Raw genomic sequence first — 57,671 nt, 5'->3', positions numbered from 1 at the left:
TGCGACAGCTTTAATAGATTATCACATCTTTCGTCGCTTGTCAACAACTTTTTTATTTTTGTTGTTTCAGCGGTGTGTACTCGCTCGAAACAGCTTATCTAGAATATCATGTTCATCGACATTTGTCAACAACTTTTTTCATTTCATATATTCCGGATTTTCGTTTGTGCCTCATGGACAGCGGTGCTTCTCAGCCCTGTCTCACGCGACAGCTTGTATAATATAGCACAGCGGAAGTGAAATTGTCAATATTGTTTTTAATATTTATTTAATTTAGACAACTTCGACAATTCAGTTCCACTTACTATCTTATTTCTTATCTATATAGTTAGATTTTTGTTGACCACTCCTGACAATTCCACACATCTGTCACGATATCCTGATAAAACTCCGGTTCATGACAGATCAGAAGAATCGTTCCCTTATATTCCCGAAGCGCCCTTTTCAGTTCTTCTTTTGCATCCACATCCAGATGATTGGTAGGCTCATCCAACAAAAGAATATTTGTCTCTACATTTAATATCTTGCAAAGACGTACTTTTGCCTGCTCGCCGCCGCTGAGAACACGCACCTGGCTTTCAATGTGTTTTGTAGTCAGACCGCATTTGGCAAGTGCAGAGCGCACCTCATACTGATTCCATGATGGGAACTCTTTCCAGATTTCTTCAATACATGTCGTTGCATTATTCGGATCAGATTCCTGTTCAAAATAACCGATCATCTGGTAATCCCCCAGCTCCACTTCACCGGAATATGGTTTTACTAATCCCAGGATGCTCTTCAATAGTGTTGTCTTACCAATTCCATTTGCACCGACCAGTGCAATCTTCTCTCCGCGTTCCATACTAATATTCAACGGTCTGGACAATGGCTCATCGTAACCAATCACAAGATCTTTTGTCTCAAAAATCAATTTACCCGAAGTACGACCGCGCTTGAAATTAAATTCCGGCTTTGGTTTTTCTTTTACAAGCTCGATCACTTCCATTTTATCCAGCTTTTTCTTTCTCGCCATTGCCATATTTCTTGTTGCAACACGCGCCTTATTTCTGGCAATAAAATCATTCAGTTCACTGATCTCCTGTTGCTGTTTTCTATAGGCAGCTTCAAGCTGCGCCTTTTTCGCAGCATATACTTCCTGAAAATGGTCATAATCTCCCGGATAACGATCCAGTGACTGATTCTCCATATGATAAATGATATTGATTACGCTGTTCAAAAATGGAATATCATGAGAAATCAGGATAAATGCATTTTCATATTCGTTCAGATAACGCTTCAACCATTCAATATGACTCTCATCAAGATAGTTAGTAGGCTCATCAAGAAGCAGGATATCCGGTTTTTCTAACAGAAGTTTTGCCATCAATACCTTTGTACGCTGACCTCCGGACAGTTCTGTTACATCTCTGTCCAGCCCGATATCTTCCAGACCGAGTGCACGTCCCACTTCACTGACCTTTGCATCGATCATATAAAAATCATGATGCTCCAGAAGTTCCTGATAAGTACTGGTTTCTTCCATCAGATACTGCATCTCTTCCTCATCTGCTGTTGCCATTTTTTCATACATCTCATTCATAGCTGTTTCCATATCAAACAGATATGCAAATGCAGAATTTAATACATCCCTGATCGTCATACCCTTTTCCAGCACTGCATGCTGATCCAGATAACCCACACGAATATGTTTTGCCCATTCGATCGTACCTTCATCCGGCATAAGCTTTCCTGTTATAATATTCATAAAGGTAGACTTCCCCTCACCATTTGCGCCAATAAGTCCGATATGTTCTCCTTTCAGAAGTCTGAAAGATACATCTGAAAATATCGCACGGTCACCAAAACCGTGCGTAAGATTCTTTACATTTAAAATCATTTCTATCTCCTAATTTTCCAACCCTTTATCCTGTTTTCATATACATCCGCTAATCACTCAGACGTTTTGCAAATTTACCATCCACTTGCACATTTTCCGTACAGACAATAAACGCGTCTGGGTCAATCTTGTGAATCTCCTGTTTCAAGGCAGAAAGTTCATACTTATTCGCGACTGAATAGTACACTTTTGTCTCCTCATCTGTATAGCATCCCATGCCATCCCAACGAGTAACTCCCCTGTGCACATTTTCCATGATACCGATAGATACATTTTCTTTTTTGGTAAATACCATAACGCCAACAAGAATATTTCTTTTATGATAACGATCAAGTACCAGTGCCATCAATGTCGTATAGATCAGCGAATAAATAACACGTTCCATATCATAAATGAAATAACAGCATCCGTACACAAACAGGTTAATAATAATGTACATGATGCCAACAGACGCCTTGGGATTGCGCTCTGTAATACACATTCCCACGATATCCTGTCCTCCTCCGGCAGCTCCGGTTGTCAACACAATGCCCACTCCGATTCCGGTCAGAATACCACCCAGCAAACATGCTGTCAACGGATCTGATACAATTGCATGTTCCGGTGCCGGAAGAATCATCATCCAAACAGAATACATGATGGTCGCAAAGATCGTCTTCACCATGAATTTTTTGCCCATTAGAAATAACCCAAGCAGAAACGCCGGAATATTAATCATTAAAAAAATCGGGCTGACCAGATCAAAGGAACCTCTATATATCCTCGTTACATCTGTAAGTATGCTCACAATAACCTGAGCAATCCCCAAAAATCCAGTGTTGTACAGACCGAACGGAAGAATCAACTGATTGACAGCCAGACCAAACAAGCCTGTTCCAAATAAAATCTGAACTACTTCTGCAATTGCCTTTTTTATTTTTTTGTCCATATGACGTCCCTCTCTCATATCCTTCGCCTCGCACGCTTATAGTGTCACAGTCGGGAACTTTTACTGTCCTCATACATCCCTGCAATCTTTGCCCCCCAGATATCCACTTTTCATACCATATTAAACATAATAATCATAACACACATTTATATATGCTTCAATGAAGTACATTCGTCACTGCCATAACAATCCTTTTATCCATCGTAGCAACTAATAACAATGTTAATTTTCGGCTCTTAATTTTCAGAATATTCATTCATTTATTCTATCTTATTTCTTTATTTCGCTTTTTCTTAAAATAAATTTGATTTTTCTATTGACATTTTGCAAGTAATGAGATATTATAGACTCAACAAAAGGAAATACCTAAAGAAAATAAAAATCTAACGAAAAGGAGGACAGACCACCAAAAACGTAAATCCAATTTAGAACGTAAAATTTATGAAACGAGGTATGGTCCAATGTACTAAGTAGACACTTCAAAGAATCTATCTAAATTATATGAATAACAGGTAAACGGTAAAGTAGAATGTGCTAACACATTAGAATAAAAAAGAAAATAAGAAATTACCACATTACACTATTGCAGATAGTTTAAGATAGATAAATAATTAAATAGGAGGTTAGTCCAATGGACGAAGTGGTTTAAATCCGCTGTACTGATAATTAAGATATCGGCACAGCGGATTTGTTTTGGATTTATTTAAATCTCTCTTGTGTATTTCTTCAGCCACTCAGCCTCTTCTTCTGTAAGATGTGGTGCAAGTGTCTCGTATACTTTTGCGTGATACTGATTCAACAGCTTCTTCTCCGGCTCTGTCATGATATCCGGATTGATCGCATCCAGGTCAAACGGAATCAGTGTGATGATCTCAAAGTGCATGAACTGACCATACTCATTCTTCTCACCTTCACATACCAGTACTTCATTCTCCAGACGAATACCATGTGAACCTTCGATATAGATACCCGGCTCGTCTGTGATTACCATACCTTTCTGGAATGGGCAGATACTATTGCCGCGAGTTCTCCAGTGAAATCCGGCAGGACCTTCGTGTACATTCAACAGATACCCTACGCCATGTCCTGTTCCATGATTGAAGTCCATATTTCTCTCCCAGAATGGTCTTCTCGCCAGATAATCCAGGTTGGCACCGCTGATACCTTCTTTGAACCTGGCATCAGCCAGACACAGGTTACTGATTGCCACCAGTGTGAAATCATCTTTCATGTACTGCGGAATCTCACCCAGTGCATAGGTTCTGGTCACATCGGTAGATCCTTCGTAGAATCCTGCTCCTGTATCCATAAGCAACAGACTTCCCTCTTTTACCTGAATATTGGTCTCCGGTGTAGAAGAATAATGTACGATCGCGCCGTGTTCACCGTAAGCGCTGATCGGATCAAAGCTTGGGCGAAGGAAATTACCCATTTCCGCACGAAACTCATCCAGCTTATCGGATGCACTGATCTCTGTAATCTCCTGCTTGTTAACATTCTCTTTGACCCATTTCATAAAGCGAACATGCGCAATGCTGTCCTTGATCTGCGCTTTGCGGATATTCTCAATCTCTGTTTCATTTTTCAGAGCTTTAAACAGAATCTCTGGATTCTGTACATCAACGATCGTTACCTGCTCTGGAATATTTTTATACAATGCATAGTTCAATCTTACCTTATCAAGAAGCAGTGTGGTATCTGCATCGAGCTTCTTAATATCCTCATATATATCATTATACGGATGTAAATGAACGCCGTCTTTACTAAGCGATGCTTTCAGTTCATCATCCAGCTTACTCTCATCGATATACAGCTCCATGCTGTCCATGGTGATCACTGCATAAGACAGTACCAACGGGAAGAATTCCACATCATTTCCACGAATATTCAATGTCCAGCAGATGTCATCCAGTGTAGTAAGCACATGTTTGTCTGCATGATTCTTCTTCATCTCTTCACGGATTCTTGTAAGTTTGCTCTCTGTGGTCTCACCTGCATATTCAATGCCAAGTGCAAATACCGGCTCCCTGGAAAGCTCCGGTCTGTCTGTCCAGATCTGATCGATGAGATCCTGATGATACTGGATCTTGCCACCCTTATCTGCAGCGATCTTCTCATACTCATCTCCTGTATTCACGGAAATAACTCTTCCATCTACTCCCAGTGTACCGCCTGACGGTAATGCTTCTGCGAGATATTCCGGAATCGTCGGCACGCCCGGCTCACCCATTTTACGCAGAGTAATCGTAGTCCCTTCCAACTGCTTGTCAGCCTGCAGGAAATATCTCCCATCTGTCCACAGTCCTGCTTCGTCCAGTGTGATCACTGCTGTTCCGGCTGACCCTGTAAATCCTGTAATATATGCTCTCGCTTTAAAATGCTCACCTACATATTCACTCTGATGAAAGTCAGCTGTCGGAACAACATAGATATCAATTCCATTTGCTTTCATCACGGCACGGAGTGCCTGTAACTTCTCTGGTATCGTCATGATAATTGCCTCTTTTCTGAATTATACTTTTTATTATAATCTTCCGGATGATTAATCGTTCTTATTCATCCACTTCTTTAACACTTCTACGTAGTGGTCATTGTCCTCTACGAAGCACATATGTCTGCAGGTACGGAACAGTTCCCACTCAGAATTCGGGATACGGTCGTACATGAATTTAGCAACATATGGTGTACAGAGATCATTACCTCCGTTGATAATCAGTGCAGGCTCTTTGATGTCGCCAAGCTGATCGATCACATCGTAATCCTTCAGTGTTCCTAATGGGGTAAATTCGTTCGGTCCCCATCCTACTACGTAAGATTCTCTTCCGGCCTTTTTCGGACGTCTCAGGCATTCCGGATCATTCTCTGTCACTTCTCCTGCACAATGCTGACGCATGTACTCAGCCTCCGCTGCCTGATATTCCGGACTGCTGTAATCGCCGGACTCGGTTGCTTTCTTAATAGCATCCTGCATATCCTGTGGCATCTGCGCGATCATACGCTGTGCCTCTTCCGCCCACAGCCATGATGCCGGCAAAGTGCTGGACAGAATGATACTCTTCAGTCCTTCTGGCTTGTAATTGCACACATACTCCAGCGTCTGCATACCTCCCCATGACTGTCCAAGCAGATGGATCTCATCCAGGCCAAGATGCTTACGAAGCTCGATCAGCTCTTCGATCCACACTTTGGAATTCCACAGATCCGGTCGATTCTCCACATAAGAATTGCCACAGCCAATCTGATCATACATTACCAGCTGTCTTCCGTCCTCTTCCGCAATACGGTCCAGTACTTCAAAATAGTTATGAGTAGATCCAGGTCCACCGTGCAGCAGCACTAACGGCTTCTTATTACCCGTATTCTTACCAACAACACGATAATATGTCTTATACTCTAAAAATGGCATATATCCTTCTCTGATCTCCATGTCTTTTCCTCCTGTCTCTATAATAAGTCTTTGCTATGTATCTGCGATATTATTTCACAATGCCGACCATGTCCGCCACACTATCAAATCCCTGTGCCTGCATGTATTTCTCAATGCCTTCTACGATTTCCATCGTCACTGCCGGATTGTGGAAATTAGCAGTACCTACCGATACTGCACTTGCTCCTGCAAGAATCATCTCAATGGCATCTTCTGCTGAAGCAATGCCTCCCATACCAATAATCGGCAGCTTCACCGCCTGTGCCACCTGATATACCATGCGCACCGCGATCGGATGCACTGCCGGACCTGACATGCCGCCGGTCTTATTAGCAATGGCAAATGTCTTGCGGTTGATATCAATCTTCATTCCTGTAAGTGTATTGATCAGAGATACTACATCAGCTCCACCTGCCTCAACGGCTCTTGCCATCTCTGTAATATCGGTCACATTCGGACTCAGCTTCATGATAACCGGCTGTTTCGCGTATTTTTTCACTGCTTTGGTAATACTTTCCGCCGCCTTTGGATTCTGACCAAATGCGATACCGCCCTCTTTGACATTCGGGCAGGAGATATTGATCTCCAGCATATCCACGTCTTCATCTCCCAGACGCTCTACGACTTCACAGTAATCCTGCTCGGATTTGCCACATACATTCACAATAATTTTTGTATCATATTTACGCAGGAACGGAATGTCACGCTTACAGAACAGATCGATGCCCGGATTCTGCAGACCGATGGCATTCATCATGCCGCCGTACACTTCTGCCACACGCGGTGTCGGATTACCCGGCCATGGCACATTCGCTACCCCTTTGGTCGTTACTGCGCCCAGGCGGTTCAGATCTACAAATTCTGAAAATTCTTCTCCGGATCCAAAGGTTCCGGATGCGGTTGTTACCGGATTCTTCCATTCTACTCCGGCTATATTCACTGCCATATTCATCAGATCTCCACCTCCGTAGATAAGAATACCGGTCCGTCCTTGCAGACACGCTTGTTATGCACATTACTGTGGGCATCTACTTCCTTCGTCTTGCATACACAGCCAAGACAGGCTCCGATACCACACGCCATACGCTCTTCAAGGGAAATGTAGCAGAGAATGCCATTCTCTTCCGCATAAGCTTTGATCGCACGGAGCATTGTCATTGGTCCGCACGCAAAGATTACCTCTGCATCCAGCGCCTGCTCGCGGATCGCATCCATGACATTGCCCTTTGTGCCCACGCTGCCATCTTCTGTTGCGATATATAGCTTTCCATTCTGTTCAAATTCTTCTTTTAAGAAAGTATGTGCATCACGGTAACCGACTACGATCTGCTTCTCTGCGCAGTCGACCTCTCTGGCAAGCTCCAGGATCGGAGGCACGCCAATACCTCCGCCCATAAGGAATGTTTTTTTACCCTTTGCTTCTTCTAATGGGAATCCATTACCCATTGGTCCGATCACCGGGATCTGGTCTCCCGCTTTCAGCTCTGAGAACTGCTTTGTACCGGTCTTCTCACCGGTCACACGGTACACCATACGGAGTGCTCCCTTTTCCTTGTCGATCTCACAGATACTGATCGGTCTTGGAAGAAGCTTTGTACCGTCATTTGTATATATAGACAGAAACTGTCCAGGCTTAGCTTCTGCCGCTGCGGAAGTCTCCAGCCACAGGCTGAAAATGCCTTCTGCCAGCATTTCCTGAGACAATACTGTCGCCATCTCTTTCTTTCTGCTCATTATAATTCTCCTATCAGATTCTATTCTGAAACTTTTTCACGCCAATAAGCTCTAGCGGTTATTCAGTGCTCCGCCAATATCAGCAATCATCGCCTCTACTGCAGCTCTGGATGCATCACCAAAGTTCTCTGCACCGAATTTTGCATACTGTTCCTGCTTATATGCGGCAATGATTCCTCTGGAGGAATTCACAATTGCGCCCAATCCATCTTCATTGAAGAAGTGAACCAGATCCTTGCCTTTACCACCCTGTGCACCATAACCCGGTACCAGAATATAAGCCTTCGGCATAATCTTTCTCAGGACTTTACCCATTTCCGGATAAGTTGCTCCTACTACGGCTCCGATATAGCTGTACTCATCACCCATGCACTCTTCGCCCCAGGCGGCTACCTTCTCACCTACCAGTTCGTACAGCGGTCTGCCATCAATCAGACGATCCTGGAACTCGCCGCTGGAAGGGTTGGATGTCTTAACCAGGATAAATAATCCCTTCTTCTCTTCTTTACATACATCGATAAACGGATTGATACCGTCAGATCCCAGATATGGGTTAACCGTTGCAAAGTCTTCGTCAAATCCGGCATAACGATTCTTTCCTACCTGCACATGTCCCAGATGTCCTACTGCGTATGCTGCTGATGTTGAACCGATATCACCGCGCTTCACATCACCGATCACAACCAGTCCTTTTGACTTACAGTAATCAACCGTCTTCTTAAATGCCACAAGTCCCGGCACTCCAAACTGCTCATACATTGCGATCTGTGGCTTAACTGCCGGAATCAGATCATATGTCTTATCTACAATCTCCTTATTGAACTGCCAGATTGCCTCAGCAGCTCCTTCCAGTGTCTCTCCATATTCTGCAAATGCCTTTTTCTGCACATGCTCCGGCACATAGTTCAGCATCGGATCTAATCCTACTACAATCGGTGCTCCTGTCTTCTTAATATTCTCAACCAGTTTGTTAATCAATGATTTGTCCTCCTTCATATACGACTTTGCCGCCTACCATCGTGCAGGCCACTTCTCCTTTCACCTTCCATCCATGGAACGGTGTATTTTTCCCTTTTGAGAAAAATGTATTCTTATCGATCTCATATTCTTTACGTGGATCGAAAATAACCAAATCAGCAGTCTTACCCTCGGATACGGAACCTTTGTCTGTAAGTCCCAGAATCTTCGCCGGATTGGTGCTCATCTTTTCCACCATCTGCATCGGTGTCAGAATGCCTTTATCCACAAGCTCCGTATAGGTCAGTGCCGCAGATGTCTCCAACCCTACGATACCGAAAGATGCCAGCTTCATACTGCGATTCTTTTCTGCTGCTGCATGTGGCGCATGGTCAGTAGCGATCACATCCATCGTGCCATCCTTCAAACCTTCAATCAGTGCATCCACATCGGCCTGTGTACGAAGCGGCGGATTCATTTTAAAATTGCCATCATCACTGATAATATCATCTGATGTGAGGATAAAATGATGTGGGCATACTTCGCCGGTCACGTGGATCCCATCCTTCTTAGCTTCTCTCAGCATCTTCACACTGTCTGCTGTCGAGCAGTGGCACAGATGAAGTTGTACTCCTGTCTCTTTCGCAAGCAGAATATCTCTTGCCACGATCACATCTTCAACCGCATTAGTAATGCCTTTGAGTCCCAGTTCTTCAGCCCTGGCATCGGCGTTCATCACACCACCTTCTACCATTGTAATATCTTCACAGTGAGCAAATACGATCATTCCTGCTTCTTTTGCTGCCCGCATTCCCCTGCGATACAGGGACGCATTCATTACAGACTTGCCATCCTCGCTGATGCCCACACAGCCTTCTCTTGCCATGCCTTTGATATCTGCCAGATCTTCACCCATCTGTCCGATCGTTACAGAGCCAAGCTGTAATACATTGGTCTTAGACTCCTTCTTCGCGCGGTTCTGCACCTCGGATATCTTCACACCATTATCAATCACCGGCTTGGTGTTCGGCATTGCACATACAGTTGTCACACCGCCGTGTACCGCTGCCTCTCCGCCAGTCTTTAATGTCTCTTTGTATTCCAGTCCCGGATCCCGGAAATGCACATGCAGATCAACAAAACCAGGCATCACGTAGCATCCTTCTGCGTCGATCACCTTGTCTGCCTCTGCCGTTATCCCTTTTTCAACCTTTACGATCTTATCGTCTTCTACCAGCACATCGTATACACCGTTCCTGTCCGTCACAGGATCCAGCACATGTCCATTTTGTATTAATACTTTCATGCTATGTATTCCTTTCTCACTGTCTTCAGTCATTTATCTATACTTTAACACAATCCGTAAAAAAAAGGAACGGTGAAAACCGTTCCCTTCCTTACAACTTATTCTTAACTTCTTCCAGTGCCTTTTCAAGCTGATTATCACGATCCGGATTCTGCGCATCCTTCTCATACTGTACTTCCACATCCGGAGTCACACCTTTTCCGTTGATACCGAACTGTCCTGCGATCAGATACTCCGCAATCGTGAGCTTCACGCTGGTGCCATCTTTCAGATCAAAGATCTGCTGTACCACACCTTTACCATAAGTAGTTGTACCTACGACCTCACCGGTTCCAAATGTCTGGATCGCACCGGAGAATATTTCAGATGCACTGGCGCTGTTCTCATTCACCAGCACTACTAACGGCTTGGTAAACTGATGTTCATCATCTGATTCGTACACTGATTCTTTGCCCTGCTTATCCTTAATTGAAAGAGTCGTTCCCTCCGGCAGCATCAGATCCAGCATATCCGTAACCGTATCCACATTACCGCCCGGATTATTTCTCAGGTCAACAACCAGCCCTTTCATACCCTGATTCTCCAGATCCTCCAAGGCTTCTTTATACTGGTCTGTGGTAACATCGTCAAACTCTGTTACTTGAATATAACCGATCTTATCCTCTTTCATCTCATGATATACGGTGTCAGTCTGCACGATCTTACGGGTCACTGTGGCAGTATACTCCTCGCCATCATCGCCACGAAGTACCGTAAGTTCTACCGTTGTGCCCTCGTCACCGCGAATCTTACTGACAACCTCAGACAGATCCTCTCCGGAAATATCCTTACCGTCTACTTTGTATAGGATATCATCTACCTTAAATCCGGCCTCTTCTGCACCTGACCCCTCATAGACCTTCAAAAAAGTAATAACTTTTGTATCTTTGTCCTGTGAAAATAATGCTCCAATTCCACCAAATTCACCAGATGTACTCTGCATCAGTGCTTTGGTCTCATCCTCGTCGTAGTATACAGAATATTTGTCTCCCAGCCCGTCAATATAGCCTCTGTACAGTCCTTCCTGAAGATCATCCATATCAATATCACCGGAATAACTCTCATCTACCAGCTGTTCCAGTAATTCCAGCTTCGTCTTTGTGCTGTCATCCAGAAGTTCCTCGCTGTTCGATGTGGACGAACTTTTCTTTGATGTCTTAGATGTTCCCGGCAGTTTAATCCCACAGGAAACCATGCTCATAATTAATAATACAGCAAGGGCGCCTGTAAGCGCCCCTTTGAAAAAACTTTTTTTATTTTTCATGCTTTAATCCCTTGTCTAAACCAGATCTACAGATACAGTCTTGGGTCAACCGGAGTGCCGTTTACCCATACTTCAAAATGAAGATGCGGACCAGTAGAATATCCTGTTGTACCTACCGCTGCAATATTCTGTCCTGCACTTACAGACTGTCCTGCACTTACATAAATTGCACTACAATGCTGATACAGTGTGGAAAGACCGTTACCATGGTTAATCACCACATAATTACCTCTTGCCACATTATAACTTACAGTTGTAACTGTACCGCTTGCTGACGCATAAATCGCGCTTCCGGTACCTGCCGCATAGTCACGTCCTTTATGGTTTGTGCTTCCGATGCCACCCGGTGATGTACGTCCACCGAACTCACTACTGATGTAAGCTGACGGACACGGATTGCTAAGTCTGCCACTACCGCTTGGTGTAATAGATGCTCCCGGTGAAGAACTAGCTCCACTCGAACTGCTGCTACTTGATGAGCTACCGCTATTTGAACTGCTGCCACCTGATGAACTTCCACCTGAACTGCCGTTTCCTCTATTTGCTGCTGCAGCAGCTTCCTGCTGTACACGCGCCTGTCTTGCAGCTTCTTCCTGTAATGCCTGCAATTTGGCTGCATTCTCTCCAATAGCTGTTTCCAGATCACCGATCAGATCCGCTTTCTCTGAAATCAATGTTGAAACTTCATTCTGTTTATCCTGAAGCTGTGTCTGTAATGTCTCCAATTCCGCTTTCTCAGTTTCCAGTGCTGTCTTTTGATCATCAACATCCTGAACTGTCTGCTGGAACTCTTTTAGCATCTGTCTGTCATAATCAGAAATCTGCGCAATGTATTCTGCATTATTCAAGAATTCACCGATTGACTTAGATTCCAGAAGAACCTCAATAAACTGTGTATTACCGTTCTCATACATGTACTTGATACGCTTCTTCATACTCTCGTACTGATTATTCTCATCAATCTGAGCCTGGATCAGTTCGGTCTCTTTCGCATCAATCTCTTCCTGCTTGGTGTTAATATCTTCAGTCGTCTTATCCATCTCATCGATCAGATCATTCAACTGCTTGGTCAGAGCGGCTTTCTCTGCTTCTGCCGAATCCTTCTGAGACTGGAGTTCTTCACCCTTTTTCTGTGTCTCCGAAATCGAAGATGCCTGTGCAGGAATCGCGCACCCAATTGAAAGCGTCAGTGCTAAGATTACACTTAATACTCTTTTTTTCTGCATAATAATTCTCCTTAATTTTCCCCTGCCTAATTACCTGTTTCTCAAACCCTCATCTAATTCTAAAAAGTTACTTTTATTAATTATACCCTCAGATGTTTACGAATGGTAAATGCACTGCCGATGAAACCAATACCTACACCGAGGATCAGACCGACCGGAAGTAACGTACGGTATACTGTCGTTACCGGAAGGAACTCAATGATATTATTCAGCAGGCTGAACTTGGTCATCACATAAGCAACTGCCTTATCATATACAAAGTACAGGATCACCAGCGGAATCACCGCACCGATCAGTCCGATCACAAGACCTTCGATGATAAACGGTGCCCGGACGAATCCGTCCTTTGCTCCAATATATTTCATGATCGCAATCTCTTCTCTTCGCACGGTAATACCCATTGTAACGGTATTACTGATCAGGAAGATGGATACTGCAAGCAGAATGCCGATCAATACGATAGATACATAATAGATCAGTCGGTTCACACTGGTCAGTGTCTTTGCTACTACGTCAGACTTATTGACCTTGCTCACCCCGTCCAGCTTCTCTGCATAAGATACAACATCTTTCTGCTTGGACACATCACTCATGTATACTTCATAGTTGTCAGATCCGCTCAGCGGATTATCATCCTTGAATCCGTCTGCTAGTTCTTTGGCATCTCCGAAATACTCGTCCTTAAAGGAATCCCATGCTTCGTCTGCCGATACAAAATTCACCTTCAATACGCCGTCCTGGCTTTTCAGCTCATCGCCGATCTTCTTGATCTGCGCATCAGTTGCTTCTTCATCAAAGAATACCGTGATTGCAACGCCTTCCTCGGCTTTCTGAACCATGTATCTGAAATTGGTTACAATTGAAAAGAATATACCAAACAGGAAGATACATGCCGCCATGGTCGCAATAGACGCAACGGAGAACATTTTGTTTCTTCCGATATTCTTAAAACCCTGTTTTGTCTGATATCCGATCGTACTAATTCTCATTATTATACCCACCTCTTTGCTCGTCGCTTACAATGACCCCTTTTTTCATTGTAATAACACGCTTTTTCATCTCGTTGACAATCTCCTGGTTATGCGTAACAACAAGCACTGTTGTTCCTCGCTCATTGGCCTCCTCAAGGAGCTTCATGATCTCCCATGAGTTGGTCGGATCCAGGTTACCTGTCGGCTCATCTGCCAGAAGAATTGCAGGCTCATTCACAATCGCTCTCGCAATAGCAACTCGCTGTTGCTCACCACCGGACAGCTCCTTCGGATATGACTTATACTTCTGTGCCAGTCCTACCAGCGACAGTGCTGCCGGAACTTTCTTCTTGATGATACGTGTTGGTGTCTCTACGACACGCTGCGCAAATGCAATATTTTCATAAATATTACGATCCTTCAGCAGACGGAAATCCTGGTACACAACACCCAGACCTCTGCGGTACATCGGAATCTTTCTGTGCTTTAATCTTTCAAGGTTCTGTCCGTTCACCATGATAGTGCCGGATGTAGGCTCCAGTTCCTTCATAATCAGCTTGATCAGTGTAGACTTACCGGAACCACTATCACCTACGATAAATACGAATTCGCCCTGTTCGATCTTCAGATTGACACCGTTCAGAGCAGCAACCCCTTTTGAGTACTCTTTCGTTACCTCATTTAATTCAATCATACTTTCCTCCTAAATTATTTAATACTCCATCGACTCCATATATTTCATGTACTTGACTACCATTAATGCAATCTTAAATGTGATCGCGTCTTCAAATACCCTGAGATCAAGTCCCGTACTCTTCTGCAGCTTGTCCAGACGATACACCAGTGTATTACGGTGGATATAAAGCTGTCTTGAAGTCTCAGACACATTCAGGCTGTTCTCAAAGAACTTATTGATCGTAGCCAGTGTCTCTTCGTCGAATTCATCCGGAGATTTCCCCTCAAAAATTTCACGGATAAACATTTTACAAAGTGGAATCGGCAACTGATAGATCAATCGCCCGATACCTAATGTACTATACGCGATAACCTTCTTCTCGTCAAAGAATATTTTGCCGACATCCAGTGCAAGCTTCGCTTCTTTATATGATTTGGATACTTCACGGATATCATTAACGATCGTGCCATAAGCAATCCTTACATTCTCCTCGCCTTCGCTCTTCAGTGCATCGTAAAAGTCTGCGGCTGCCTTCTCAAGCTCCGGATATCCTTCTGTCAATCCAAGCTGCTTCATGATGATAATATCTTTTTCATCGACCGCTGTAATAAAATCCTTGGTACGTGCACTTAAGATTCCGCGAATGTTGTCCAGACGACCATTGTCTTTCTCATGGTTCGTCTCCACAATAAAGATAACACGCCTAGCCTCTGTGTCAATATGTAATTTTTTGGCTCTGTTATAAATATCTACCAGAAGCAGATTGTCAAGCAACAGATTCTTAACAAAATTGTCCTTGTCAAAGCGCTCCTTGTATGCGATCAGCAGACTCTGTATCTGGAATGCCGCAAGTTTGCCTACCATATACACATCGTCGCTTCCGCCATTTGCTAATAATATATACTCCAGTTGGTGTTCATCAAAAATCTTAAAAAACTGACACCCCTGAATCACCTGACTGTCCGCCGGTGATGACGCAAATGCCATTACCGCATCTTCATAACTTACCTGTCCGGAAAATGTTGTCGCAAGAGTTTTTCCATCGGTATCCATGACGCACAGGTCGATTCTGGTGATCTCCTTCAAACCATCAATTGTGTTTTGAAGTATCTGATTAGATATCATAGTCCATCTCCTCCATTGATTTCAATATGCATTTTTCACAATATCTGACGTATACATTTGCCTGGTTCTGCATATTACTATTTTTTATCTTAATACATATCAACAAAAAAAGAAAGAGGAAATCAAGTATTTTTGTTGATTTCCTCAGCTTTTAAGATAATCTTCAGACTTTTATCTCCTATACATTGTGTACAAATCCCTTTTAAGTCCAAGTCCACATATCTTACATCTTAAAATTCTTTTTTGTTTTTTTCTATCTCACGTCTGAAAAGCATACGATCCAGAAATGTCATCACTTTGCCCTTGCCGCTCTTCTGACGATATGCAAATTCCATCAGTTTACCTGCGCCGAGCCAGACTCTCGTATTGATCTGACTTCTGTTCCTGGCAATAAATTGCTCCTGTACCGGCGGTGTAAGTATCGCGATCACGCAATCTGCTTCGCCACCGTTGATCGCATTCACCAGCATATCATCTGCCTCCGTGCCCGGTGCAACCTTAGCCGCACCAACAATTGCAATGCCGCGATATTCTTCCGTAAGGCAGCCCGTCAGCTCATCCACCTCTTCATCCGTCTCTACTAGTAAATAGACTCTGCAGTGATTCCGATGCAGATACTTTAGCCACAAGCGCAGGAATGTCTGTGACTCGATCTCGCGCATACTTCTGGAATCTGTGATACCTGCCGCTTCCAGGATATCCTTCTGCCCCGGAAGTACCAGATCGCTCTGTTCGATTGCTTCCCGGTAACTGTAATCATCTCTTGCATACATAAGTGCTTCGATCGTAACCAGATCGATCACGCTGGTAGCGGGTGTGTCCATATATTCTACAGCTGCTTTTAACGCCTGCTTTGCCGAGCAGTGCTCTATATTCACGTCTAATACATTAATCATCTCTCTCATAGCATCACCTGTCAAAAGATTGTATCAAAAGGATTATTCCTTTGCAAGTAATGACATGAAAAGTTCATACTAATTAACATTTCTGTGATTATTTGACGCTTCCCTGCGCTTTTTTGTGATCAATCCACCGATTCGTCCCGTTTCTTTTGATGACAGCGATTTCCATCCGTTCTGAAGCACCTGATCCAGAAGTCCAAGTTCTTCCGCAATTTCGTATTTCATTTTCTCATCCGGTGTTACCTTACTGAGATCGATCGGTTTATCTTTTTTTCCAGACATATTATCTGCCCCTTTCCTGATTCTACAGGAAGTATTGACAGATTCATTATCATCTATTCATACACTTTACTTCCATGCAAGCTCTTTCTGCATGGTAAATGAATATATGATTTTCTCTCTTACTTTCTTTCCGGTAATCTGCTCCAGTGCCCTTGCATAATACTCAAGCTGGGACTGGTATTTTTCCAGAAGTTTCTGTTCCGACCAGATCTTATCGGTCTTATAATCGAGTACCACGAGTTCTCCGTCTTCCTCAAAACACACGTCGATGATTCCCTGTACCAGCATGGTCTCATCTGCTTCCGTCATCTCCGGGTAAATATCCCGCACCGGAATTCCCAGTACAAACGGCTGCTCCTTCCACAGCTTGTCATCTTCTGCTGCCTGCTTCATGCGCTGTCCGGATGTTGTATGGATAAAGGTAAGGATATCTTTCAGCTTCACACTCTCTGCCATCTCTCCTGCAATCCGTCCGGATTCACACATCTTCGCAATTGCTGCCTCTGTACCTTCAAGATCATATTCCTTTGTAAAGTCCAGAAGTTCCATCACTCTGTGATATGCGGTACCTCGCGGTGCTCCGGTAATCTCTTCCTCTTCCTGCAGAAATCTCGGGATCAATGGCACCACCGGCTCGTCTTCATATGGAAGTTCTCCTGCTTCCTCGGCAAGATATGCCCGCTTCTTTAACTCCGATACGGTGTATTTCAGCTTTTTTCCTTCCAGATCTCGGTAAGGATACTGATAATAAAACTGCTGTTTCAGACGCTCCTGCATCTTCTCATCGTAGACTTCTTCCACATTCCACTCTTCCAGTGCCTGACGTGTCACCATCTGTTCCGCAGTCTCTTCCACCTGCATTCCTCGCACCCGGGACATATCCACGATCTGGACACGAAATGGACTATTCTCTCCTCTTCCTGCCACCGCCGGAAGTATCCAGTCCAGATAACGTTTCGCCCCCGCAAGCTGTCCAAAGCTCATCGGAACCGGATGAGCCGCCATATTTTCCTTATGATATAAGGCCTGATTCATTGCCTCACGAACCTTTGCCTCCGGGTCTTTCAGTGTACCGGTCACGATCAGCTTCTCTTTCGCCCGGGTCAGTGCCACATAGAGCACGCGAAGCTCTTCTCCCATGCTCTCCAACACCTCTTCCCTGGCAATCACATTTCTGATCAGTGTTGGACATTTGGTACGCGTCTCAAGATCCACGCTTTCCAGTCCGATCCCAAGAGAGGCATGCATCAGCACATCCCCCTGGCTGTCCTGCCGGTTAAATTTCTTTCCCATACCTGCCACAATGACAATCGGGAATTCCAATCCCTTACTTTTGTGAATACTCATGAGCCGCACGGTATTAGACTGTTCATCTGCCGTGTTGGCTTCCCCGTAATCAATCTCGTATTTCTGAAGCTGTTCTACGTACCGTATAAAATGAAATACGCCTTTATAGCTGCTACTCTCAAAGGTTCTCGCTTTCTCCAGTAACATATCCAGATTGGCTGCTCTCTGCTCCCCTGCCGGAAGCGCAGAGATATAATCGCGGTAACCGGTCTCCTGCATGATCTTATCCAGCAGCCTGTGAAGTGCCGTGTAAGGGATCATTCTGCGAAAATGTTCCATCTGATCCAGACATGTCACCAGTTTACTTTTTATAACTTCATCTGACCCTTCTTTTGCATAACAGTTTACCGCCTGATGGAACGGCTTGTCCCTGTAGCTTCCCTTAATCCGGGCAAGTTCTTCATCCGTCATATGACCGAATATCGACCGCAAAACAGATGCTAACGGTACATCCTGCCGTTTATTATTCAGGATTCTGAGGTAATCTAACAGCACTCCAATCTCTCTGGTCTCGAAATAACCTTCACTGGAACCGGCGTACACCGGGATTCCCTCTTTTTTCAGAACTTCCATATAGACATCCGCATATCCCTTCATACTACGTGTCAGGATCACGATGTCCCGGAACTCTGCCGGTCGCATCTGCTCTGTCTTCTTATCCTTCACCATCTGATGACGGATCAGTTCATGAATCCGTCCCGCGATCACCGATGCTTCCTTTTCACGATTCGACAGCTTCTCTACATCTGCACCGGATTCCGCATCATCCTCGGTATCCACAAGAATCAGCTCCGGGGTATTGTCTGCCTGGGAATCTGATATTTCAGGATAACTTGCCCCCGGATATAATGCTGCCCGGTCATCGTATTCTACACCGCCCAGATCCCTGATCATGATCTGCCGGAAAATGTCATTGGCTCCGGTCAGCACTTCTTTCCTGCTCCGAAAATTCTTATGCAGATCAATTCTCTGCTCCGGTCCATCCGTCAATGTATAAGAATCGTATTTCTCCATAAATAATTCCGGTCTGGACAGACGAAATCGGTAGATGCTCTGCTTCACATCACCTACCATAAAGATATTATTCCTGCCCGACCATTTACCGGACACACTGGTCAGGATCGTTTCCTGAATCAGGTTACTGTCCTGATATTCATCAATCATGATCTCATAGAACTGCTTCTGATATTCCTCCGCCACCTTGGATGGCACAAGTCTGCCATCCTCTTCGCGGGTAAGAATCCGCATGGCATACTGCTCCATATCATCGAAGTCAATCATATTACGGGAACGTTTTATCTCTTCAAAACGCTGCGAAAAGTCAGTTGTCAGACGCGCCAGCATCTGCATATAAGGTCTGCACCGTCCGATTTCTTCCAGCACATCCTCTCCCGGTAATTCATAATACAACGACTTCAGGTCTTTTATCATGTCCTTGACGCTATCCCGCACTCGTTTCACGAAATTCGCTTTCTCTTCCGAAGCCTGATTCTTGCGGTTCGAAGCAAGACGTTTCCAATTAATCCGCTGGATGGCTTCGTAAGTCTCTTCGTATCCTTCTGCCTGTTCCAATCGTTCGATCTGACGCAGGTCATCTTCCAGCGCATCCATATACATCTGCGGTCCATCTGGTGCCACACATACAGTAAGTCCCTGCTGCAAGAGCTCCCTTGCTCCTGCCATATACCCCGCCATATTTTTCTGCATTGCCTGATAGTACACTGTCGCCTGCAGTTCTTCCATATTCTCTACTTCATATGCATGTACACATTCTGCCAGCCATCTGTCCGGTTCCGGATAACTGCGTGAAAATTCATACAGACACTCGATCAGCTCCTCAATCTTCTTATCATCACGGCTTCCTCCGTAGCTTTCTACCAGATTCAGGAACTCCGGATCTGCTTCTTCATAATACTGTTCTAACATTTCCTGCATCACTTCACCGCGCAGAAGCTTTAATTCTCCCTCTTCGCCAATCCGAAATGCCGGATCCAGATCAATGGTATGAAAATGCTCTCTGATTACGGATAAACAGAAACTATGGATCGTCGTAATCTGCGCGCTGTGGATCAATGTCGCCTGCCGGTTCAGATTCTCATCCTCCGGCCGCTTCTCTGCCTGATCTTCAATTGCCTGTCGGATACGCTCTTTCATCTCTGCCGCTGCTGCCTCGGTAAATGTCACGATCAGCAGCCGGTCTACATCCACAGGATTCTCTTTTCTGGTAAGCATGGTAATGATTCGCTCCACCAGCACTGCTGTTTTTCCGGAGCCAGCTGCCGCCGACACCAGAATATTACGCCCGCCAAGCTCTATGACCTGCCGCTGTTCTTCGGTCCATTGGACTCCCATGGCGTATCCTCCTTTCTGTTAAAAGCATCCGATGCCTTTCCTGTTTCTCCTGATACTGCACTCTGCATTTTTGCAACCGCTTCCTCGCGCGTCAGCTTCTTTCTGTCCAGATATTCATAGCCGTCAAGCTGCGGATCAAATCCACAGATCTGCTGATAAATACACTGCTTGCACCCATAATTTTGACCCTGGCGATATGGCTGCACTGCCACCTCACCCCGGACAATCTGCTGTCTGATCTCTGCCGCTTTCTGATCCGCATACTCCATCATGGTGTGGAATTCTTCCTGTCTGACCGCTCTGGATACTTTAGCAAGGCTTCCGTCATTATTAAACTTCACCGGCACAGCCAATGAATCTCCTGTACGATCCCTTTCCAGATGTTCCAGACTGTTCTGCTCCAGATTCACCACGCCGTCCGGGCGCAATTCCTTCAGAAGCCTTTTTTCAAGATCTGCTTTACCATTTTTCTCTAACAGCGGATCCTTCATACGGTAATAAAATACGCCCGACGGGATCACCTGTTTACCCGGATATCGTTTCTTCATACGGTCGGTTGCCGCATTCATATATACCATCAGCTGTAACTGCAATCCATAATAAAGTGCTGACACATCGAATCCCTTCTGTCCGGTCTTATAATCGATAACCTTCACATAGACTTCATCCTGTGTCTCACACACATCAATCCGGTCGATCTTGCCGCTGCCAAAGGACATCTCATATGCCGACGGCTCAAAATCACCCCTGGCTAACTGTTCGGTAAGTGCCCAGACCGTGCGGTTCAGCAGACGGTCAAGTCTTGTGATCATGTATTCATTTCTGGCAGAACTGTACAGTACAGAATTACCGTAATCGGCAATGGATTCATCCAGACTCTCCCGCACCAGCTGCTGCCGCTTCTCTTCTTCTATCTTCGTCCATCCGCCTTCTTTTTCTGCTTTTTCGGAATAGCGCTCCATCGCACTGTGAAAGACATTTCCCAGATCCAGCGGCTGGAACTCATATTCTTTCCGTTCCTTCAAACGCAGTCCGTACGTCAGAAAATGTGCAAATGCACAGGCAGAGAATTTCTCCATTCGGGAAATACTGTTCTGGAAATGCGTACCGTAAAGGAGCTTTGCAGCTTCCTCACTGATCTGTTTCGGATGATAAGAATAAAATGACGCATCCAGAAGATCTCCGATCTTCTCTGCCCATTCGGAATGCTTCTTATACCAGTTATAAAGTTCCATCCAGCTGCTGCCGCCTGCATCACTCTGCATGCGGAGTCCCCGGATCAGTGCCTGCAGTCCGATCTCCGGCGTCAGCTCCTGCTCAGTTAACGGCTTTGACGCCTCATCGATCACCGGCGCATCCGGGAATAATCTGCGGATCTCACCGATCAAATACGCCGGACGCTTTGCTTTGCCATCTGCTCCCGATCTGCTGTAAAACAAATGCAGTTCCTCTTCCGGTTTGGTCAGATTCAGATACAGATAAAATTTCTGAATATATGCCTGTTCTCTTCCACCCGGTGTGAGTGAGAGATTTTCCTGCTCAAACTGCGCTCTGTCCTGTTCACTTAACAGTCCTGTCCTCATCAGATTGCCCGGAAGCAGCGAATCATTGACTCCAAGCATCAGCAGTACACGGATATCTTTTAATCTGGTTCGCTGTACATCCCCGGCGATCACCTGATCCAATCCCGGCGGAATTACACCAATCTTAATCTCATTCAGTCCGGCATCCAGAAGCTCCACGTATTCCTTTAATGTTACCGGTTCGTCTCCCAAAAGCTCTACAAATTTGTCGAAGAGACCAATCAAAGCACTATATACCTGTGCATATTCTCTGGCAAGCGCAAGTTCTCCCTCTTCCGTGAATGCATCCTCCTGCCGTTTTAATTCCTGCTGCAGTTCCTGCTCTTCCAGAAAACGATAAAGTGCCTCGGTAATATCACGCACCGTTTTCTTCCGCTGCCGCAGTACAAAAAGCAGACCGTCCACCAGCTCCACCAGTTTCACCCGAAGGTGATTCAGATGCTCCAGTTCGTCCTCTGTCACATCTGCACCTTTGCGCACCCATCGCTGCTGCCAGTTTTTATACCCACGGATACCAAGTGCCAGACAGTAATTCTCCAGCTCATCCACCTCGTCATCTGTAAACGGTCCATAACCTGCTCTTAAGAAGCGAAACACGCTTTCATAAGTAAAGCTCTGCTCCGCCATATTCAAAATGCTTCGCACATACTCCACAAAAGAATTCAGCAGAATACTCCGCTTATAATCCATAAATACCGGAATCCTGTATTTGGCAAATGCTTCTTCCAGATAATCGCCATAGCCATTAAGATCCGTTGCCACTACACCAATCTCCCGGTAACGCATGCCCTCTTCCCGCACAAGCCTGCGGATCTGCGCAGCTGCCGCATAGGCTTCTTCTTTTGGTGTTCTGGTCTCATGAATCGCGATCGTGTCCGGCTTCCCGATATAATATCTGCCCGAATAACGGAAAAGATGCTCCTCCAAAAAGGCAAGTGCCTCGCTTTTCCGAAAACGGTAAAACGGTCTCTTTTTGAGCCATACCGGTTCTGTCTGCTCCACACCGCACGCTCTGGCAATCCTCGTCAGTGTTGTCACCGTATGCTTACTCATCCCAAACATCTGGCAGGCATCCGTATAACGGTAAGGATCTTCTCTGTCATCAATGGTTACTGTCACGATCACATTTCTGGCAAGCTTCATAAGCTCCGCAAGCAGTCTGTTCTGCACCGGAGTAAATCCGGTAAATCCATCCAGCACGACCACACTCCGCTTCAGCAGTTCCGATTCTGGCACTGTTCTGCACAGCACATCCAGAATTTCCTCTTTGGTAATATATCTGTCCTGGAGATATTCCCGAAACTTCTTATATATAAGACTCATATCCTTTAACTTATAATACAGATAAGATTCTTCTCCTACCCGCTTCATCACGCAGTCCAGTTCTTCTTCCCCGATATCATACTGGTCGAACTCCGACAGAACCGACTTCACCTCACTGATATAGCCGAGACGCTTCATGTTGCCTTTCAGCACAAGCAGCTCCGGTTCGATGTCTCCGGCAATCTTGCGCAAGATCAGGTTCTTGCCCTCATCGTCCAGCACAGGCGTATTTCCTTTCCCTGTCTCTTCAAAAATCCGATATGCCAGTCGTCCGAAACTCAACACATCGATATTCATAATGCCCTTTTTCTCGTTCATCAAAACAAGGTCCTTCTGCGTCTGCATCGTAAACTGCTCCGGCACCAGGACCATGTAATTAAGGGCAGGGTGTTCCCCTGCCTCCTGTATAATTCTCTGATATAAATAGTGGGACTTTCCGGAACCGGAACCCCCAAATACAAATTGTAATGCCATATACTCCTCCCGGCATCTGTCTTGAAATCTGTCAGCCAATCCTTCCAGGCTATGAATCTGCAAATATTTTTCCATATATCGGAACCGGCACATAGGCTTCTACAGCAATGCCGTCTTCCAGATATTCTTCTCTGAGAAGCTCTCCGTACTTGCGGATCAGCTGGATCTTCGCTGCGTCTTTATATGGAAATGTATACTCTACCAACGCTTTCTGTCCCCGGAGCACCTCTTCCAGCTTGCTCTCCAGTGCATCGATCCCCGCTCCTGTCGCCGCTGAGATCGGCACTGTCGCATCCGCCTGAAAATCCCGCAAGATCACTGGCTCTGTCAGCAGATCCTGCTTGTTAAACACGGTGACCACCGGTTTATCCTGTACGCCCAGTCCCCGCAGCGTCTCATATACAATATGCATCTGCTCATCCATCTGTGGATTCGACGCATCCACCACATGCAGGATCAGATCTGCATACTTTGCTTCCTCCAGTGTACTGCGAAATGCATCAATCAGATGATGTGGCAGCTTCCGGATAAATCCAACCGTATCTGTAAACAACACCTTCTGTCCGCTGCCAAGCTGATATCCCCTGGTCGTCGGATCCAGTGTGGCAAATAGCTTATTCTCTGCCAGCACTTCCGCTCCCGTCAAATAATTCAGAAGCGTCGACTTGCCCGCATTGGTATATCCTACAATAGCAATAACCGGAAGCATCTCTTTCTTCCGCTGTTCTCTTGCCACCTGTCTGTGATTCTTCACTTCTGTAAGCTCACGGTTCAGTCTGGCAATGCGCCCTTTGATCAGTCTCCGGTCCATCTCCAGCTTCTTTTCGCCGGGACCTCTGGTACCGATACCTCCTCCAAGCCTTGAAAGTGATGTACCATATCCGGTAAGTCTCGACTGGCGATACTTTAACTGGGCAAGCTCCACCTGGATCTTACCTTCATTGGTAGATGCTCTCGCGGCAAAGATATCCAGGATCAGTAGCGTTCGGTCCATGATCTTCGTATGCAGCTCATCCTTCAGATTGCCGATCTGTGCCGGCGACAACTCGTCATCACAGATAATACCATCTGCTTCTGTCTCCCACAAGAGATCTCTGATCTCGTCAAGCTTGCCCTTTCCCACATAAGTTCCCGGATGGATCAGTTCTCTCTTCTGGATCACTCTGCCCACACACTCCGCTCCGGCAGTGCGCGCAAGCTCTTCCAGCTCATCCAACGATTGATCCACATCCTCCGCATCGGATAAACTGATTCCCACCAGGATTACCCGTTCTTTTTTCTGTTCTGTCTCATACATCTATGTTCTGTTCCTTCTGTAATTCTGTTATTGTGTCTCCAGAAATTCTGCTTCTTTCGTTCCGCGTTCGTCGTCCGGATAATCCTTCACATACTCCTTCAGCTTCGTCCGGGCATTCTCCCATTTGCCAAGCTCCTCATATGCTACGATCTCGTTATACTTCATCTCCTGCATCAGTTCCTTGCTAGCATCGTCACATTCCTGCCCCAGATTGTAATAATTCAGAGCTTCCTTTGGATTATCCAGCTTCAGTTCGCAGCTTCCGAGGAAATTATACAGTGCTGCAGTCTTCTCCGCACCATTATCCAACGCTGACTGAAATGCACTGAGTGCTGCTTCATACTCACCCAGTTCCCATTTCGCCATACCGATGCCGCGGTATGCCTCTCCGGTGTCCTGTCCTTTGTCCACTGCTTCCTTGAACTTCGTGACAGCTTTTTTATAGTTACCATCCTCCAGGTAAGTTGTACCCTCTTCGATTGCTTTGGAGCCACAGCCTGTCAATGCCAGGCACAGCAGCATGAATATTGCAATAAAACTTACGTGTCTCTTCATGTTATCCTCCCCATTAGAGATTATTCTATGAATCCATTATGCCAAATCCAGAAAGACATTTCAATACGAAGAAAGGAACTTACCTTAGTAAGTCCCCCTTTTTGTCTGTCTCTTCTCTATTAAAAAAATAACTGCCATCATCAAAAGTCCCACAAGACTTAAGAATTTGCCTGCTGCCACACCGGAAGCGTGATATATGATCACAACACTGTGTTCGCCGGATTCTATAGGAAATCCCAGAAATGCTGTGTTCACCTTTTTAGGCACTGCCTGTTTCCCATCCACATAGATGGTAAAGTTCTTATCATATGGGATCGACGTAATAAAATATCCGGTATTCTGTACATCGATCTTACCTGCGATCGTATTGCCTTTTGTATCATCCCTGTCCACCTGAAATGCAGACTGATACAGATTCTGACCTTCTTCCATATCTTCCGTGTACGCACTTGCGGATCCTATATAACACTGTACTCCTGTCAGTTCATATTCCCCTGCTCCAAAGGTTATCTTCAGATCAGTCTGGTCTGACGGAAGTGTCATCACATAGGTAAATGTCGTATTTCCATTATAATATAAGTGACTTTCGGAACTCAGCTTATTACGGATTCCATTTACCCAGATTGCCACATCATGATTCGGTCTGTAATTGTCCACCTGAAACTGAAGATATAGATTATAGTCTGTCGCTTCACTATATACCGATGTCTCCGCCGGCACAGATACATTTACCGAAGTTTTATTCTTTGCCTTAATCTCAATGTTACCATCTGCATCCGTTGATATCTTCATCTGCTTTGTATTCATATCCGGAATCGTAAATGTACTTTTTTCTGCCGTAGCTTCAACCAGACTCTTGCATCCCTGATCATCCGCAGCTGACTCCGCATTATCTGTACTGTTTGCATTTACTACAGCGTAATTCATCAGCGCAGTCTGGTTATATGGAAATGCAAGCGTCTGATACTCTTCCTCCGTCATCACACGGTCTGTGGCATAGGCAATCGGTGCCACGCCCGCATTTTCTGTTACGATCGGTGTTCCGTCCTTTTTCTGTCTGATCTGATACTTTACACCCATAAATCGCTGATATAATGGATTCTTCGCCACACTCTGCATCAGATCATTGCGGTATGGCTGTTCCAATTCAAACGTATCCTTGCGAAAATTCTGATAATCCGTATTATACGCGGAAGAATAAAGGGATGACACCCACTGTTCGGATGCCCAGACCCGGTTCAGATCTGCGGCATTTTCCGTATCTTTCCCCATCTGTTCGATCCGATAAAAGGAAGAATCATGCTGCAGAATATCATTCACGGTATCTCCAATCCTGCTGTCTGTCACTTTTGCATACTCTGCGGGTTCGATCAATTCACTGCTGTACGCATTAGACACACCTTCAAACAGTGTCAGACAGATCAATGGCGGAACGATCAGTACCGCTATCCTGCGTTTCCAACAGAATACAGCAATGGATATCAATGCGATCATTCCATCCAACATGAGCAACTGCCACTGCATTTTATACGAAATCGTTGCATTGTTGCCATAATAGCTATACATAATCACAGCTAGCGTAAGTACTGCGGCAACCAGATTAACCGACAGCGAAATCTCATGTTTCTTATTCTTCCAAAGATATAACGCGATCAGATAGCAGATCAGCGGTAAAAATGGAATCACAGCCTTATCTCTTATATATAATCCGCCATTCAGAAGCCATGCAAATACCGGCAGGCTAATAACCAGCATACAGCCCCAGGAAAGTACACGCTCACTCCATTTTCGGTAAGTAAGTCCGACAATTAATACGGTAATTGCAAGAGTGGTAAGTCCCAGTCCATAAGTTCCATACGCTACACGAAGCGGCGGGAACTGCGGTGTCAAAAGCTCCCCGATCTTCATGCCGGCTGCTTCCTGCTTTCTTCCGAAAAGTGCTCTTGCCGTCGGCACCAGCAGAATACCACTCATACATACAGCTGCAAGCATTGGCATCACAAAGCGAACTCCATCTTGCAAAAATGCAGGTACCCGGAACTTCGGTGTGATTTCCAAATACCGGTACACACCATAGAGCACCAGTGCCAGCATACCGCCAATGCTGAAATAAAAGCTGGTCATGATCATCAGAAATACACTGATCAGATACAGATCCGCTCGTTTCTTATCGAAATACCGATCCACCCCGATCAGTGACATATAAAGGAACGGCATATAGTTGACAAACATCACCTGATGACAGGACTGATAGATCACAGGACCTGCCAGCATATACATCAGTGCTACGCCAAGTCTTATCTCTTCCGGAAATCCGCGTCTGCCAAGCCAGTAATACAGAAGGCACACAGATACCGCGATCCCTGCAATGCTGACTGCGATTATATAATCGCTCATTTTAACAAAAGGCAGCAGATAGGACAACAGGATTACCGGACTGTACAAGCCATAATAGGAAAAATTATAAATATTCTGTCCACCGCCAAGATTGGCCGCAAACTCCGGAAACAGTTCTCCTGTATCATAGAACTGTTGTCTGAAATAATCCGGAATCACGCTGTGCTGGCTGATCCAGTCTACCTTCGCCCCAAACACACCATTTCGTCCCACAAAGAGCCAGCAGACAAATACGGTCAGCAGGCATAGCAGCAGATAGATCACACCACGGATCTTTTTCTTACCTTTTATGATCTGCATGCGTCTCTCCTTCCTCACTGGATTCCCGAAGCAGATAGATTGGACGATGCTTCGTCTCAAGATAAGTCTTAGACAGATACTGTCCAAGAATTCCAAGGCACAATAGCTGTACACCGCTGACCATGAACACGATACACGCCATGGAAGGCCATCCGGATACCGGATCTCCCCATACAAGTGTCCGGATAATAATTACCAGGATCACCAGTGCCGACAGTCCACAGAACAGGATTCCCAGTACCGATGCAAGGGCTAATGGTACTACTGAAAATCCGGTGATTCCTTCTAATGAATAACGGAACAGTTTCCACACTGACCACTTCGTCTCACCTGCAGAACGCTCTACATTTTCAAAGTCCAGCCATTTGGTCTTAAATCCTACCCATCCAAAGATTCCTTTAGAAAAACGGTTGTACTCACTCATCTGTAATACTGCATCTGCCATCTTACGGTTCATCAGGCGGTAATCTCTTGCGCCATCTACGATCTCCGTCTTAGATATTTTGTTGATAAAATGGTAAAACTGCCTGGCCAGGAACGAACGTATCACCGGCTCTCCTGCTCTGGTAGAACGTCTCGTTGCCACGCTGTCGTAATCTTCTTCCTTTAATATCCGGTACATCTCCGGCAAAAGTGACGGCGGATCCTGAAGATCCACATCCATCACTGCAATATAATCTCCTTCCGCATGTGTAAGTCCCGCATAGATCGCTGCCTCTTTTCCGAAATTTCTGGAAAATGACAGGTATCTGCACCGGGCATCTATCTCGTGAAGCTTCTTCATTTCCTCCAGTGTTTTATCTGCAGAGCCATCATCTACGAAAATCAGTTCAAATTCTGCATCCATCTGACCCATGATCCGGCTCATCTCTTTATAATATATCGGCAATGCCGCTTCCTCGTTCCAGCATGGAACGATAATTGATATCTTATCCATAATCTCATTCACCTCTGGCAGATATTTTATCTCACATATCTTAAGTATTTGCCAAATTAAATCTTAAAGTTTCTTAAACATTTATTTTTTTATCTTTATCTATCTATTTCCTCTGAGTCTTGATTTATGCGGGTTTCCAGACATTTATAGTTTATCCTGTTCCGTCTTTGCCCTTGCAATTTTGGACATTTTTTGGACAAATTTGGACAGATTTTGGACAGAAAAAGAGGGCAGCAGTCAGCCACCCTCACATATAGCATTTTAAAATGCCTGTTCTATTTTCTCCATTTCCCCCTTCTTCACGTCCGGAAGTACATGAGCATATAGATCCATCGTCATAGCATAGCTGCTATGTCCCAGAATGGTTTTTAATACCTGCGGTGGCATTCCCGCCTCTATAGCTCTGGTTGCGAATGTATGCCGGAATGAATGCGGCGTTATCTCCGGGAACTCACTATCTTTCTTCCTGGCTTGCTCTGCAATCCGTTTGATCTCTGCACTGATCGTTCCCTTCCACAATGGCTTACCATCCATATCACAAAATAGATAGCGATCTATCCGCTCCACCTTAAAGCCCCAGAAACGCCGCTGCGTATCCAGTATCTTGATAACACTATCTGTTAATGGTATTTCTCGGATCGATGTCTTTGACTTCGGTGTATCTTCCACAAACTCTCCCTTAATCCGCTTTAATGTCCTACGGACATACAGTTTTTTGTTCTTCCGGTCAATATCCGTATACTTTAATGCCTGGGCTTCGCCTATTCTCAATCCGGTACGCAATAACACATAGAACAGATTATATAAATAGCTGTCTTTTGCGCACTCCATAAATAGATCCTGCTGGGCTTTGGTCATTGCTATTGCTTTGGACTCTTCTGCTTCAGACTTCGGAACTCTCGGAAGTTCTGCCAGTTCTGCCGGATTGTTTGCGATCAACTGCACTTTCTTGGCTCTCCTAAGACTCCCCTTCATGATCACGGCTATCAGCTCCATACTCGATGCAGAATATTTGCGCTTTTTCTTAATCCGCTTATAGATCTGTTCTACTGTATCAACCGTAACATCCTGTATCTTCAGCAGTGCGATCTCCGGCTTTATAGCCGAATCATACAGACTCCGGTATGTCTGATATGTTCCCAGCTTCTTATGATCTTTCAGATAGCCCTCTAACCATTCCTCCATCCATTCAGTCAGTAGCATATTCTGACGCTTCACATAGATTCCATGCTCCAACTCATATTTTAGATCTGTCATTGCTTTCTGTGTCTCTGTTACCGTTGCGCCCTGCACCGAATGCGGTGTACCTTTATACATAAAGCGACCTTCAAAGCCTTTTCCTCTCTGCCTGATCCCTGTTGGTAGCTTTCTGCCCCTGTTATCAACTGCCATATTGACTCCTTTCTGAACATAAGTTCATGTATTGCAATGAGCCAACATGACAGTTATAATCATGTTAGCCCGATATCGTGTGTATTGGGTTATTTCTGTTTTGCCCTATGGTGTTGCCGCACCGTGGGGCTTTTGTTGTATATGTTTTTAGATGACAGCAACCGCCCCCTCTATTACTACCGCAACCATATCTGCTGCTTCTGCTTTAATCTCGCAAATGCGCGCATTCCATATATTCTCCGGCACTTTATCATATCTGCTGAATGTTCCAATGTGCTTCATAGTGTTAGCAATGCTCCCATCGGAAATCTCCTCTGTCTTGATAATCCTGTATACTTTAATTGCTCCGTTATATGACATTTTCAAAAACACCTGATTAAATTTCATTGCTTTCCTCTCCTTTTCTATTTGTTCAAAACTGCTTTTGCAAATGTATAGATTATTTTCAATGCTCTGTTATCTGCTTCATCTAATAACTTGCAAATACTTTCTTTGTAGTCCATGTCTCTCTTGTCCTTTCCCCGGATTCCATGTTATGATCTTTTTGGTTCGTGGCTGGAATCCAGTCATATACTGCCCCTATCGGTGTTGGTAGCACTGATAAGGGCTTTTTCTTTATACTGCTTCTTGTACCTGTGATCTACCAAAGAACCGGGCGTTATAAATTGCCCCGTCTCCTTTAGATCCCCAGATCAAGGAACACCCAAACAACGCCTTAGAACCGTGTATCACTTCATATCCCAGCTTCTTCCATCCGCTCCATGTATTTGTCTCCTCTGTCACGCCTGCTGCCATCTTTCTCAGTTCAATACGCTCTGCATTGACTGCTTCGGCTTTGGCTGATAACCACGCCCGGTGCAATGCCTCTGCGAAGCTGATAGCCTGTTTTCTGTAGTTCTTCCATGCATTCTGCATAATTCTCTTAAGATTGTACTTCATAACTGCTATGCCCCTTTCTTTCAAGTCTTAGAAAGTTTCCGATCAAGTCATCTTCCTGACTATTGCTAGGCTCCTGGGCTGCTCACAGGTATATGGTCTTTGATTTCACATCTTTTCGGGATGTTCGTTTGCTTTTCTTACCTTGTGATTACATTATATATATATTTACACCAATAGTCCATTGACACATTCACTATATTTACACCAATATATTTGTGAATATTTTATATTTACACCAATAGTTTTTTATACTATAATTAGCGTAGGGTGGAGTAAATATACCCATATTTATTTCAGAAAGAAGGTGCATTATGGCTGACGAACCAAAGATTAGCAAAGCCCAGCAGAAAGCTGTTAACAAATATGTAAAGAACAACTATGATCGAATTAATGTTACTTTTCCAAAAGGTCAGAAAGAGATTATCAAGGCTCATGCATCCAAGCATAACGAAAGCGTAAACGCCTTTATCATTAGATCTGTAACAGAAACTATGGAGCGTGATTCTGAAGAATAATCGCACTTTTTTCCAAATTTGGAAGAAACCTGAAGAATAATACAGATCCGGCGCATTGGTTCTGCTCAAGTACCATTTCGGTAGTTTTGGACAGTTTTATCCATAAGGGCGTCACATTCCGTCCCCCTCTTGCATCCTGCTGCCAGATATGCTATATTTAAGACACAAAAAGAGAGCAACCGCCCACAAGGGGTTGACCTCAAAGGTAAATTAGAAATTCATAGAATCGCCACTCCTTTGCTCGCCAAAGTTCCGGGGTGGTTTTTCTATGCCTTAAAACATTATCTGATAAACGTAAATACGAATGTCAGCAATGCGAGAATGAACATACCAAACGCCATAAGGTCTTTGAAATCAAAATGATTATTGTTCATCAGCACCACCCCCATTCTATGTAAAATGGAGGTCAGCCACCCTGCAACACGATTGCTCCAACCACAATATAACATAATGCTATCTTGTAAGCAATCAGATTTTCACGATGGCAGCAGTCCGCCATCTTCTTTTCAAGGTTCACTAAAAAGCTGTATGCTTTTTCTATATACTCTAAAACCATTTATTCGCCCCAGTTAGCGCACTCTATCCGTTTAACTGGGATTTCCTCGCATATACGCATAATGTGCCTATTTGGGGCTCCTGAATGATTTTAGGCATATTCTGCGCTTGCTCAACGCCTACATCCCTTTTTGCTTCTCGCCACTGCCTTCATCGTCATCCCCGTAATCAATCGTTATATGCAGTTCTGTATCTACATCAGCCTTTAGATCTATTTTGTCCACTGGGCTGAATCCTGCCCGATCCATAATGTCTCTGGCAGCCAAATGGGCTACCATGTCATTTTTAGATTCAAGCAATGATAACTGCTTTCTAAATGCTTTCGGTGCTGCATATTGCAGGCTGTTCCGCATCAGCGCATTGTATTCATCTTGGAACTCTGTATTTTTCTTTTTCCATTCGCAGATAGTTTTCTGCGAAACGTTAATTGCTTTTGCAATTTCTTTATCCGTCATATTTCCCCGGATCATAAATTCCAAGCATCGCATCTGTTTCGGTTTTAACATATCTCCTCACTCCCTTCTGTTCACTTTCTTTTACTGGCTTCAGCTATGGCAGCAGTCTGCCGTCTCCGATTATTCCACAAGCTCTATACACTCTACTGGAATATTGGTTATGATACCGCCCTGCAGTTTAACCGTTGCTTTCCCGTAAGAAAAACTTGTTAAAACTCCGCTTATGCTGCCATCCTCATTTTTATCCATCAGGATGCTCGCCCACTCCTTCGGATGCTCTTTTGCAAACTTGCCGTAACCTTTCGGCAGTTTAATCCTGCACTTTAAATTCATTGTTGTATCTCCTTTCAATCTCACTCACCAATGCAATGCTTAAATCTCTTGCAAATGGTGTTTTATACTTTTGATAGAACACTTCCGCGTCCCCTGTAACCTTTTCAAAATACACCTCTGTATTCTCTACAATGGCATTGTCTTTGAACAGTTCCCAGAAGTCCCGGAACATCTCAAACTCTTCTGATCCGCTTTTTATCTCTTTTCTTGCCATATTCTTCACCTAATCAAATGGGGTAGGCTCTTTGGCTCTTCTAAAGCCTCTGGATGCCTCTGCCACCGTCTCACTTGTCTCTATAAACTCCATGTTGTCACCATTGAACCGCAATACCTCAGAGGATAATACGCCCTGCCGGTTCTTCTCCACCTTCAAGCCCTTTTTATCATCCACGATATTCCACATCAGCAGTATAATGCTTGCATCCTGCTCAATGTCTCCGGCTTCTCTCAGCTCGCCCATTGTAGGCTCTTTATTCTGCCTCATCTCACTCACACGGTTAAGCTGCGACAGTGCAATGATCGGTATATGCAGTTCCATTGCTAAAGCTTTGATAGCCTTAGAAATAGCCCCAACCTCGCTCGCCCGGCTCTGATAGATTACATCCGACCGGATAAGCTGGATGTAATCTATCACAATGCAATCAAGATCTAAATGCCTGCATTCATTCCGGATCTGCGACACCGACACCGATCCACTGCGGATAAATAGCGGAATCGTTCGCAATGATTCGTTCGCACGTTCAAAACGCGCTTTTTCATCTCCCAAAAAATCCCTTGCCCTTCTGATCCGTGTCAGTCCAATGCCGCTATTTCTAGACAGCAGACGCTCATACACCTGTTTGTCTGACATCTCCAAATTGTACAGCGCAACCTGTTTTTTGCTCTTCGCCAGATTCATAGCTATTTGCGTTGCAAAGGCAGACTTTCCGACCGCAGGACGCGCACCGATCACGATCACGTCCCCGCCTTCCAGTCCTCCCAGCGTATCATCCAGCTTAGGCAATCCTGTATACAATATGCTTTGTTCTGGATCTGTGAAATAGTTACCGCTCACGGTATCAACAACCTCACCAAGTCCGTGTATTTTCACTGTATCGCTTTCTTTCAAGGCTTCCAGATCCTGCAACAGCCCATTGATCTGCTCGTCTATGCATCCTGCTACCGGAACTACATGAGATAATAGCTCATTAAGCCGGCGTGTCTTATAATCCGATTCCAGCGCATCTGCATAACTCTTGATCCTGTAGCTCTCAACGGTCGGGATAATCCCCCTCAGTTCCTGCACTATGTATTCTTGCGTCTGCCCCTCGCTCTGTAGCTTCTGCGCCAGTTCTTCCAGTGATATGCTTTTACCCACGTCATAAGCTCGCACAATCTCTGTATACACGCTTCTACAGAACAGATCCCCGAACATTTCCGGCTTAATCTGCTCATATATTCCGCTGATAGAATCCGGCTCTATGAGAAGTGCACCGATAACGGATTTTTCAATCGTGTTACTCATTGACTTCTCCCCTCTCGACATAGTCAAGTAGTGACTGTCCCATCAGCGTATCAAAGTTTTTCCAGTATATCTGCTCCCGTTGTTCTCTCTCCTGCTGTTCAACATAGTGCTGCACTGCAAGATATATTTCCCGGTTAGACAACTTGATCTTTTCGCCGTTGATCTTTCTGCCCTTGATCCATTGGCAATACAACGAAAATGCTCTCGTCTTTCCTACCTTCTTCGGATAGATGGCATATATCGTTTCAAAGTCTGCTTTTTTCTGATCCAGATCGGCAGCAGTCTTTTTTGCATCATTTTCCACTCGTTCATGGTCTCCGGTGAACATGTAATATATATCTTTATCTATATCTTTATCTAGGGAGCTAACATTAACGTTACTGTTAGTTTTACAGTTAGATTTATCAGCAATCTGCCGTTGTTTTTCCCTGTATTCCCTCATGTATTCGCGCTGGTATTCCCGCTTTTTCTCTAACTGATCAAGCGTCTGATGCTTCCCCCAGTTCGGTATAGTGATAGCTCCATCAATGCGCTTAATCATTCCGAACCCTTCAAAGACATCTAACGCCATTTTCACCGTTGTTTCTTTACGCCGGAATATCGTAGACAGCATTTCATCCGTATACACGATAGAGTCATTAAGAGTGAATACACCGGAGTTATTCATCTTCCCAGCAAGACATAAAAGCTTGAACCATATCACAATGATGGAATCTGAATCCGGGAGGCTCTCGATCAAAAGTATCTTTTCGTCATCAAATATATCCGTTGTAATCTTAATCCATTTCACTTCCGCCATTGCTCTCACTCCCCTCTATTGACTGCTGCCCCTCCGGCACTTTCAACACCTGCCTTGCACTTCTGATAACCTTCAGCGTGTTCAATGCTCTGGCTTTCATCGTCTTTATAAACTGCTCAATTTCCTGCCTGTCCTTCGGTCTCCAATAGCCCTTACCTGAACCGGAACATATAATTGCTCCCTGCTCTCGTTCGCTGGCTATACGCTGGCGTAACTCACGCACGGATCCGCACCCGGTCAGTTTTATAAGCTCCTGTGTCGTGACTGCATTCTCTTTGCCGAATGGCAACAGTTCTGCTATCTGGGAATCAGCCTTGCCGGGCTGTTCCTCAGTATGTACTCGATTATTTCTGTTTTGATTTTCCATTAGTTCACCCCTGTTAATGAATTGAAATACTGATCTGCTTTTCTTGTGTCATAGAGTACGCGCCCGCCCACCCGCATAATACAATTAATGTCTCGTCCGAGCTTCATGGCACTATTTTTCCCTAATCCAGTGTATACAGCAAATTCATTAAGATTAAGGAATCTTGGCTGTACAGTCTCATTATTAGCTGTTCTTTTTCTCATTGCATTGCCCTCGCTTTCTTTTCTGTGTGCTTTTATCATACTTTATCTTGCGCTATATATGCAAATATTATATAATCATATTCGTAAAATATTTTTATATGTTCGAGGTGTATTAATATGTCTAAAAAAAATAATTCAACATCAAAAAGCAATATTCTTATACTCAAAAAGAATATAGAGGAATTAAGGCGAGAAAAAGAACTGACACAACAAGAGTTAGCCGATATAGCCGGAACAACACAAGAACGTGTTTCTAAAGTACTGTCATCGTCAGACTCTGAAAGTGAATGCTTCACCATCCAGCAGTTAATTTCGATTGCAAAATGTTTAAATGTATCTATTGATGATCTCTTAGGATTAGAAGCGTCCGGATCAATAAAAAGCGAAAAGACATTTGCCGATGTATACAATGCGCTATTCGCATTAGATGATTTGATACCGTTAGATATTCACCATATAAGCGATCCTGACGCTACAGGGCTGGGGATATTCCCTGAAGATATCCCCATGATTCCTTGCATCATTGTACGTGATGAACGATTTGAGAAATTTATGAGCGAATGGGATACAGTAAAGTCTAAATTGAATATAGAAGATGCAGGATTAGCGCAGGAACTCTATGCACTCTGGAAAACTAGACGAATCGAAAGTGGCGGCACCGAACCGCTAAATTAATAATCTCGTTTTTTATTATTCTAACGTCACCGGCTGGTGGCGTTTTTATATCCATGCAATTCATGCACAAAAAAAGCACCCTGCATCTGCAAAGTGCTTTCTAATCAACTATTTCAAATTCTTTCGGGATTCTAATTTCTTCAGCCACGTAATATCTATCGAAGTTATCAACATCTGACAATGGATAATCCGCAATCTCCCCTGTGTCCTTGTCTATAGTAATTGGTGTATTACCATAATCAGGAACGCCTATATCAAACATCCTGCCGAAAAACAGCCATTTGTCTCCAAGATCATATATCCCATCTATTCCGTTTTTGTATTCCTGTTTAACGAGGTTCTTTTTTGCCATCTCACAAGCTGTATTAAAATCTAACATTTCCATCACTCTTTCTTACACGCATGAGATCCTCGATCATTCCTTGATTCTTTTATCTCTTTCAAGATTCTTTCCTCTTCCTCTTTCATTAACCTTTCAAGTTCCTCTTGCGGTAAACTTCGATAATATTCGATTGCTTCCATATCAAGGTTGTCATCCTCTTGGTACATCTACTTCACCTCTTTCCTTCATTTTTCTTCTTTGAGTGCCTAATCCTCTTAACCTTTCTCAAAAAATCAATGGTCGCCTGGTCTACACGCTCGCGCTCCATCGTTCCATGGATACGGACTTTTGCGCAGCCAATCTGATATTCACCAGTCACCGGACTGTTTTTTATATCGCTCATACCAACTCTCCTTTGTAATCCAGAAACTTATTGATAAAATACTGCTGACCCTTGCCGGTGACCTTCGCAGTCTTTGTTGGAACATTTGCGCCAGAACCATCGACATACATTCCTACTTTGATCTCAAATAATCCACGCTCCACCGATCTCTGTGTCGGCATATTCCTACTTGATCCACTCTTGACCAGATAACCATTCTCCCGGAGCCAAGTAAACAACCTTCGCTGTCCGGTCTGAACGCCGTTCTGTCTCAGGATCTTCGCCAGCTCACCGATCAGGATAGATGTATGGCTGGATGACACCGCATCCGCAAAGATCTCTTTCGGGCGCATACGGTCAATTTCTTTGTTCTGTTGTTCTATAGTCTTCTGCGCTTCCAGTACCGCCAGCGCAAGCAGTTCTTTTCCCTGTGGCTGTGCCATCTGATAACCGCCTGTTTTTCTGATTGTCGGAAGCACATCAGCTGTAACCCACTTGCGAAACTTTCTGGCGTTCGGTTTATCGCTTCTGAGAATAACGGCATACAATCCGCTTTCATTTACGAAATTCGTCTCACCCGATTTACCGCCTAGATTCAATCTAGTCACTTCGTCAGCATCCAATCTCTTTGCTACATCTGTTGTGTTTTTGATATCCAATGCCTTGCATACATCTAATAAACAAAACATCGGTTCATTATTCACGGTTACCGTCCGGATATCACCGAACTCTTCACTGTTGAAAATCTGTATATCATTGTTCATCCTGCTCACCTGCCTTTTGCCTGTCCACCATCGCTCCGGCGTATGCAAGTGCATCATACGGATTAAACGGCGGTACATATTTTCTAGCGTTTTTATCCAGTAGCATCCGTCGATTTGCGCACCAGTCAACAAATACACCAATGTGTACATTTCTGTCGCAAAATGGGTATTTATAACGATCTCCGCCGTGCTCCCTTATCTCCTTGACGCGGCTTGATACTGCTGATTGCCCGTAACCAAACACGGCGCACAGGTCTTTTTGCATCATGTAAACCTCGTTAGGCTCTTTCCTTGATTTCATTCTGCTCACCTCTTTCGCTCTCAGCACGCTCCTTATTCCCTGCCATTGCTTCACCCATGCCAAGAAGATAGCCTTTATCAAACTCGCTCATATTCGGCAATGCATCCGCGATAGTATCCAGTACCTTTTTTTCCTGTTCTGACATATCTTCACCCCCTTAATTCAATTGGAAACTTATAATACTCCACCTTATAACTATATGCTTCTGGGGATTTGCTTATTCATAATTATTTGCCTCTATAACCATCATATCCTACCCGCCAGCATTCCGCAATATCTCCCTGACTTCTACCATCACAATTCCCATTTTGGACAAAATTTGGACATTTCATTATTTTTCCATCTTCCAAAAGTACCGATTTTCCTTTATTTTCGGGCTTCATCGGGATTCCTATATCAAAATTAAATCTTAAAGTTTCTTAAATTAAAATGATTTTTTATTAAATTCTTGTATACTTATTAGCAGAACGAATACGAAAGGGGATTTTATCATGGATGCCCATATTCTGGCAGTAGATGACAACCCGGAGATCCGGGAGATTATAGAGATACTATTAACCGGTGAAGGCTTTGCCGTCGATCAGGCAGGAGACGGCACACAGGCACTTGCTATGCTGAAAGAAAAGCATTATGACCTGATTATTCTGGATATTATGATGCCAGGCATGAATGGATATCAGACCTGTCTGGAGATCCGTAAGCTCACCAACGCTCCAATTCTGTTCTTAAGTGCCCGCACCAAAGACAGTGATAAAACTCTGGGCTTCTCTAGCGGCGGAGACGACTATCTGGCGAAGCCTTTTTCCTATCCGGAACTGATCAGCCGGGTAAAGGCATTGATCCGACGTTACCAGGTATATAAAGGAAAGGACGAAGAGACAATTACCGAAGTTCCTTCCCATATCCATTACCACAATCTGGATATTGACAGGGATACCGAGACCGTTTACCGGGATGGTGAAGCAGTAGATCTTACCAGCACCGAATATGCCATGCTGCTTACACTGGTTACCCATCCTGGTCAGATCTTTTCTGCCGAGCGGCTGTTCGAAGTCGTCTGGAATGAGCCGTATTACTATGGTGCCAGCAATTCTATCATGGTACACATCCGAAATCTGCGCCGTAAAATTGAAGTCGATCCTGCTGCTCCGACCCTGATCACAACCGTCTGGGGAAAGGGGTACCGCTGTGAATAAGCTCCGTACTAAAATCCGTACCAAACTTCTGCTTCTGATCATCATCACCGGACTTGCAAGTGCACTGCTTTTCCAGGGAATGTGGAACTGCAGATGGGAGATCTGGGACGTGCTGTCAGATGCCGGATTATTTGATGATATACTACCCAATGTAGACGATAATTTCTGGAATAATCTTTTTAATAAAGCTACAGATTATGACCTTCCTACCTCCGAAACGGATTCCAAGGCAATCGATGCACTGGCTCCTTTCTTCGATGAAACAGCAGACGAATATACCAGCATATACCTTTATTCTCTGACTGAAGGGGAATATCTGGTCGGTCGTTATGCCCAGGTTATGGATTCCGAAAATTTTCGTGTACCATTTGACATTACCTACCGATGGACAGACGGAGCCAATGAAGAACGCTTCGAAATGCCTGTTAAATTTAAAAATGGATATGCCACTGTCCTCGTCTATTTCTATCATCAGACGTATTTCATTACACCATATTTCTTCGTCTGCCTTATCTGCTGCCTGACGCTGTTCCTTGGAAGCATCCTGTTCTTTGTCCGGCGCAAAATGAAAGAAGTGGATCGATTAGAACAGCATATCCTGACCATGGCATCCGGTGACCTGATAACACCTGTAATCCCCGGCAGCAAAGATGAGCTTGGCATACTTGCAAGAGAACTTGATAACCTGCGAATCACACTGCACGAAACAATCACAGACGAACAGGAAAGTCATCAGGCAAATCAGGATCTGATCACCGCCATGTCCCATGATCTGCGCACCCCGCTCACGGTACTGAGAGGCTATCTGGAAATACTGCGTCTCGGAAAAAATGCAGATATGCAGACCGAATACCTGAATCGCTGTATTCAGAAGACCGAAGATATTCAGGAAATGTCAGACCGGATGTTTGAATATGCACTGGTCTATGAAAAGAATATCCAGCCTGAACTTCGCAGGCTTACTTCTGCACTTCTGCTGGAACACCTGATGGAAAATGCAGATTTCCTGCATCTGACCGGATTTCAGGCTTCACCTCAGATACCCGACGAACCACTTTCTGATTTTGAAGGTGACCCTGCGCTGATCAAGCGGATCTTTAACAACCTGTTCTCCAACATTCTGAAATATGGAGACAAAAAAGCTCCGGTCGTCATTACATTCTGTCAGAAAACAGACAGTCATAATGTGCCGCAGCTGATTATTACCTTAGAAAATGCTGTCAAATCAGACCTTGCCGGCATTGAAAGCAACCGGATCGGTCTGAAAAGTGCGGAAAAAATGATGCAACTGATGCATGGTCAGCTAAACTATACACAATCAAATAACTTCTTCACTTCTACTTTAACATTTAAAGGGCTGACGGATTAATCCTCCGCAGCCCTTTTCCATATCTCTTCACATTTCCTGTTATATTGTTCCTGTAACTCTGGGAACCAGATTACAGGCTCCGGAGTCTCCGGATGTTCCGCAATCGCTTTTTCCATCCACACCATATGATACCAGCGTCCGAATTTGTACGCACACTGATGGAACTTTCCGACCATCTGATAACCGAGATGTGCATGATACTCTACACTATTATTGGTAAGATACTCATCCGGTTCTTCCGGACAGGCGATACACGCATTCAGATTAATAACATGCATGGCATCCAGCGTATTTTCCAGTGCCTGATAGAGATAGCTTCCGATTCTCTGCCCACGGGCATTCTCCGCCACATAGATCGACGTCTCCACCGACCAATCATAAGACTCCCTGGTATTCAGCGGAGAGGCATAAACATAGCCCACGATCTTTCCGTCCAGCTCTGCAGCCAGATAAGGATATTTTTCCAGTGTGTGGCGAATTCGCTCTCTGAATTCCTCTACGGACGGCACATGACACTCATAAGTGATCGCCGTGTGTTCCACATAATACCGATATATCTCCACCAGTTCTTCTGCATCTGCTTCACTGACCGCACGTATCTTAAGTTCCATCCCAAACACCCTTTCCCTGAAATCTTCTTCTCCAATATACTGACTGCATCTACGATAGCACAGAAAAAGACATCCCGCAACTGTGCGTACACAGTGCGCGATGCCTTTATATGCCATATATCTAATCTTCTACTAATTTGTTAAGCTGCTTATTCACCGCAAACAGCAATGCAGTAAACGCCATCATGATCACGAAGATTCCAACGAATACCGGGAATACATCGAATTTCTCAATGAATGCCTGTACATATGGGCTCAGTTTATTTGCCACAAATGTAGATACTGCGATAACTCCCATCAGCAGTGACAGGTATTTCTTCGGTGCATATTTACTTACGAATGCATTACGCAGTGGCGAGAAGCACATCTCTCCGATGGTAATTACGGCAGAGAACAGGATCGGCCAGAGTACACTTGCCTTAACAGATGCATCTGCACCAACACCACGGAATAATTCGCATAATACCATTACACCGAATGCCAGTCCTACAAACAGAAATCCCAGACCGACTTTCTTGAACATATTCATATCGCCCTGCGGACGCTCTGCAAGCTTCTTCCAGATTGCAGCCATAATTCCACCAAGAGCAACACACAGAAGTCCGTTCCATGTAGTTGTGATCCATGACGGTGCAATCTCAAATGAACCAAGGCTCATCTTCACATAGTCTGTCATGTAAATTACCAGTGCCAGATCCTGCTGATAGTAGAACAGCCAGAAGATAACGGACAGTGCGGATACCAGAATGATTGCTCCCATTCGTTCCTTCTCTTTCTTTGATAATGGCTCTTTCTTGCCTGCGCCCTCATCAGCAGTATGTGTAGATCCGATGATCTCACCTTTTTCATCCGTCAGGTACTTGAATGGCTTAATGCCCTGTCCCTGGAGATTGCCCCAATTCAGCACAAACCATACCAGACCTACGATACACCACAGTGCTGCCATGAGGAAACACTGACGGAATCCAAGTACATCTCCCTTTTTAAACACATGCAGATACAAGAAGCCTGTCAGCAATGACCCCACAAATGCTCCCACATTTACATAGGAATACTGAATGGAAAATGCCGCATCCAATAATTCCTTGTTATGATACTGTCTTCCGATCAATGCGTTCAGATTGCCTTTAAATAAACCTGTTCCGATAGACACCAGAATGATCATTGCATTAATCATAGCCGGACTATCTGCCCGCCATCCTACGATGTATCCTAATGCCATAATAATGTAACCAAGCGAGATGGCATATCTTGCCCCAAGCCATCTGTCTGAAATCACGCCTCCGATCAGCGGTGCCATATAAGTGTACGCTGTCAGATTCGCAGCCATGATCGCCGCGTCTGTCCTCTCAATTCCCAGACCACCTTCTGCCACAGCAGTAATCAGGAATAAGAGCAGCAACGGCTTTGCCCCATAGAATGCCAGACGTTCAAACATGAACGTGATACAGCACGCATAGAAGCCCTTTGGGTGTTTCTCTTTTGTCTTTGTTGCTCCCATTTTTGTTCTCCTTCTATACTTTGATGATTGCTGTCACTTCCCCAAGTGACAGCAGACAATCCGTACTATACCACATTCTAGAACGCGGTTCAATTAAAATAGTATAAACTCCACATTTTCCCTGTATTTTAAACGTTTATTCTGCAATCTGTCTTACAATATCTTTCACGATTTCAACTCCGAGATCCATTCCCTCTACCGTAATATGCTCGAACACACCGTGAAATGCGTGACCGCCCGTTCCAAGATTCGGACATGGAAGTCCCATGAAGCTGAGTCTTGCTCCGTCTGTGCCTCCACGGATCGGTTCTACGACCGGTTCCAGCCCCACATTCTTAATCGCAGCAAGCGCCATATCTACCAGCTCCATACACGGTTCGATCTTTTCCCTCATATTACGATAAGACTCCGTCACCTTCACTTCTACGCTGCCTTCTCCATATTTCTGATTAAGTACTTCAGCAATCTCCTGCATCTTTTCTGCGCGCTTATCAAAATTCTCCTTATCAAAATCACGGATGAGATACTTCATATTCGTAGTAGTTACATTACCACTCATTGCATTCAGATGATAGAAGCCTTCGTATCCCTCGGTCGTCTCCGGACGCTCATCTACCGGAAGCATCTGGTGGAATTCCGTTGCAATCGTCTGTGAATTCACCATAATATCCTTTGCAGATCCTGTGTGCACACTGACACCGTGACATGTTACAAAGCCTGTAGAAGCATTAAAATTCTCATACTGGATCTCGCCCTCTGCGTCACCATCCAATGTATAAGCGTAATCTGCTCCAAATCCTTCTACATCAAAATGATCCGAACCTCTTCCGATCTCCTCATCCGGTGTGAATCCGATGCAGATCTTACCGTGTGGAAGTCCTTCCTTTATAATCTCATCTACAGCTGTCAGGATTTCTGCAATACCAGCCTTGTCATCAGCACCGAGAAGTGTCGTTCCGTCTGTTGTGATCAAAGTTCGTCCCTTCAGGCCCGCCAGATGTGGGAATTCTGCTGCGGATAATACATTGCCGCTTGTTCCAAGCACCACATCACCGCCATCATAGTTCTTGATAAGCTGTGGCTTGATGTCTTTACCGGACGCATCCATCGCTGTATCCATATGCGCGATCAGTCCCAGAGCTGCTTTGTCCTCACATCCCGGTGTAGCAGGAACAGAACCATATACATAGCCCTTGTCATCCACTCTCGCATCCTCGATGCCAAGTCCTTTCATCTCTTCTACCAGCTTCTTCGCCAGATCCAGTTCTCTTGCTGCTGAAGGAACTGTATCACTATTCTCATCGCTGGTTGTCCATACTGCAACATACTCCAAAAATCTTTCATACGCTTTCATTATTGTTGTCTCCTCTCAATCATCAATCTACGTTCTATTCTATCCCATTTGTATACAATCTTCTACACATTTTTTGCAAAATCTATTGACATCATCTTCAATCAGCTGTATCATACCATTAGTTTCACACTTTAAACAGCTAAAATTTTACAGTGCGAATATTTTACAGTGTGAATGTCAGGGTTACAAGTCATAAAACGCAATGTGCTTGCACACATATCAAACAACAAATGTCAGGGAGGATTTACATTATGATTTTAGTATTAAAACCACATACCAGTGCCGAAGATAACACTCGTGTCGAATCACTGGTTAAGAACAAAGGATTGACACCTCACATGGTAGTCGGCAACGAAATGACCATCATCGGCTGTGTCGGTGACACATCTAAGGTAGATCCAAGACTTTTTGAAGTAGATCCTTCAGTAGAACGAGTTATGCATGTGCAGGAACCTTATAAACTCGCCAACCGCGCATTCCATCCGGAGAATTCCATCATCGATGTATCAGGCGTTAAGATTGGCGGTGATCACCTTGGACTGATCGCGGGTCCTTGTTCCGTTGAGACTTATGAACAAGTACTTGGCATCGCAAAGACTGCTAAGGCATCCGGCGCCAATCTGTTAAGAGGCGGCGCATTCAAGCCTCGTACAAGTCCATATTCATTCCAGGGACTTGGTCTGGAAGGCCTGGAGATTCTGGAAGCTGTCAAAAAGGAGGTTGGACTTCCTATCGTAAGTGAATTAATGTCTCCGCAGTATCTGGATGTTTTCAACGAAAAGGTTGACCTGATTCAGATCGGTGCCCGCAATATGCAGAACTTTGATCTGTTAAAACAGTTAGGACAGATCGATCGCCCGATCCTGCTGAAGAGAGGGCTTAATGCAACTTACGAAGAATGGATCATGTCTGCTGAATACATTATGGCAGCAGGTAATGAAAATGTCATTCTCTGCGAGCGTGGTATCCGTACATTTGAAACCTACACAAGAAACACGCTGGATCTTCAGTGCATCCCGGTACTCCGCAAGCTGACTCATCTTCCGATCATCATCGATCCGAGTCATGCAGGCGGCAAATGGTGGCTGGTAGATTCTATGGCAATGGCTGCTGTAGCAGCAGGAGCGGACGGACTTATGATTGAAGTTCACAACAATCCGGAAGCTGCCCTCTGCGATGGTGCCCAGTCATTAAAGCCTGAGAAATTCGACAATCTGGTCAGGAAAGTATCACAGATTGCCCATGTAGTAGGAAAAGAAGTTTAAGGAGTATTAACCCATGAAATTAACCGTGAATCTGGGAGCCAACAGCTACCCGATCTATATTAAAAACAACATACTGAGCCAGGTGGATACTTATATCCACGAAGCCTTTCGTGGCCGCAAAATTATGATCATCTCTGACGATATCGTGTATCCGATTTACGGAGAGGCTTTGACCGCCAGACTTGCTGATTGGGAATGTTATCATATCGTACTGCCACACGGCGAACAGACCAAAGACTTCCAGACTCTGCCTCAGGTCTACGAAGCTATGGCCGAGGCTCACTTTACCAGAACCGACATGATCATTGCCCTGGGTGGCGGCGTCATCGGAGACCTCGCAGGATTTGCAGCATCTACCTATATGCGTGGCATCAAGCTGGTACAGATTCCTACTTCTCTGTTAGCACAGGTCGATTCATCCGTAGGCGGTAAGGTCGCTGTCGATCTTCCACAGGGCAAAAATCTGATCGGTGCATTTTATCAGCCGTCCCTGGTACTGATCGATCCTACAGTCCTTGACACACTGAGTGAGCGTTTCATCATCGACGGTATGGGTGAAGTCGTCAAATATGGCTGTATTGAGGATGCGGAACTCTTTGAGACACTGGCATCCCACACTTCCTTTAAGGATCTGAAAAAGGTGCTTCCGGAAGTAATTACCAGATGCGTAGACATCAAACGCGAGATCGTAGAAGAAGATCAGTTCGACACCGGCAGACGTATGCTGCTGAACTTTGGACATACACTTGCACACGCCATTGAACAGCATTTCAATTACCAGATGCAGATTCACGGTGAAGCAGTTGCCATCGGTATGTATCAGATCACCCGCATTGCTGAAGAACGTGGACTGACAGAAGCCGGCACTGCTGAAAGAATATTAAACGTGTTGAATATTTACCGACTGCCACACAAATGCGGATTACCGCTCGGCAGTCTGACCAAAGCCATTTCTTTAGATAAGAAGAATATGCACGGAACATTGAATCTGGTATTGTTACACGATATTGGAAACAGTTATGCAGAGCCATCCTCTCTTCAATTCTTTGATGAGCCTAAGCGGATGATATAAACAAAACAGAGCAAATTAAAGGAGGACATATTTATCATGAACAAATTAAGTGGAAAAATTGCTATTGTCACAGGAGCAGGTAAAGGTATTGGACGCGAAGCTGCTCTCGCTATCGCTGCTGAAGGGGCTACTGTTGTAGCCGTTGCCAGAACGCAGACAGATCTGGATGAAACTGTAAAGATGATCGAAGATAACGGCGGCTCAGCCATTTCTCTCTCAAGAGATCTGACAGACGGTGAACAGGTACAGTCTATGGTCGATACTGTTATAGAAAAATACGGTAAAATCGATATTCTGGTCAATAATGCCGGTGGATATCCAAAAGAGATCTATAACAATATTGAACACCAGGCAATCAAGATCTGGGAATGGTCTGAGGAACAGTGGGATCAGATCATCAAGACCAATCTACGCATTCCGTTCCTTTGCATCAACAAAGTTGTTCCGGAAATGATCAAACAGCATAGTGGTAAGATTGTAAGCGTGTCTTCCCGTATGGGACGAATCGCCTCTCAGATGGGTGCATATGCAGTTGCAAAAGCAGGTATCGTTACTATGACTAAGACAACTGCGATCCAGACCAAAGAACACGGCATCCAATGCAACGCCGTAGCGCCTGGTATCGTAGATACACCGGGACAGCGCGTATATAATCATTCCGTTGGTCAGGACGGTGTAGCAATGGGCAACGCAGAAGACGTAGCAAAAGCGATCGTCTATCTGTTAGCAGATGCTCCGTTCGTTATGACCGGACAGGTAATTGACTTGTTTACAACTGTATAAAAGACATAAAAAAGATGCGTTCCTGCGCATCTTTTTTAATGTCTTTATTCCAGCTTAGATACCAGCACCTTGCCATAGAACGCCGCTAACACCTGCTGGAACAGCGTTCCGATCATTACCGGGTACATGACTGCCCCCGGAAAGCATGCGCCTGCAATAACCGCTCCCGCGCTGATATTGCGCATTCCGGTTCCGTAGATCATAGAGATTGTGGTCTCTTTATCTTGGTGAAGGACTCTCGCCACACCCCAGCCCAACGCATAACTGCCTGTAGCCAGCACAAGAATTGCAGCACCGATCGCCACCCTTTCCAGATTCATATGCCATACATACGGTGCTACTTTTGAAGAATTGGATGTTACCACAAACATTAACGCAAATTTAGAAAATAATGCCAGCTTCTTTGGCCAGGTATTCTTCACTGCACCGTGTGTCACCTGATTCAGCACCATGGCCGCGATTGCCGGAAGTGCCACCATAAATATTAACTGCCGCATCATCATCGTCGCATCAATCTCCACCTGTGAGCCAACCAACACCCGGAGTGTAACCGGGATCAGAAACGGTGACAGGATCGTATCGACCACAACCAACGACAGGGACAACGGATTATTACCATTATAAATGGTTACCCACATAAGTCCTACCACCGCTGTCGGTACGGAAAATTCCAGTACCATACCTGTGATCGCATAAGGGTCAGAGCCGAAGAACAGATGTCCTGCACCACATGCTACTGCCGGAATCACCACATGGATCATCACCAGCATACAGAGCAGCGGCTTCGGATCATGGAATACCCGCAATACGTCTTTGAATTCGGATTTTAATGCTCCGGTAAATGTGATAAACGCAAATACCATCGTCACATACGGAAGCCCCTGTGCTGCCACATCCGGGAAGCTGATGCCCACCAGCATGCATAACGGCGTCACAAACGCCATCCATTTCTCTATAAATTTATTTCCCCGTTCCAGCATCCTGTCATCTGCCTCCTGCTATTTTAATTCTCTTGAAAGCTTTGCTGCGACTTTTTCATATTCCGGTACCGGCACATCATATTCCTTACCGAGTCTTACCACTTCATACACCAGACCGTCAATCTCCGACGGCTTGCCTGCCATAACATCCCTCTGCATGGAAGTTGTTGCTTCCGGTGCCAGTGTGGATAACACCTCCAGATTTCTCGTCACCATATCCTTGTGAAATGGATGACCCATCGCTTCTGCCAACGCTCCGATCTCGCGGATCATTTCTTTGAAGCTTTCCCTCGGTGCTCCTTCTTTCATAAAATCTGCTGCCGTTGCGTTATAATATAAGCCAGCCGCACCGATCGGTGACACATAGGAGAATTTCTCCAGTGCTGCTCTCTGGATATGATGGGAAAGAAGTGTTCGGATACCGCAGGATTCCAGATCTGCCCGGATCTCTTCCAGTTCCGGACGGGTTTCTGACTGATCCCGCACACCAAATACAAGGCTCAGCACCTTGCCGTACTGTTCTAATACACCTGGCTCTTTGATCGCTGCTGCCACATAGATACAGCCATCTGTTACAAGAATCTCCGGCAGCAACTTCTGTAACTTACCACCGGTTCCATAGATATTCAAAATCGGAATCACAATGGTATTCTTCTTCATAACCTTACGGATAAATGGTACTGTATCATCCAGAGAGTATCCTTTTACGCACACCAGTATCACATCCGGCTGCTCATCGTAATGCTCCATATCCACCGCTTTTACCAGGATGGTCTCTCTAGTTCCATTCCAAAGGCGTTCCATCGTAAGTCCCTGTTCACTTAACGCCTTCAGGTGCGCGCCTCGTGCAATCAGCGTCACATCCTTTCCGGCTTTTGTCAGATAAAAGCCTAACGGTCCTCCTGTGCCTCCGGCACCAATAATCAGATATTTCATAATATTCACATCCCGTCTTATGTATCAGGCATTACGGACTGCTTCCTCAATCGCAGCAATATTTCTGCAGAGAATCTCATATTCATGGTTCTTACCATAATGATATAAGGTCAGTTTCAGTGCCTGCTGATAAGCCTCTTTTGCCTCTTCCAGCTTACTCTGTTTATAATACAGGATTCCAAGTGAATTGTAAACGGATGCCAGATGTACCTGATGATTGGTATCTAACTGCTCATAGATGTCAACGCTTTCTCTGAGATCTTCTTCTGCTCGTGTATAATCACCCATTTCCAGATACAATGCGCCAAGATTCGAGTATGTGATTGCCACATCCATCGCGCTGTTTTCCAGTGTTCTGGATGACTTCAATGCATCTGTCAACATCTCTTCTGCCTTGCCATATTCTTTCATATCCTGATATACCAGTGCCAGATTATTTAAAATACTGCAATAGTACGAATTATCTTTTCCGATCGTTGTGGAATAGATCAGTGCACTTTCGTTAAACAGATCTGCTGCCTCTTCGTATTTTCCTGCCAGGCGATATGTTCCCGCCAGATTATTCAGTACTGTCGCATACTGGACGGTCTTGTCTCCGATATGCACAAATACCAGACGCTTTGCTATCTCAAAGAACTCCGCAGATTTGTCAAACTGTCCCATACCACGATAGAAGGATCCAAGTTCGTTGCTTACCGTGATCTCCATCGGCTCAAAGCACATATCACAGCCATGGGACGCCTCTTTCAGACGGTCATTTAAGTATAATTCCACAGCTTCCGGGCTGCCTGTCTCGTATACGTTGCTGAGCTGCTTGTAAAATTCATCAATTGTCATATCCATAATAATTCTCCTCTAAAGTAAAACGGAGGGTACGAAGACCTGCCACAGCCTCCGCCCCTCTGTTTTTCATACGTTAAAGCCAAACATATTTATTAAGTGAGATTAGTTATTTTTAAAGATTAGATTTGTATTAAAGCGCTTTTTTGTAAAGAGCAATCATTTCTTTCAAGTTGGTCTGTCTTGGGTTAGCAAGTACATTCGGATGAGCTACTGCATCTTTCGCCATAGCTTCAATCTTATCCTCTGTAACACCAACTTCTGACAGTGAAGAAGGAATTCCCAGATCCTTGTTCAGTTTCTTAACTTCATCAACCAACATATCTGGTGTGAAATCAATTACAGGTTCTTTATCTTCGCTGATGTAGTTGTAGATCTTCTCGTAACGTCCGTTGTCTGCAAGTGCATTGTACTCTACTACAGTAGGAAGGATAACTGCATTAGCTACACCATGTGGTACATGGAAGTAAGCACTTACCGGATGACTCATAGCGTGTACGTTACCAAGCTTAGCCCATGCAAATGCCATACCGGCAAATGTAGAACCAACCATCATAGCGCAGGCTGCTTCCTCATCCTTACGGTTAGCAACAAAACGACGAAGATTTCCACCGATCAGTTCCATTGCTTTTTCCGCCATTGCATCTGAGAATGGAGATGCAAAATTAGATACATAAGCCTCCATTGCATGGATCAGAGCATCAACACCACATGATGCTGCGATAGATGCCGGAGCTGTCATGATAAGTTCCGGATCAAGTACTGCATATTTTGGAAGAATCTCGTAGCTGATTACAGACATCTTGAAGTTCTTTGCTTCGTCTGTGATAACTGCTGAAGCAGTAACCTCACTACCTGTACCTGCTGTTGTAGGAATAGCGATCATTGGTACAATCGGTCCCGGTACTTTGTACAGACCTTCGTAGTCATTGATCTCTCCACCGTATGTAGCAAGTACGCCTGTAGCCTTAGCTACGTCCATAGAAGAACCACCACCAAGAGCGATAATACTTGTTGCTCCGCTCTCTTTATACAGCTTTGTAGAAGCGTTAACAACATCTACTGTCGGGTTCGGAACTACATCAAGGAATGTAGTACATGTCAGTCCGCCAGCCTCAACGATGTCCTGTACTTTCTTAACAACTCCGATGCTCTCAAGACCGTGATCAGATACCAGGTATACATGTTCAGAATTGTTCTCTTTTAAAATCTCAGGAAGTTTCTTCAGGCTTCCTACTCCAAATTCGATGTTCTGTGGTACTTTAAATCTAAAATCTTTCATTATATTAATCTCCTTCTTCGCCGGATGAGTCAAACGAATGACTCACCCAGTCATATTTAACAATAAGCAGTTATATTATGTGTAATCTGTTGCAAGCCTTCTGCCTGGAAGTCTTAGAAGTGAAGCTCGGTACGTCCGATCAGGTCATCCTGAAGTGGTTTACCAAGTTCTACAAAGTATGCACTGTATCCGGCTACACGAACCAGCATATCTTTGTAATCTTCCGGTTTCTTCTGAGCTGCCTTCATGGTAGCAACACTCATGACATTGAACTGAACGTGCATAGCACCCTTGTTAATGTACTCTTCAATGAAGTTTGCAAGATTATCTCTTCCCTCAATTCCGCTTACAGCGTCCTGTGGGAATCGTAAGTTCATCAGTGTTCCGTTAGAAGCCAGTGAGTGATCAACCTTAGTCAGTGAGTTAACCAGAGCTGTCGGACCACTGATATCATGAGAACTGAATGCTGTGTGTACAGGTCCCATGTTTTCTGAAATAGGCTCACCTTTCTTACGTCCGTCCAGAGAAGCATTGGTATTCAGACCCATTGCTACGTTCGCGTTTACTGAGTAAACACCTGGGTTGAACTGTCCTCCACGTGGAGTTGTTCTTCCTGCTACGTTCTTGCAGTAGCACTCGAACATGAACTTGAACAGTTCATCCGCGTAATCATCATCATTACCATAGTGATGTACTTTTGAGCTATTTACATATGCGTACAGCTTCTCGTGACCTACCCAGTTATCCTTAACAGCCTGCAGCAGTTCTGCACCTGTGCACTTCTTCTCTTCGAATACCAACTGCTTGATCGTGCAGAGGATATCTGTAGAAGTAGCAAGTCCGGATGCCTGAGGTCCGATACCATTGTATTTTGCTCCGCCTTCTGTAAGGTCATGTCCGGACTTCATAGCGTCCTCATAGAATCCTGACAGATATGGCAGCGGTTTACGTGCTCTGTGGCAGTTATCGATCATACACAGGCTTGAGCACATCTGATCTGTCCAGTACTTGAACTGTGCGTTAACACTTTCCAGTACCTCATCAAATGTCTTATATGTCTCAAGGCTTCCTGTATCCGGTCCTAACTGTTTACCGGTATTCATGCTGCGTCCACCGTTCATAACCATTTCCATCATCTTTGGTGTATTAACGTATGCAGCATCATGCCATCCGTACTCTTTACCTGGAAGGTCGATCTCTACACATCCTACACAGATGTAATCTCTTGCTTCCTCAAGGCTCATACCTTTTCTCAGCATACCCTTGATCGCTGTTTCATCATTGAAAAGCTTCGGATGACCATATCCGGCACGGATACACTCTGTTGTCTTGATGAGCAGTTCGTATGGTGTATCTTTGTGCATACGTACACAGAGCCACGGGTTCATCATACGTGTGTGCACAGATGCTTCCAGACAAAGCATTGTCATATCATTGGTTGCATCATGTCCATATCTATCTACACCACCAACAGTCAGGGACTCACCACCGAATCCACGTCCGTTACGAAGTGCCATACTTCCTTTATCTTTCAGTTTTGTAGCGTTGTTCATCTTAACGTACTCAACTTCCAGAAGTTCAAGAGCGAACTCTTTAGTGATGATTCCGTTATCTACATCGTGTTTGTAGAATGGATACAACCACTGGTCGAAACGTCCGTAAGAAATTGAATGTCCATTTCCTTCCACTTTCAGAAGCTCTGTAGCTACGTTAAATAACTGCATTGCTCCCCAGTATGTCTTCGGAGCCGGTCCAGCTACTTCGTAACAGCTCTTAGCAATACCAAGTAACTCTTCTTTTCTCTTAGGATCTTTCTCTGCTTCAGCCTTCTCTTCTGCTAACTTAGCGTAACGCTCGATGTATTTCTTAGCTGCTTCATATGTAATGATAACAGAATCATAGAACTCTACTTTGTTGTTATACTCAACATCTCTCATATCAAGAGCTGCTTTGTACTTCTTAGCCTCAGCGATCAGTCCGTCGAAACCAAGTGACATCAGTCTGCTGTAGTCCAGTGAAAGATGTCCTGCTCCTGCATAGTGATACAGGTTCGTCTGGAAAATTTTCTCTCCAGCCTCAGATCCTTTGATCTGATCATCTGTAAGTCTTGCTTCGATCATGTCAGCAACACTGCGTCCCTGCCACCATTTACACAGTTCAACAATCTCAGCTCTCTCTTCATCATTTCTGATATAGAACTGGTCATGAGCACGCTCTTCAAATGGAGAGTTCAGAATCTCTTCGATGATCCAGTTTACAGAGAACTCAGGATAGATCGGAGATGCCTTTGCAGGTGCTGCGATCTCGCCTACGATCAGGTCTTCATCGTAAATGTACAGTGTGCAGTTGAGAAGAATGTTCTCAAATGCCTTTGCACACAGAACTTTACGAGGAAGTTTATTCTCGTATTTCTGATAAGTTTCGGTAACCAGTCTCAGTCTCTCAATATCGATCCAGTACTTTCCATCCAGGAATGTCTGGCGCAGGTGATTGACACGTGGGAATGGTGACCAGTCTGCATGATGTACCTGATAACCAATACAATAATTCTTATCAAACGGCTCAGTACCACATGCGGTTGTGTGTGTGTTAGTCATACTCATTGTTTTTGCCTCCTTAAAAACATTTGTCTTGTATTACGTAAATATTTTTCAATATTTATTCCTTTTCCTTCGTCCCGACTACGCAGTGGATACCTCTGCTGTTAAAGTAATCGGCGATCTCATTGACGTGGGCTGTAAATGATTCACGATCCAGATCGATAAAATCCATCTGATATGGCATATTCAGCGAAGCGTATTTCTCTTCTCCTAATCTCATGAAGCTCAGGAGCTGTAACACCCTGATTCTTCCCTGCAATTCATTCAATATGAAGTCTGCGCTTGCCTCTATGTTCTTCTTGTCATCATTTATACCAGGTATTACCGGAATTCTCAGAATGAACTCCCGATTGTCATCGGTAATCCGCTTCAGATTCTCCAATATTCTTTCGTTATGCACGCCGGTCCATTTCTTATGGATCTTTGTATCCATGTGCTTCAGATCCGAGATGATGATGTCTGTATATGGTAGGATCTTCTCTGCCTCTTCCCATTTTGAATAAAATGTTGATTCCAGACAGGTCTGAAAGCCTTCCTCCTTACACTGCTTAAACAGTGCTGCCACGAAATCACTCTGTACCAGCGGGTCACCACCGGATACGGTCACTCCGCCGCCGGATCTGTCATAATACCCTTTATCACGTCGGATCACATCCATACACTCTTCAACGGTCATGTGCTTGCCCCAGAGCTTGATCGCATCTGATGGACATTCCTCATAACACTTCATGCATTTACTGCATCTGGTCCGGTCGATACCTGTCAGCTTGTGTTCATCCTCGCTGAATGTAAAGATATCGCCCTCCGGACAGACATCCACGCAGCCGCCACAGAGATCCTTGGAAATACACTTGCTCTGGTATATTCCAGGTTCACTGTGGAGCCGCCAGCTTTCCGGGTTACTGCACCACTTACATCGAAGTGGGCAGCCCTTTAAAAATAGTTCTGTTCGGAGTCCCGGTCCATCATGAATTGTGTATCTCTGAATATTAAACACATTGCCTGTAAGCTGTTCCATGATGCTACCTCCCAATCACTTTTCATCGGATTTTCATCCGCGTCTTTCATTTGTTAAAATTATATCAACAAATGTTTTTTCTTAAAATCGGGTATCAGGATTATTTTTTTCTCTCTTCTAGGGCATCCCCTACCACGCGCATAGGGAACATTCCCCATTACCACTACTCTTCGATATTAGAAGGCGATTAATCGATCTGTGGTTCAAGAGATTTTAATCTTCCATTTGTACGTGTATTGTACTCTTCCATAAATTCAACGATCTTGCCAAGTGTCGGGCAAACGGTAACTCCTGCATCTTCCAGAGCTGCTACTTTGGATTTAACAGTTCCCATACCGCCAGATACGATAGCTCCGGCATGGCCCATCTTCTTGTTCTCCGGTGCGTACATACCAGCAATGTATGCGCATACCGGTTTCTTCAGACCGATTTCTTTGATCTTAGCAGCTGCAAGTTCTTCACTACATCCACCAATCTCACCGATCAGTACGATTGCATCTGTTTCGTCATCTTTTGCAAATTCCTCTATAACATCTGCATGGTTCATACCAATGATAGAATCTCCACCGATACCAACACAGGTAGAAAGTCCATAACCCTTGAATGTCAGGTTGGATGCAGTCTCATGTGTCAGGGTTCCGCTTCGGGAAATGATACCGATGTGCCCTTTTCCGTAAATGTATTCCGGCATGATACCTAATTTGGATTTACCCGGAGAGATAACACCGATGGTGTTAGGTCCGATCACCTTAGCCCCCAGAGTCTTCGCTTCATGTGCAATCTGAAGTGCGTCCATAACCGGAACGAACTCTGTGATGATAACCAGTAATTTGATACCTTCTCGCAACGCCTGCAATGCAGCATCTCTTACGAACTGTTTCGGAACGATCAGCATAGCAGCCTCGATCTCCGGGAATTTCTCTCTTGCTTCTGCAACAGTCTCGAATACCGGCACTCCTTCTACTTCCTGTCCGCCTCTTCCAGGAGCCACTCCCGCAAGCAACTTGCTTCCTGTGTCAAGAATATGTTTACAATGAATACGTCCCTGTTTTCCAGTGATACCGATGATCAGCATGGAGGTGTCCTTATCAATCAGAATACTCATAATTATTTGCCCTCCTTTAATTTCAATAATTTCATAGCAGCCTCATCGGTTGTTCCGTATTTTGTCTGCTCAAAGCCCAGTTTCTCGTAGATAGCCCAACCCTGCTCCTGATTAAAGCCGCGGCTCTTAACTACCACCTGTAGCAACAATCTCATCAACCATGCTCATCAGTTTGTTACTGTCTTCCAGTGATACTTCTTCCAGACACAGTACCAGGTCTTCTGGTAATCCAAGTTTAGCCAGTTCTTTACGGAACAGGTCTACAACTACTTTACAAACATTAATTCCACGCGGATGTGGTCCAAAGATGATAGAGTTACGTGTCTTTAATGCTGCTGCAGCATTGCCCATCGGTGTAACAACCGGGTTCGTAGATGGAAGAACCGCACATACAACACCTACCGGTTTCGCAATCTCAAGCATTCTCTTCTCTTCGATTCTGCGGATAACTCCTACAGATTTCTTTCCTTTTAAGCTCTCCCAGATCAGAGCAGATTTGTTACGGCATTTTGCGATCTTGTCGTTTACATCACCCATACGTGATTCCTCTGCTGCCATCTTACCGAGCATCTCCTGATTGTCATACACTGCCTTACAAACAGCACGTGCCGCTGCGTCAGCCTGCTCCTGTGTAGCAAATTCAAACTGTTTCTGCGCCTCTCTTGAACGTGCAACTAATTCTTCAACTGTGCTCATTTCATTCATCTCCTTAATTTTTTTAAATAGAATCCATACTTTAAACATTTTTATATCAACGCTGATGTCCTCTTCATCGGCGTTGTAACCATTAATTAATTCTGCCTTATCTTACATGTATGACAGGTGTCCGAACATTGGCCAGAACTTCAGGAAGATATAACCAAGGATTATTGCAAGCAGCGCTCTTACAATTACGAATGGAATACCATATCTCATCTGCTTGCTTGCATCCAGTCCACTACCTACTGTGATAGCACGCACACTTACAGGAAG

General features: G+C 44.7%; 57 protein-coding genes. 7 read left to right on the top strand and 50 right to left on the bottom strand.

From position 1 onward, the window contains the following. Positions 1–328: 328 nt before the first annotated feature. The 24 genes from OCV65_RS10520 to OCV65_RS10405 all read right to left on the bottom strand — a co-directional run bounded on the left by OCV65_RS10520 (position 329) and on the right by OCV65_RS10405 (position 31,612). Positions 329–1,879 carry an ABC-F family ATP-binding cassette domain-containing protein gene (locus OCV65_RS10520; RefSeq protein WP_118452585.1) on the bottom strand — a complete coding sequence of 517 codons (1,551 nt, stop codon included), beginning with the start codon at positions 1,877–1,879 and terminating at the stop codon, positions 329–331. A gap of 49 nt (positions 1,880–1,928) precedes the next feature. Then, a complete protein-coding gene (locus OCV65_RS10515) occupies positions 1,929–2,807 on the bottom strand; it encodes a YitT family protein (protein WP_262582005.1) in 879 nt (292 codons plus the stop codon). Positions 2,808–3,510: 703 nt separating this feature from the next. Continuing rightward, complete coding sequence (locus OCV65_RS10510; RefSeq protein ID WP_262582004.1) at positions 3,511–5,298, bottom strand: aminopeptidase P family protein; 1,788 nt, start codon at positions 5,296–5,298, stop codon at positions 3,511–3,513. A 51-nt stretch (positions 5,299–5,349) separates the two neighbouring features. Further along, positions 5,350–6,234: a proline iminopeptidase gene (pepI, locus tag OCV65_RS10505; RefSeq protein WP_118383936.1), complete on the bottom strand. Its 885-nt coding sequence runs from the start codon at positions 6,232–6,234 to the stop codon at positions 5,350–5,352. Between the two features lie 49 nt (positions 6,235–6,283). After that, positions 6,284–7,186 (bottom strand): dihydroorotate dehydrogenase, encoded by a 903-nt coding sequence (locus tag OCV65_RS10500; protein ID WP_262582003.1) that lies wholly within the window; start codon positions 7,184–7,186, stop codon positions 6,284–6,286. Beyond that, positions 7,186–7,968: a dihydroorotate dehydrogenase electron transfer subunit gene (locus tag OCV65_RS10495; RefSeq protein ID WP_262582002.1), complete on the bottom strand. Its 783-nt coding sequence runs from the start codon at positions 7,966–7,968 to the stop codon at positions 7,186–7,188. Before OCV65_RS10495 ends, OCV65_RS10500 begins: the two co-directional genes overlap by 1 nt. Positions 7,969–8,019: 51 nt before the next feature. Then, positions 8,020–8,946, bottom strand: coding sequence for an orotidine-5'-phosphate decarboxylase (gene pyrF, locus OCV65_RS10490; protein WP_118383939.1), 927 nt, complete (start codon positions 8,944–8,946; stop codon positions 8,020–8,022). Then, positions 8,939–10,231, bottom strand: coding sequence for a dihydroorotase (locus OCV65_RS10485; protein WP_262582001.1), 1,293 nt, complete (start codon positions 10,229–10,231; stop codon positions 8,939–8,941). Before OCV65_RS10485 ends, pyrF begins: the two co-directional genes overlap by 8 nt. A 91-nt stretch (positions 10,232–10,322) precedes the next feature. Further along, positions 10,323–11,534: a S41 family peptidase gene (locus tag OCV65_RS10480; RefSeq protein ID WP_262582000.1), complete on the bottom strand. Its 1,212-nt coding sequence runs from the start codon at positions 11,532–11,534 to the stop codon at positions 10,323–10,325. A gap of 26 nt (positions 11,535–11,560) precedes the next feature. After that, on the bottom strand, positions 11,561–12,760 hold the full coding sequence (locus tag OCV65_RS10475; RefSeq protein ID WP_317258821.1) for a murein hydrolase activator EnvC family protein: 1,200 nt from the start codon (positions 12,758–12,760) through the stop codon (positions 11,561–11,563). Positions 12,761–12,840: 80 nt separating this feature from the next. Beyond that, the gene (gene ftsX / locus OCV65_RS10470; protein ID WP_262581999.1) at positions 12,841–13,749 is read right to left on the bottom strand and encodes a permease-like cell division protein FtsX; all 909 of its coding nucleotides are present in this window, start codon (positions 13,747–13,749) and stop codon (positions 12,841–12,843) included. Next, positions 13,739–14,425: a cell division ATP-binding protein FtsE gene (gene ftsE / locus OCV65_RS10465; RefSeq protein ID WP_118383944.1), complete on the bottom strand. Its 687-nt coding sequence runs from the start codon at positions 14,423–14,425 to the stop codon at positions 13,739–13,741. The genes ftsX and ftsE overlap by 11 nt, the downstream gene beginning before the upstream one ends. 18 nt (positions 14,426–14,443) lie before the next feature. Continuing rightward, entirely contained in the window at positions 14,444–15,532 is a 1,089-nt protein-coding gene (locus OCV65_RS10460; RefSeq protein WP_262581998.1) for a PucR family transcriptional regulator, read from the bottom strand. A gap of 230 nt (positions 15,533–15,762) precedes the next feature. After that, complete coding sequence (locus tag OCV65_RS10455) at positions 15,763–16,437, bottom strand: WecB/TagA/CpsF family glycosyltransferase (protein WP_262581997.1); 675 nt, start codon at positions 16,435–16,437, stop codon at positions 15,763–15,765. A gap of 69 nt (positions 16,438–16,506) precedes the next feature. After that, positions 16,507–16,716, bottom strand: a complete 210-nt coding sequence (locus tag OCV65_RS10450) for an alpha/beta-type small acid-soluble spore protein (RefSeq protein WP_262581996.1) — start codon at positions 16,714–16,716, stop codon at positions 16,507–16,509. A 66-nt stretch (positions 16,717–16,782) separates the two neighbouring features. Further along, positions 16,783–20,415, bottom strand: coding sequence for a helicase-exonuclease AddAB subunit AddA (gene addA / locus OCV65_RS10445; protein ID WP_262581995.1), 3,633 nt, complete (start codon positions 20,413–20,415; stop codon positions 16,783–16,785). After that, on the bottom strand, positions 20,376–23,795 hold the full coding sequence (locus OCV65_RS10440; protein ID WP_262581994.1) for a PD-(D/E)XK nuclease family protein: 3,420 nt from the start codon (positions 23,793–23,795) through the stop codon (positions 20,376–20,378). Before OCV65_RS10440 ends, addA begins: the two co-directional genes overlap by 40 nt. A gap of 49 nt (positions 23,796–23,844) precedes the next feature. Then, positions 23,845–25,092 carry a GTPase HflX gene (hflX, locus tag OCV65_RS10435; RefSeq protein WP_262581993.1) on the bottom strand — a complete coding sequence of 416 codons (1,248 nt, stop codon included), beginning with the start codon at positions 25,090–25,092 and terminating at the stop codon, positions 23,845–23,847. Between the two features lie 27 nt (positions 25,093–25,119). Then, entirely contained in the window at positions 25,120–25,647 is a 528-nt protein-coding gene (locus OCV65_RS10430; RefSeq protein ID WP_262581992.1) for a tetratricopeptide repeat protein, read from the bottom strand. A gap of 84 nt (positions 25,648–25,731) precedes the next feature. Then, positions 25,732–28,344: a YfhO family protein gene (locus OCV65_RS10425; RefSeq protein ID WP_262581991.1), complete on the bottom strand. Its 2,613-nt coding sequence runs from the start codon at positions 28,342–28,344 to the stop codon at positions 25,732–25,734. Beyond that, entirely contained in the window at positions 28,325–29,281 is a 957-nt protein-coding gene (locus tag OCV65_RS10420; RefSeq protein ID WP_262581990.1) for a glycosyltransferase family 2 protein, read from the bottom strand. Before OCV65_RS10420 ends, OCV65_RS10425 begins: the two co-directional genes overlap by 20 nt. A gap of 261 nt (positions 29,282–29,542) precedes the next feature. Further along, entirely contained in the window at positions 29,543–30,673 is a 1,131-nt protein-coding gene (locus OCV65_RS10415; RefSeq protein ID WP_262581989.1) for a tyrosine-type recombinase/integrase, read from the bottom strand. A gap of 147 nt (positions 30,674–30,820) precedes the next feature. Then, positions 30,821–31,060, bottom strand: coding sequence for a hypothetical protein (locus OCV65_RS10410; RefSeq protein WP_262581988.1), 240 nt, complete (start codon positions 31,058–31,060; stop codon positions 30,821–30,823). Positions 31,061–31,288: 228 nt separating this feature from the next. Further along, positions 31,289–31,612 carry a hypothetical protein gene (locus tag OCV65_RS10405; protein ID WP_262581987.1) on the bottom strand — a complete coding sequence of 108 codons (324 nt, stop codon included), beginning with the start codon at positions 31,610–31,612 and terminating at the stop codon, positions 31,289–31,291. Positions 31,613–31,923: 311 nt separating this feature from the next. On the opposite strand from OCV65_RS10405, the gene OCV65_RS10400 reads away from it, so the two are divergent. Next, positions 31,924–32,127, top strand: coding sequence for a hypothetical protein (locus OCV65_RS10400; protein WP_262581986.1), 204 nt, complete (start codon positions 31,924–31,926; stop codon positions 32,125–32,127). 406 nt (positions 32,128–32,533) lie between these two features. Here OCV65_RS10400 and OCV65_RS10395 read toward each other — a convergent pair whose 3' ends face one another. The 8 genes from OCV65_RS10395 to OCV65_RS10360 all read right to left on the bottom strand — a co-directional run bounded on the left by OCV65_RS10395 (position 32,534) and on the right by OCV65_RS10360 (position 36,343). Further along, positions 32,534–32,683 carry a hypothetical protein gene (locus OCV65_RS10395; RefSeq protein ID WP_262581985.1) on the bottom strand — a complete coding sequence of 50 codons (150 nt, stop codon included), beginning with the start codon at positions 32,681–32,683 and terminating at the stop codon, positions 32,534–32,536. A gap of 118 nt (positions 32,684–32,801) precedes the next feature. Continuing rightward, positions 32,802–33,188 (bottom strand): helix-turn-helix domain-containing protein, encoded by a 387-nt coding sequence (locus OCV65_RS10390; RefSeq protein WP_262581984.1) that lies wholly within the window; start codon positions 33,186–33,188, stop codon positions 32,802–32,804. 69 nt (positions 33,189–33,257) lie between these two features. Next, the gene (locus OCV65_RS10385) at positions 33,258–33,470 is read right to left on the bottom strand and encodes a hypothetical protein (RefSeq protein WP_262581983.1); all 213 of its coding nucleotides are present in this window, start codon (positions 33,468–33,470) and stop codon (positions 33,258–33,260) included. Continuing rightward, positions 33,448–33,684 carry a hypothetical protein gene (locus OCV65_RS10380; protein WP_262581982.1) on the bottom strand — a complete coding sequence of 79 codons (237 nt, stop codon included), beginning with the start codon at positions 33,682–33,684 and terminating at the stop codon, positions 33,448–33,450. Before OCV65_RS10380 ends, OCV65_RS10385 begins: the two co-directional genes overlap by 23 nt. Positions 33,685–33,693: 9 nt before the next feature. Continuing rightward, on the bottom strand, positions 33,694–34,974 hold the full coding sequence (locus tag OCV65_RS10375) for a replicative DNA helicase (protein ID WP_262581981.1): 1,281 nt from the start codon (positions 34,972–34,974) through the stop codon (positions 33,694–33,696). Beyond that, positions 34,967–35,773 (bottom strand): phage replisome organizer N-terminal domain-containing protein, encoded by an 807-nt coding sequence (locus OCV65_RS10370; RefSeq protein WP_262581980.1) that lies wholly within the window; start codon positions 35,771–35,773, stop codon positions 34,967–34,969. The genes OCV65_RS10375 and OCV65_RS10370 overlap by 8 nt, the downstream gene beginning before the upstream one ends. Then, entirely contained in the window at positions 35,751–36,140 is a 390-nt protein-coding gene (locus OCV65_RS10365) for a hypothetical protein (protein WP_262581979.1), read from the bottom strand. The genes OCV65_RS10370 and OCV65_RS10365 overlap by 23 nt, the downstream gene beginning before the upstream one ends. Beyond that, positions 36,140–36,343, bottom strand: a complete 204-nt coding sequence (locus OCV65_RS10360; protein WP_262581978.1) for a hypothetical protein — start codon at positions 36,341–36,343, stop codon at positions 36,140–36,142. Before OCV65_RS10360 ends, OCV65_RS10365 begins: the two co-directional genes overlap by 1 nt. A gap of 117 nt (positions 36,344–36,460) precedes the next feature. Between OCV65_RS10360 and OCV65_RS10355 the strand changes: the two genes are divergently transcribed. Beyond that, positions 36,461–37,018 (top strand): helix-turn-helix transcriptional regulator, encoded by a 558-nt coding sequence (locus tag OCV65_RS10355; RefSeq protein ID WP_262581977.1) that lies wholly within the window; start codon positions 36,461–36,463, stop codon positions 37,016–37,018. A gap of 100 nt (positions 37,019–37,118) precedes the next feature. Here OCV65_RS10355 and OCV65_RS10350 read toward each other — a convergent pair whose 3' ends face one another. The 6 genes from OCV65_RS10350 to OCV65_RS10325 are packed head-to-tail and all read right to left on the bottom strand — an operon-like array spanning position 37,119 to position 38,932. Next, on the bottom strand, positions 37,119–37,397 hold the full coding sequence (locus OCV65_RS10350) for a hypothetical protein (RefSeq protein WP_262581976.1): 279 nt from the start codon (positions 37,395–37,397) through the stop codon (positions 37,119–37,121). 5 nt (positions 37,398–37,402) lie between these two features. After that, on the bottom strand, positions 37,403–37,567 hold the full coding sequence (locus OCV65_RS10345) for a hypothetical protein (RefSeq protein WP_262581975.1): 165 nt from the start codon (positions 37,565–37,567) through the stop codon (positions 37,403–37,405). Between the two features lie 5 nt (positions 37,568–37,572). After that, entirely contained in the window at positions 37,573–37,743 is a 171-nt protein-coding gene (locus OCV65_RS10340) for a hypothetical protein (protein WP_262581974.1), read from the bottom strand. Beyond that, positions 37,740–38,486, bottom strand: a complete 747-nt coding sequence (locus OCV65_RS10335) for a phage antirepressor (RefSeq protein WP_262581973.1) — start codon at positions 38,484–38,486, stop codon at positions 37,740–37,742. Before OCV65_RS10335 ends, OCV65_RS10340 begins: the two co-directional genes overlap by 4 nt. Then, positions 38,476–38,787 (bottom strand): hypothetical protein, encoded by a 312-nt coding sequence (locus tag OCV65_RS10330; protein ID WP_262581972.1) that lies wholly within the window; start codon positions 38,785–38,787, stop codon positions 38,476–38,478. The genes OCV65_RS10335 and OCV65_RS10330 overlap by 11 nt, the downstream gene beginning before the upstream one ends. Then, positions 38,765–38,932, bottom strand: a complete 168-nt coding sequence (locus OCV65_RS10325) for a hypothetical protein (protein WP_262581970.1) — start codon at positions 38,930–38,932, stop codon at positions 38,765–38,767. The genes OCV65_RS10330 and OCV65_RS10325 overlap by 23 nt, the downstream gene beginning before the upstream one ends. A 346-nt stretch (positions 38,933–39,278) precedes the next feature. Here OCV65_RS10325 and OCV65_RS10320 point away from each other — a divergent pair, with 346 nt between their 5' ends. Together OCV65_RS10320 and OCV65_RS10315 are read left to right on the top strand one after the other, a co-directional pair. Then, positions 39,279–39,983: a response regulator transcription factor gene (locus OCV65_RS10320; RefSeq protein ID WP_262581969.1), complete on the top strand. Its 705-nt coding sequence runs from the start codon at positions 39,279–39,281 to the stop codon at positions 39,981–39,983. Further along, a complete protein-coding gene (locus OCV65_RS10315) occupies positions 39,976–41,352 on the top strand; it encodes a histidine kinase dimerization/phospho-acceptor domain-containing protein (protein ID WP_262581968.1) in 1,377 nt (458 codons plus the stop codon). The genes OCV65_RS10320 and OCV65_RS10315 overlap by 8 nt, the downstream gene beginning before the upstream one ends. Here OCV65_RS10315 and OCV65_RS10310 read toward each other — a convergent pair. The 3 genes from OCV65_RS10310 to pepT all read right to left on the bottom strand — a co-directional run bounded on the left by OCV65_RS10310 (position 41,349) and on the right by pepT (position 44,818). Beyond that, the gene (locus tag OCV65_RS10310; protein ID WP_317258820.1) at positions 41,349–42,080 is read right to left on the bottom strand and encodes a GNAT family N-acetyltransferase; all 732 of its coding nucleotides are present in this window, start codon (positions 42,078–42,080) and stop codon (positions 41,349–41,351) included. The genes OCV65_RS10315 and OCV65_RS10310 overlap by 4 nt on opposite strands. 4 nt (positions 42,081–42,084) lie before the next feature. Continuing rightward, a complete protein-coding gene (locus OCV65_RS10305; protein ID WP_262581967.1) occupies positions 42,085–43,464 on the bottom strand; it encodes a peptide MFS transporter in 1,380 nt (459 codons plus the stop codon). Positions 43,465–43,600: 136 nt separating this feature from the next. Then, positions 43,601–44,818, bottom strand: coding sequence for a peptidase T (gene pepT, locus OCV65_RS10300; protein ID WP_262581966.1), 1,218 nt, complete (start codon positions 44,816–44,818; stop codon positions 43,601–43,603). Positions 44,819–45,069: 251 nt separating this feature from the next. On the opposite strand from pepT, the gene aroF reads away from it, so the two are divergent. From aroF to OCV65_RS10285, 3 genes are read left to right on the top strand one after another with little or no spacing between them, the layout of a single operon-like run. Next, a complete protein-coding gene (aroF, locus tag OCV65_RS10295; protein ID WP_262581965.1) occupies positions 45,070–46,083 on the top strand; it encodes a 3-deoxy-7-phosphoheptulonate synthase in 1,014 nt (337 codons plus the stop codon). Between the two features lie 13 nt (positions 46,084–46,096). Further along, positions 46,097–47,155, top strand: a complete 1,059-nt coding sequence (gene aroB / locus OCV65_RS10290) for a 3-dehydroquinate synthase (RefSeq protein ID WP_262581964.1) — start codon at positions 46,097–46,099, stop codon at positions 47,153–47,155. A 36-nt stretch (positions 47,156–47,191) separates the two neighbouring features. After that, entirely contained in the window at positions 47,192–47,938 is a 747-nt protein-coding gene (locus tag OCV65_RS10285; protein WP_262581963.1) for an SDR family NAD(P)-dependent oxidoreductase, read from the top strand. 44 nt (positions 47,939–47,982) lie between these two features. On the opposite strand, the gene OCV65_RS10280 is transcribed toward OCV65_RS10285, so the two are convergent. The 9 genes from OCV65_RS10280 to OCV65_RS10240 form a co-directional block, all read right to left on the bottom strand. Further along, positions 47,983–48,918 carry a bile acid:sodium symporter family protein gene (locus OCV65_RS10280; RefSeq protein ID WP_262581962.1) on the bottom strand — a complete coding sequence of 312 codons (936 nt, stop codon included), beginning with the start codon at positions 48,916–48,918 and terminating at the stop codon, positions 47,983–47,985. An 18-nt stretch (positions 48,919–48,936) separates the two neighbouring features. Continuing rightward, on the bottom strand, positions 48,937–49,854 hold the full coding sequence (locus OCV65_RS10275) for a ketopantoate reductase family protein (RefSeq protein WP_262581961.1): 918 nt from the start codon (positions 49,852–49,854) through the stop codon (positions 48,937–48,939). 24 nt (positions 49,855–49,878) lie between these two features. After that, the gene (locus OCV65_RS10270; RefSeq protein WP_262581960.1) at positions 49,879–50,697 is read right to left on the bottom strand and encodes a tetratricopeptide repeat protein; all 819 of its coding nucleotides are present in this window, start codon (positions 50,695–50,697) and stop codon (positions 49,879–49,881) included. Between the two features lie 130 nt (positions 50,698–50,827). Next, positions 50,828–51,976 carry an iron-containing alcohol dehydrogenase gene (locus tag OCV65_RS10265; protein ID WP_262581959.1) on the bottom strand — a complete coding sequence of 383 codons (1,149 nt, stop codon included), beginning with the start codon at positions 51,974–51,976 and terminating at the stop codon, positions 50,828–50,830. A gap of 113 nt (positions 51,977–52,089) precedes the next feature. After that, on the bottom strand, positions 52,090–54,579 hold the full coding sequence (gene hpfG / locus OCV65_RS10260) for a (2S)-3-sulfopropanediol dehydratase (RefSeq protein WP_317258819.1): 2,490 nt from the start codon (positions 54,577–54,579) through the stop codon (positions 52,090–52,092). Positions 54,580–54,634: 55 nt separating this feature from the next. After that, positions 54,635–55,594 carry a (2S)-3-sulfopropanediol dehydratase activating enzyme gene (gene hpfH / locus OCV65_RS10255; RefSeq protein ID WP_262581958.1) on the bottom strand — a complete coding sequence of 320 codons (960 nt, stop codon included), beginning with the start codon at positions 55,592–55,594 and terminating at the stop codon, positions 54,635–54,637. 187 nt (positions 55,595–55,781) lie between these two features. Next, the gene (sucD, locus tag OCV65_RS10250) at positions 55,782–56,699 is read right to left on the bottom strand and encodes a succinate--CoA ligase subunit alpha (protein ID WP_262581957.1); all 918 of its coding nucleotides are present in this window, start codon (positions 56,697–56,699) and stop codon (positions 55,782–55,784) included. Positions 56,700–56,701: 2 nt separating this feature from the next. Next, positions 56,702–56,854 (bottom strand): hypothetical protein, encoded by a 153-nt coding sequence (locus OCV65_RS10245; RefSeq protein WP_262581956.1) that lies wholly within the window; start codon positions 56,852–56,854, stop codon positions 56,702–56,704. Further along, positions 56,826–57,395: an aldehyde dehydrogenase family protein gene (locus OCV65_RS10240; protein ID WP_262581955.1), complete on the bottom strand. Its 570-nt coding sequence runs from the start codon at positions 57,393–57,395 to the stop codon at positions 56,826–56,828. The genes OCV65_RS10245 and OCV65_RS10240 overlap by 29 nt, the downstream gene beginning before the upstream one ends. Between the last annotated feature and the right edge of the window lie 276 nt (positions 57,396–57,671).

Origin of the sequence: Dorea ammoniilytica (assembly GCF_025567415.1) — a bacterium.
Taxonomy (GTDB): Bacteria; Bacillota; Clostridia; order Lachnospirales; family Lachnospiraceae; genus Claveliimonas; species Claveliimonas ammoniilytica.
Note: the sequence above shows the minus strand (reverse complement) of the source record. Positions and strands in the feature narration are given on the sequence as shown.

Bases quoted from the DNA above. Each gene is read 5' to 3' on its own strand.
- OCV65_RS10520 (WP_118452585.1), bottom strand. From the start codon at position 1,879: ATGATTTTAAATGTAAAGAATCTTACGCACGGTTTTGGTGACCGTGCG.
- OCV65_RS10515 (WP_262582005.1), bottom strand. From the start codon at position 2,807: ATGGACAAAAAAATAAAAAAGGCAATTGCAGAAGTAGTTCAGATTTTA.
- OCV65_RS10510 (WP_262582004.1), bottom strand. From the start codon at position 5,298: ATGACGATACCAGAGAAGTTACAGGCACTCCGTGCCGTGATGAAAGCA.
- pepI (WP_118383936.1), bottom strand. From the start codon at position 6,234: ATGGAGATCAGAGAAGGATATATGCCATTTTTAGAGTATAAGACATAT.
- OCV65_RS10500 (WP_262582003.1), bottom strand. From the start codon at position 7,186: ATGAATATGGCAGTGAATATAGCCGGAGTAGAATGGAAGAATCCGGTA.
- OCV65_RS10495 (WP_262582002.1), bottom strand. From the start codon at position 7,968: ATGAGCAGAAAGAAAGAGATGGCGACAGTATTGTCTCAGGAAATGCTG.
- OCV65_RS10485 (WP_262582001.1), bottom strand. From the start codon at position 10,231: ATGAAAGTATTAATACAAAATGGACATGTGCTGGATCCTGTGACGGAC.
- OCV65_RS10480 (WP_262582000.1), bottom strand. From the start codon at position 11,534: ATGAAAAATAAAAAAAGTTTTTTCAAAGGGGCGCTTACAGGCGCCCTT.
- OCV65_RS10475 (WP_317258821.1), bottom strand. From the start codon at position 12,760: ATGCAGAAAAAAAGAGTATTAAGTGTAATCTTAGCACTGACGCTTTCA.
- ftsX (WP_262581999.1), bottom strand. From the start codon at position 13,749: ATGAGAATTAGTACGATCGGATATCAGACAAAACAGGGTTTTAAGAAT.
- ftsE (WP_118383944.1), bottom strand. From the start codon at position 14,425: ATGATTGAATTAAATGAGGTAACGAAAGAGTACTCAAAAGGGGTTGCT.
- OCV65_RS10460 (WP_262581998.1), bottom strand. From the start codon at position 15,532: ATGATATCTAATCAGATACTTCAAAACACAATTGATGGTTTGAAGGAG.
- OCV65_RS10455 (WP_262581997.1), bottom strand. From the start codon at position 16,437: ATGAGAGAGATGATTAATGTATTAGACGTGAATATAGAGCACTGCTCG.
- OCV65_RS10450 (WP_262581996.1), bottom strand. From the start codon at position 16,716: ATGTCTGGAAAAAAAGATAAACCGATCGATCTCAGTAAGGTAACACCG.
- addA (WP_262581995.1), bottom strand. From the start codon at position 20,415: ATGGGAGTCCAATGGACCGAAGAACAGCGGCAGGTCATAGAGCTTGGC.
- OCV65_RS10440 (WP_262581994.1), bottom strand. From the start codon at position 23,795: ATGGCATTACAATTTGTATTTGGGGGTTCCGGTTCCGGAAAGTCCCAC.
- hflX (WP_262581993.1), bottom strand. From the start codon at position 25,092: ATGTATGAGACAGAACAGAAAAAAGAACGGGTAATCCTGGTGGGAATC.
- OCV65_RS10430 (WP_262581992.1), bottom strand. From the start codon at position 25,647: ATGAAGAGACACGTAAGTTTTATTGCAATATTCATGCTGCTGTGCCTG.
- OCV65_RS10425 (WP_262581991.1), bottom strand. From the start codon at position 28,344: ATGCAGATCATAAAAGGTAAGAAAAAGATCCGTGGTGTGATCTATCTG.
- OCV65_RS10420 (WP_262581990.1), bottom strand. From the start codon at position 29,281: ATGGATAAGATATCAATTATCGTTCCATGCTGGAACGAGGAAGCGGCA.
- OCV65_RS10415 (WP_262581989.1), bottom strand. From the start codon at position 30,673: ATGGCAGTTGATAACAGGGGCAGAAAGCTACCAACAGGGATCAGGCAG.
- OCV65_RS10410 (WP_262581988.1), bottom strand. From the start codon at position 31,060: ATGAAATTTAATCAGGTGTTTTTGAAAATGTCATATAACGGAGCAATT.
- OCV65_RS10405 (WP_262581987.1), bottom strand. From the start codon at position 31,612: ATGAAGTACAATCTTAAGAGAATTATGCAGAATGCATGGAAGAACTAC.
- OCV65_RS10400 (WP_262581986.1), top strand. From the start codon at position 31,924: ATGGCTGACGAACCAAAGATTAGCAAAGCCCAGCAGAAAGCTGTTAAC.
- OCV65_RS10395 (WP_262581985.1), bottom strand. From the start codon at position 32,683: ATGGTTTTAGAGTATATAGAAAAAGCATACAGCTTTTTAGTGAACCTT.
- OCV65_RS10390 (WP_262581984.1), bottom strand. From the start codon at position 33,188: ATGTTAAAACCGAAACAGATGCGATGCTTGGAATTTATGATCCGGGGA.
- OCV65_RS10385 (WP_262581983.1), bottom strand. From the start codon at position 33,470: ATGAATTTAAAGTGCAGGATTAAACTGCCGAAAGGTTACGGCAAGTTT.
- OCV65_RS10380 (WP_262581982.1), bottom strand. From the start codon at position 33,684: ATGGCAAGAAAAGAGATAAAAAGCGGATCAGAAGAGTTTGAGATGTTC.
- OCV65_RS10375 (WP_262581981.1), bottom strand. From the start codon at position 34,974: ATGAGTAACACGATTGAAAAATCCGTTATCGGTGCACTTCTCATAGAG.
- OCV65_RS10370 (WP_262581980.1), bottom strand. From the start codon at position 35,773: ATGGCGGAAGTGAAATGGATTAAGATTACAACGGATATATTTGATGAC.
- OCV65_RS10365 (WP_262581979.1), bottom strand. From the start codon at position 36,140: ATGGAAAATCAAAACAGAAATAATCGAGTACATACTGAGGAACAGCCC.
- OCV65_RS10360 (WP_262581978.1), bottom strand. From the start codon at position 36,343: ATGAGAAAAAGAACAGCTAATAATGAGACTGTACAGCCAAGATTCCTT.
- OCV65_RS10355 (WP_262581977.1), top strand. From the start codon at position 36,461: ATGTCTAAAAAAAATAATTCAACATCAAAAAGCAATATTCTTATACTC.
- OCV65_RS10350 (WP_262581976.1), bottom strand. From the start codon at position 37,397: ATGTTAGATTTTAATACAGCTTGTGAGATGGCAAAAAAGAACCTCGTT.
- OCV65_RS10345 (WP_262581975.1), bottom strand. From the start codon at position 37,567: ATGTACCAAGAGGATGACAACCTTGATATGGAAGCAATCGAATATTAT.
- OCV65_RS10340 (WP_262581974.1), bottom strand. From the start codon at position 37,743: ATGAGCGATATAAAAAACAGTCCGGTGACTGGTGAATATCAGATTGGC.
- OCV65_RS10335 (WP_262581973.1), bottom strand. From the start codon at position 38,486: ATGAACAATGATATACAGATTTTCAACAGTGAAGAGTTCGGTGATATC.
- OCV65_RS10330 (WP_262581972.1), bottom strand. From the start codon at position 38,787: ATGAAATCAAGGAAAGAGCCTAACGAGGTTTACATGATGCAAAAAGAC.
- OCV65_RS10325 (WP_262581970.1), bottom strand. From the start codon at position 38,932: ATGTCAGAACAGGAAAAAAAGGTACTGGATACTATCGCGGATGCATTG.
- OCV65_RS10320 (WP_262581969.1), top strand. From the start codon at position 39,279: ATGGATGCCCATATTCTGGCAGTAGATGACAACCCGGAGATCCGGGAG.
- OCV65_RS10310 (WP_317258820.1), bottom strand. From the start codon at position 42,080: ATGGCATATAAAGGCATCGCGCACTGTGTACGCACAGTTGCGGGATGT.
- OCV65_RS10305 (WP_262581967.1), bottom strand. From the start codon at position 43,464: ATGGGAGCAACAAAGACAAAAGAGAAACACCCAAAGGGCTTCTATGCG.
- pepT (WP_262581966.1), bottom strand. From the start codon at position 44,818: ATGAAAGCGTATGAAAGATTTTTGGAGTATGTTGCAGTATGGACAACC.
- aroF (WP_262581965.1), top strand. From the start codon at position 45,070: ATGATTTTAGTATTAAAACCACATACCAGTGCCGAAGATAACACTCGT.
- aroB (WP_262581964.1), top strand. From the start codon at position 46,097: ATGAAATTAACCGTGAATCTGGGAGCCAACAGCTACCCGATCTATATT.
- OCV65_RS10285 (WP_262581963.1), top strand. From the start codon at position 47,192: ATGAACAAATTAAGTGGAAAAATTGCTATTGTCACAGGAGCAGGTAAA.
- OCV65_RS10280 (WP_262581962.1), bottom strand. From the start codon at position 48,918: ATGCTGGAACGGGGAAATAAATTTATAGAGAAATGGATGGCGTTTGTG.
- OCV65_RS10275 (WP_262581961.1), bottom strand. From the start codon at position 49,854: ATGAAATATCTGATTATTGGTGCCGGAGGCACAGGAGGACCGTTAGGC.
- OCV65_RS10270 (WP_262581960.1), bottom strand. From the start codon at position 50,697: ATGGATATGACAATTGATGAATTTTACAAGCAGCTCAGCAACGTATAC.
- OCV65_RS10265 (WP_262581959.1), bottom strand. From the start codon at position 51,976: ATGAAAGATTTTAGATTTAAAGTACCACAGAACATCGAATTTGGAGTA.
- hpfG (WP_317258819.1), bottom strand. From the start codon at position 54,579: ATGAGTATGACTAACACACACACAACCGCATGTGGTACTGAGCCGTTT.
- hpfH (WP_262581958.1), bottom strand. From the start codon at position 55,594: ATGGAACAGCTTACAGGCAATGTGTTTAATATTCAGAGATACACAATT.
- sucD (WP_262581957.1), bottom strand. From the start codon at position 56,699: ATGAGTATTCTGATTGATAAGGACACCTCCATGCTGATCATCGGTATC.
- OCV65_RS10245 (WP_262581956.1), bottom strand. From the start codon at position 56,854: ATGAGATTGTTGCTACAGGTGGTAGTTAAGAGCCGCGGCTTTAATCAG.
- OCV65_RS10240 (WP_262581955.1), bottom strand. From the start codon at position 57,395: ATGAGCACAGTTGAAGAATTAGTTGCACGTTCAAGAGAGGCGCAGAAA.